The sequence below is a fragment of the Celeribacter halophilus genome (assembly GCF_018860305.1).
Lineage (GTDB): Bacteria > Pseudomonadota > Alphaproteobacteria > Rhodobacterales > Rhodobacteraceae > Celeribacter > Celeribacter halophilus_A.
Genome location: NZ_JAHKPE010000028.1, coordinates 1 through 54,714 on the forward strand (window position 1 = coordinate 1; position 54,714 = coordinate 54,714).

The 54,714-nt window shown below is 59.8% G+C and carries 63 protein-coding genes (1 of these 63 only partly in view); 25 read left to right on the forward strand and 38 right to left on the reverse strand.

The window, feature by feature from the left end; genetic code table 11:
- Positions 1-111: 111 nt before the first annotated feature.
- The 4 genes from KO492_RS09545 to KO492_RS09560 all read right to left on the reverse strand — a co-directional run bounded on the left by KO492_RS09545 (position 112) and on the right by KO492_RS09560 (position 5,633).
- Positions 112-753 carry a hypothetical protein gene (locus KO492_RS09545; RefSeq protein ID WP_216044747.1) on the reverse strand — a complete coding sequence of 214 codons (642 nt, stop codon included), beginning with the start codon at positions 751-753 and terminating at the stop codon, positions 112-114.
- A 70-nt stretch (positions 754-823) separates the two neighbouring features.
- Entirely contained in the window at positions 824-1,984 is a 1,161-nt protein-coding gene (locus KO492_RS09550; RefSeq protein ID WP_216044748.1) for a M48 family metallopeptidase, read from the reverse strand.
- Positions 1,981-3,243, reverse strand: a complete 1,263-nt coding sequence (locus KO492_RS09555; protein WP_216044749.1) for a YjgN family protein — start codon at positions 3,241-3,243, stop codon at positions 1,981-1,983. The genes KO492_RS09550 and KO492_RS09555 overlap by 4 nt, the downstream gene beginning before the upstream one ends.
- A gap of 29 nt (positions 3,244-3,272) precedes the next feature.
- Positions 3,273-5,633 carry a DNA topoisomerase IV subunit A gene (locus KO492_RS09560; RefSeq protein WP_066604686.1) on the reverse strand — a complete coding sequence of 787 codons (2,361 nt, stop codon included), beginning with the start codon at positions 5,631-5,633 and terminating at the stop codon, positions 3,273-3,275.
- A 174-nt stretch (positions 5,634-5,807) separates the two neighbouring features.
- Between KO492_RS09560 and KO492_RS09565 the strand changes: the two genes are divergently transcribed.
- The 6 genes from KO492_RS09565 to KO492_RS09590 all read left to right on the forward strand — a co-directional run bounded on the left by KO492_RS09565 (position 5,808) and on the right by KO492_RS09590 (position 10,042).
- Positions 5,808-6,428: an SH3 domain-containing protein gene (locus KO492_RS09565; RefSeq protein ID WP_216044750.1), complete on the forward strand. Its 621-nt coding sequence runs from the start codon at positions 5,808-5,810 to the stop codon at positions 6,426-6,428.
- Between the two features lie 82 nt (positions 6,429-6,510).
- On the forward strand, positions 6,511-7,344 hold the full coding sequence (locus tag KO492_RS09570) for an SDR family oxidoreductase (protein ID WP_216044751.1): 834 nt from the start codon (positions 6,511-6,513) through the stop codon (positions 7,342-7,344).
- Positions 7,345-7,419: 75 nt separating this feature from the next.
- Entirely contained in the window at positions 7,420-7,623 is a 204-nt protein-coding gene (locus KO492_RS09575) for a twin transmembrane helix small protein (protein WP_216044752.1), read from the forward strand.
- A 1-nt stretch (position 7,624) separates the two neighbouring features.
- The gene (locus KO492_RS09580) at positions 7,625-8,203 is read left to right on the forward strand and encodes a cob(I)yrinic acid a,c-diamide adenosyltransferase (RefSeq protein WP_066604671.1); all 579 of its coding nucleotides are present in this window, start codon (positions 7,625-7,627) and stop codon (positions 8,201-8,203) included.
- A 166-nt stretch (positions 8,204-8,369) separates the two neighbouring features.
- Positions 8,370-9,122: an electron transfer flavoprotein subunit beta/FixA family protein gene (locus KO492_RS09585; RefSeq protein ID WP_216044753.1), complete on the forward strand. Its 753-nt coding sequence runs from the start codon at positions 8,370-8,372 to the stop codon at positions 9,120-9,122.
- Entirely contained in the window at positions 9,122-10,042 is a 921-nt protein-coding gene (locus tag KO492_RS09590; RefSeq protein ID WP_216044754.1) for an electron transfer flavoprotein subunit alpha/FixB family protein, read from the forward strand. The genes KO492_RS09585 and KO492_RS09590 overlap by 1 nt, the downstream gene beginning before the upstream one ends.
- A gap of 58 nt (positions 10,043-10,100) precedes the next feature.
- Here the strand turns inward: KO492_RS09590 and KO492_RS09595 are convergent, their stop codons facing one another.
- On the reverse strand, positions 10,101-10,928 hold the full coding sequence (locus tag KO492_RS09595) for a DUF6473 family protein (protein WP_216044755.1): 828 nt from the start codon (positions 10,926-10,928) through the stop codon (positions 10,101-10,103).
- Positions 10,929-11,220: 292 nt separating this feature from the next.
- Here KO492_RS09595 and KO492_RS09600 point away from each other — a divergent pair, with 292 nt between their 5' ends.
- Positions 11,221-12,096: a 3-hydroxybutyryl-CoA dehydrogenase gene (locus tag KO492_RS09600; protein WP_216044756.1), complete on the forward strand. Its 876-nt coding sequence runs from the start codon at positions 11,221-11,223 to the stop codon at positions 12,094-12,096.
- A 155-nt stretch (positions 12,097-12,251) separates the two neighbouring features.
- Here the strand turns inward: KO492_RS09600 and KO492_RS09605 are convergent, their stop codons facing one another.
- From KO492_RS09605 to KO492_RS09635, 7 genes are read right to left on the reverse strand one after another with little or no spacing between them, the layout of a single operon-like run.
- A complete protein-coding gene (locus KO492_RS09605; protein ID WP_303578332.1) occupies positions 12,252-13,166 on the reverse strand; it encodes a lysophospholipid acyltransferase family protein in 915 nt (304 codons plus the stop codon).
- 1 nt (position 13,167) lies between these two features.
- Entirely contained in the window at positions 13,168-13,443 is a 276-nt protein-coding gene (locus KO492_RS09610; protein ID WP_066604660.1) for an HPr family phosphocarrier protein, read from the reverse strand.
- Between the two features lie 33 nt (positions 13,444-13,476).
- Complete coding sequence (locus KO492_RS09615; protein WP_216044757.1) at positions 13,477-13,869, reverse strand: PTS sugar transporter subunit IIA; 393 nt, start codon at positions 13,867-13,869, stop codon at positions 13,477-13,479.
- A gap of 14 nt (positions 13,870-13,883) precedes the next feature.
- Positions 13,884-14,765: an RNase adapter RapZ gene (rapZ, locus tag KO492_RS09620; RefSeq protein WP_417275087.1), complete on the reverse strand. Its 882-nt coding sequence runs from the start codon at positions 14,763-14,765 to the stop codon at positions 13,884-13,886.
- A gap of 20 nt (positions 14,766-14,785) precedes the next feature.
- Positions 14,786-15,253, reverse strand: coding sequence for an HPr kinase/phosphorylase (locus tag KO492_RS09625; protein WP_216044759.1), 468 nt, complete (start codon positions 15,251-15,253; stop codon positions 14,786-14,788).
- Positions 15,250-16,974: a sensor histidine kinase gene (locus KO492_RS09630; RefSeq protein ID WP_216044760.1), complete on the reverse strand. Its 1,725-nt coding sequence runs from the start codon at positions 16,972-16,974 to the stop codon at positions 15,250-15,252. Before KO492_RS09630 ends, KO492_RS09625 begins: the two co-directional genes overlap by 4 nt.
- Complete coding sequence (locus KO492_RS09635; RefSeq protein WP_216044761.1) at positions 16,974-17,675, reverse strand: response regulator transcription factor; 702 nt, start codon at positions 17,673-17,675, stop codon at positions 16,974-16,976. Before KO492_RS09635 ends, KO492_RS09630 begins: the two co-directional genes overlap by 1 nt.
- 379 nt (positions 17,676-18,054) lie before the next feature.
- Between KO492_RS09635 and KO492_RS09640 the strand changes: the two genes are divergently transcribed.
- Positions 18,055-19,653, forward strand: a complete 1,599-nt coding sequence (locus tag KO492_RS09640; protein ID WP_216044762.1) for a phosphoenolpyruvate carboxykinase — start codon at positions 18,055-18,057, stop codon at positions 19,651-19,653.
- Positions 19,654-19,755: 102 nt separating this feature from the next.
- Complete coding sequence (locus KO492_RS09645) at positions 19,756-20,094, forward strand: c-type cytochrome (RefSeq protein ID WP_216044763.1); 339 nt, start codon at positions 19,756-19,758, stop codon at positions 20,092-20,094.
- Here the strand turns inward: KO492_RS09645 and KO492_RS09650 are convergent.
- Complete coding sequence (locus KO492_RS09650) at positions 20,086-20,859, reverse strand: sulfite exporter TauE/SafE family protein (RefSeq protein WP_216044764.1); 774 nt, start codon at positions 20,857-20,859, stop codon at positions 20,086-20,088. The two genes, KO492_RS09645 and KO492_RS09650, sit on opposite strands and share 9 nt — an antisense overlap.
- A gap of 304 nt (positions 20,860-21,163) precedes the next feature.
- On the opposite strand from KO492_RS09650, the gene KO492_RS09655 reads away from it, so the two are divergent.
- The gene (locus KO492_RS09655; RefSeq protein ID WP_216044765.1) at positions 21,164-22,837 is read left to right on the forward strand and encodes an acyl-CoA dehydrogenase family protein; all 1,674 of its coding nucleotides are present in this window, start codon (positions 21,164-21,166) and stop codon (positions 22,835-22,837) included.
- Positions 22,838-22,855: 18 nt separating this feature from the next.
- Here KO492_RS09655 and recO read toward each other — a convergent pair whose 3' ends face one another.
- The 11 genes from recO to folK all read right to left on the reverse strand — a co-directional run bounded on the left by recO (position 22,856) and on the right by folK (position 31,604).
- Positions 22,856-23,599: a DNA repair protein RecO gene (recO, locus tag KO492_RS09660; protein ID WP_216044766.1), complete on the reverse strand. Its 744-nt coding sequence runs from the start codon at positions 23,597-23,599 to the stop codon at positions 22,856-22,858.
- 72 nt (positions 23,600-23,671) lie between these two features.
- On the reverse strand, positions 23,672-24,004 hold the full coding sequence (locus KO492_RS09665; RefSeq protein WP_216044767.1) for a DUF1491 family protein: 333 nt from the start codon (positions 24,002-24,004) through the stop codon (positions 23,672-23,674).
- On the reverse strand, positions 24,004-24,918 hold the full coding sequence (gene era, locus KO492_RS09670; protein ID WP_216044768.1) for a GTPase Era: 915 nt from the start codon (positions 24,916-24,918) through the stop codon (positions 24,004-24,006). Before era ends, KO492_RS09665 begins: the two co-directional genes overlap by 1 nt.
- The gene (rnc, locus tag KO492_RS09675) at positions 24,911-25,600 is read right to left on the reverse strand and encodes a ribonuclease III (RefSeq protein ID WP_066604629.1); all 690 of its coding nucleotides are present in this window, start codon (positions 25,598-25,600) and stop codon (positions 24,911-24,913) included. The genes era and rnc overlap by 8 nt, the downstream gene beginning before the upstream one ends.
- Entirely contained in the window at positions 25,597-26,379 is a 783-nt protein-coding gene (gene lepB, locus KO492_RS09680; protein ID WP_216044769.1) for a signal peptidase I, read from the reverse strand. Before lepB ends, rnc begins: the two co-directional genes overlap by 4 nt.
- Positions 26,380-26,489: 110 nt before the next feature.
- Positions 26,490-26,894 (reverse strand): holo-ACP synthase, encoded by a 405-nt coding sequence (gene acpS / locus KO492_RS09685; protein ID WP_216044770.1) that lies wholly within the window; start codon positions 26,892-26,894, stop codon positions 26,490-26,492.
- A complete protein-coding gene (locus KO492_RS09690) occupies positions 26,891-27,637 on the reverse strand; it encodes a pyridoxine 5'-phosphate synthase (protein ID WP_066604623.1) in 747 nt (248 codons plus the stop codon). The genes acpS and KO492_RS09690 overlap by 4 nt, the downstream gene beginning before the upstream one ends.
- Positions 27,638-27,721: 84 nt before the next feature.
- A complete protein-coding gene (locus KO492_RS09695; RefSeq protein ID WP_216044771.1) occupies positions 27,722-28,372 on the reverse strand; it encodes a DUF2062 domain-containing protein in 651 nt (216 codons plus the stop codon).
- A 16-nt stretch (positions 28,373-28,388) separates the two neighbouring features.
- Positions 28,389-30,506: a RelA/SpoT family protein gene (locus tag KO492_RS09700; RefSeq protein ID WP_216044772.1), complete on the reverse strand. Its 2,118-nt coding sequence runs from the start codon at positions 30,504-30,506 to the stop codon at positions 28,389-28,391.
- Positions 30,507-30,551: 45 nt separating this feature from the next.
- Positions 30,552-30,905, reverse strand: coding sequence for a DNA-directed RNA polymerase subunit omega (gene rpoZ, locus KO492_RS09705; protein ID WP_066604614.1), 354 nt, complete (start codon positions 30,903-30,905; stop codon positions 30,552-30,554).
- An 87-nt stretch (positions 30,906-30,992) separates the two neighbouring features.
- Positions 30,993-31,604 (reverse strand): 2-amino-4-hydroxy-6-hydroxymethyldihydropteridine diphosphokinase, encoded by a 612-nt coding sequence (gene folK / locus KO492_RS09710; protein ID WP_216044773.1) that lies wholly within the window; start codon positions 31,602-31,604, stop codon positions 30,993-30,995.
- Between the two features lie 146 nt (positions 31,605-31,750).
- Between folK and KO492_RS09715 the strand changes: the two genes are divergently transcribed.
- From KO492_RS09715 to KO492_RS09730, 4 genes are all read left to right on the forward strand, one after another.
- The gene (locus KO492_RS09715) at positions 31,751-32,311 is read left to right on the forward strand and encodes a LabA-like NYN domain-containing protein (protein WP_066604608.1); all 561 of its coding nucleotides are present in this window, start codon (positions 31,751-31,753) and stop codon (positions 32,309-32,311) included.
- Positions 32,312-32,415: 104 nt separating this feature from the next.
- Entirely contained in the window at positions 32,416-33,378 is a 963-nt protein-coding gene (gene ispH / locus KO492_RS09720; protein ID WP_066604603.1) for a 4-hydroxy-3-methylbut-2-enyl diphosphate reductase, read from the forward strand.
- Positions 33,379-33,397: 19 nt separating this feature from the next.
- Positions 33,398-33,859: a ribonuclease HI gene (gene rnhA, locus KO492_RS09725; RefSeq protein WP_066604600.1), complete on the forward strand. Its 462-nt coding sequence runs from the start codon at positions 33,398-33,400 to the stop codon at positions 33,857-33,859.
- On the forward strand, positions 33,856-34,479 hold the full coding sequence (locus KO492_RS09730; RefSeq protein WP_216044774.1) for a trimeric intracellular cation channel family protein: 624 nt from the start codon (positions 33,856-33,858) through the stop codon (positions 34,477-34,479). The genes rnhA and KO492_RS09730 overlap by 4 nt, the downstream gene beginning before the upstream one ends.
- Positions 34,480-34,504: 25 nt before the next feature.
- Here the strand turns inward: KO492_RS09730 and KO492_RS09735 are convergent, their stop codons facing one another.
- The 7 genes from KO492_RS09735 to def (KO492_RS09765) are packed head-to-tail and all read right to left on the reverse strand — an operon-like array spanning position 34,505 to position 37,547.
- The gene (locus KO492_RS09735) at positions 34,505-34,642 is read right to left on the reverse strand and encodes a hypothetical protein (RefSeq protein ID WP_156444363.1); all 138 of its coding nucleotides are present in this window, start codon (positions 34,640-34,642) and stop codon (positions 34,505-34,507) included.
- Positions 34,639-34,878: a GlsB/YeaQ/YmgE family stress response membrane protein gene (locus tag KO492_RS09740; protein WP_216044775.1), complete on the reverse strand. Its 240-nt coding sequence runs from the start codon at positions 34,876-34,878 to the stop codon at positions 34,639-34,641. The genes KO492_RS09735 and KO492_RS09740 overlap by 4 nt, the downstream gene beginning before the upstream one ends.
- A 4-nt stretch (positions 34,879-34,882) precedes the next feature.
- The gene (locus tag KO492_RS09745) at positions 34,883-35,122 is read right to left on the reverse strand and encodes a hypothetical protein (protein WP_066604587.1); all 240 of its coding nucleotides are present in this window, start codon (positions 35,120-35,122) and stop codon (positions 34,883-34,885) included.
- 10 nt (positions 35,123-35,132) lie between these two features.
- The gene (gene fmt, locus KO492_RS09750) at positions 35,133-36,038 is read right to left on the reverse strand and encodes a methionyl-tRNA formyltransferase (RefSeq protein WP_216044776.1); all 906 of its coding nucleotides are present in this window, start codon (positions 36,036-36,038) and stop codon (positions 35,133-35,135) included.
- Positions 36,035-36,538 carry a peptide deformylase gene (gene def / locus KO492_RS09755; RefSeq protein ID WP_216044777.1) on the reverse strand — a complete coding sequence of 168 codons (504 nt, stop codon included), beginning with the start codon at positions 36,536-36,538 and terminating at the stop codon, positions 36,035-36,037. Before def (KO492_RS09755) ends, fmt begins: the two co-directional genes overlap by 4 nt.
- A complete protein-coding gene (gene def / locus KO492_RS09760; RefSeq protein ID WP_216044778.1) occupies positions 36,535-37,026 on the reverse strand; it encodes a peptide deformylase in 492 nt (163 codons plus the stop codon). The genes def (KO492_RS09755) and def (KO492_RS09760) overlap by 4 nt, the downstream gene beginning before the upstream one ends.
- A complete protein-coding gene (def, locus tag KO492_RS09765; protein ID WP_066604737.1) occupies positions 37,026-37,547 on the reverse strand; it encodes a peptide deformylase in 522 nt (173 codons plus the stop codon). The genes def (KO492_RS09760) and def (KO492_RS09765) overlap by 1 nt, the downstream gene beginning before the upstream one ends.
- A gap of 206 nt (positions 37,548-37,753) precedes the next feature.
- Here def (KO492_RS09765) and KO492_RS09770 point away from each other — a divergent pair, with 206 nt between their 5' ends.
- The gene (locus KO492_RS09770; RefSeq protein ID WP_216044779.1) at positions 37,754-38,932 is read left to right on the forward strand and encodes a MalY/PatB family protein; all 1,179 of its coding nucleotides are present in this window, start codon (positions 37,754-37,756) and stop codon (positions 38,930-38,932) included.
- 35 nt (positions 38,933-38,967) lie between these two features.
- Here KO492_RS09770 and KO492_RS09775 read toward each other — a convergent pair whose 3' ends face one another.
- Positions 38,968-39,315, reverse strand: a complete 348-nt coding sequence (locus KO492_RS09775) for a hypothetical protein (protein WP_216044780.1) — start codon at positions 39,313-39,315, stop codon at positions 38,968-38,970.
- 328 nt (positions 39,316-39,643) lie between these two features.
- Between KO492_RS09775 and KO492_RS09780 the strand changes: the two genes are divergently transcribed.
- The gene (locus KO492_RS09780; RefSeq protein ID WP_216044918.1) at positions 39,644-40,618 is read left to right on the forward strand and encodes a glutathione S-transferase family protein; all 975 of its coding nucleotides are present in this window, start codon (positions 39,644-39,646) and stop codon (positions 40,616-40,618) included.
- 5 nt (positions 40,619-40,623) lie between these two features.
- On the opposite strand, the gene KO492_RS09785 is transcribed toward KO492_RS09780, so the two are convergent.
- Complete coding sequence (locus tag KO492_RS09785) at positions 40,624-40,989, reverse strand: response regulator transcription factor (RefSeq protein ID WP_216044781.1); 366 nt, start codon at positions 40,987-40,989, stop codon at positions 40,624-40,626.
- 368 nt (positions 40,990-41,357) lie between these two features.
- On the opposite strand from KO492_RS09785, the gene KO492_RS09790 reads away from it, so the two are divergent.
- The 4 genes from KO492_RS09790 to KO492_RS09805 all read left to right on the forward strand — a co-directional run bounded on the left by KO492_RS09790 (position 41,358) and on the right by KO492_RS09805 (position 45,323).
- On the forward strand, positions 41,358-42,305 hold the full coding sequence (locus KO492_RS09790; protein ID WP_216044782.1) for a threonine-phosphate decarboxylase: 948 nt from the start codon (positions 41,358-41,360) through the stop codon (positions 42,303-42,305).
- Positions 42,302-43,216, forward strand: a complete 915-nt coding sequence (gene cbiB / locus KO492_RS09795; protein WP_216044783.1) for an adenosylcobinamide-phosphate synthase CbiB — start codon at positions 42,302-42,304, stop codon at positions 43,214-43,216. The genes KO492_RS09790 and cbiB overlap by 4 nt, the downstream gene beginning before the upstream one ends.
- Before the next feature lie 52 nt (positions 43,217-43,268).
- Entirely contained in the window at positions 43,269-44,447 is a 1,179-nt protein-coding gene (locus KO492_RS09800; protein WP_216044784.1) for a lytic murein transglycosylase, read from the forward strand.
- A gap of 102 nt (positions 44,448-44,549) precedes the next feature.
- Positions 44,550-45,323, forward strand: a complete 774-nt coding sequence (locus tag KO492_RS09805) for a siderophore-interacting protein (RefSeq protein ID WP_216044785.1) — start codon at positions 44,550-44,552, stop codon at positions 45,321-45,323.
- A gap of 87 nt (positions 45,324-45,410) precedes the next feature.
- Here the strand turns inward: KO492_RS09805 and smc are convergent, their stop codons facing one another.
- The 4 genes from smc to KO492_RS09825 all read right to left on the reverse strand — a co-directional run bounded on the left by smc (position 45,411) and on the right by KO492_RS09825 (position 50,586).
- Complete coding sequence (smc, locus tag KO492_RS09810) at positions 45,411-48,866, reverse strand: chromosome segregation protein SMC (protein WP_216044786.1); 3,456 nt, start codon at positions 48,864-48,866, stop codon at positions 45,411-45,413.
- 173 nt (positions 48,867-49,039) lie between these two features.
- Positions 49,040-49,192 (reverse strand): hypothetical protein, encoded by a 153-nt coding sequence (locus tag KO492_RS09815; protein WP_216044787.1) that lies wholly within the window; start codon positions 49,190-49,192, stop codon positions 49,040-49,042.
- A gap of 81 nt (positions 49,193-49,273) precedes the next feature.
- Positions 49,274-49,648, reverse strand: a complete 375-nt coding sequence (locus tag KO492_RS09820; RefSeq protein ID WP_216044788.1) for a hypothetical protein — start codon at positions 49,646-49,648, stop codon at positions 49,274-49,276.
- Between the two features lie 89 nt (positions 49,649-49,737).
- Positions 49,738-50,586, reverse strand: a complete 849-nt coding sequence (locus tag KO492_RS09825; protein ID WP_216044789.1) for an MOSC domain-containing protein — start codon at positions 50,584-50,586, stop codon at positions 49,738-49,740.
- A gap of 243 nt (positions 50,587-50,829) precedes the next feature.
- Here KO492_RS09825 and KO492_RS09830 point away from each other — a divergent pair, with 243 nt between their 5' ends.
- Genes KO492_RS09830 through KO492_RS09840 form a run of 3 tightly spaced genes read left to right on the forward strand, consistent with a single transcriptional unit; the run spans position 50,830 to position 52,454 of the window.
- Positions 50,830-51,192 carry a CidA/LrgA family protein gene (locus KO492_RS09830; protein WP_066604546.1) on the forward strand — a complete coding sequence of 121 codons (363 nt, stop codon included), beginning with the start codon at positions 50,830-50,832 and terminating at the stop codon, positions 51,190-51,192.
- Positions 51,189-51,905 (forward strand): LrgB family protein, encoded by a 717-nt coding sequence (locus tag KO492_RS09835; protein ID WP_216044790.1) that lies wholly within the window; start codon positions 51,189-51,191, stop codon positions 51,903-51,905. The genes KO492_RS09830 and KO492_RS09835 overlap by 4 nt, the downstream gene beginning before the upstream one ends.
- Before the next feature lie 12 nt (positions 51,906-51,917).
- A complete protein-coding gene (locus KO492_RS09840; RefSeq protein ID WP_216044791.1) occupies positions 51,918-52,454 on the forward strand; it encodes an NADPH-dependent FMN reductase in 537 nt (178 codons plus the stop codon).
- Here the strand turns inward: KO492_RS09840 and KO492_RS09845 are convergent.
- Positions 52,446-53,486, reverse strand: coding sequence for an NAD(P)/FAD-dependent oxidoreductase (locus KO492_RS09845; RefSeq protein ID WP_216044919.1), 1,041 nt, complete (start codon positions 53,484-53,486; stop codon positions 52,446-52,448). The two genes, KO492_RS09840 and KO492_RS09845, sit on opposite strands and share 9 nt — an antisense overlap.
- A 76-nt stretch (positions 53,487-53,562) precedes the next feature.
- Here KO492_RS09845 and mnmD point away from each other — a divergent pair, with 76 nt between their 5' ends.
- Entirely contained in the window at positions 53,563-54,228 is a 666-nt protein-coding gene (gene mnmD / locus KO492_RS09850; RefSeq protein WP_216044792.1) for a tRNA (5-methylaminomethyl-2-thiouridine)(34)-methyltransferase MnmD, read from the forward strand.
- On the forward strand, positions 54,225-54,714 hold the 5' portion of the coding sequence (locus tag KO492_RS09855; protein WP_216044793.1) for a DMT family transporter. It continues 386 nt past the right edge of the window; only the first 490 of its 876 coding nucleotides appear in the window; it begins with the start codon at positions 54,225-54,227; the stop codon falls past the right edge of the window. Before mnmD ends, KO492_RS09855 begins: the two co-directional genes overlap by 4 nt.

The window sequence follows — 54,714 nt, forward strand, 5'->3', positions numbered from 1 at the left end:
TCAAACTTTTCCTTAGCCATATTGCGGCGCCTCTTGGATTGAAGGGGCCTGAACACGGCCCGAAATTAACATCGCGGGCTAGTTATTGACTCTGAGCAGGAAAATCAAGCGTCAGTTGCTAATTGTCGGTTGTTCTACCGCCTCAGGGGCCAGAACTTCGAGTGCGGCTTTCGCCTCTTCGGCATCCGAACTTTCCGGCGCAATCGGCTCAACCCCGAACCATTGGCCGTTTTCCAGCAACCAGCGCTCCACTTTCAGAGCCGCGTTGCGTGTCAGAATGTCAAGCTGTTCTTCCCGCGAGCGAGTCAGGCCGGAGCCGACCAATGTATGGCCGTTCAGGCTCTCGAACACGGTCAGAAGCTTCGGTTTTTCCGTCAGCTTCACGCCTTTCGAATCGTCCCAGATGTTGACCGTCAGGACCAGAACGGACTTTGGCGTGAACAGCACCGGAATACCGGGCGCGGCCAAACCGTAGGCGTCCACCTTGATTCCGATGTGATAGAGCTTGTCCCCATCATAGCGTCCGAAACGGGCCTGCATCGCGGCCTTGAGCGCGGTTTCAAGCTCTTCTTCCGTGGCATTGCGCGAGAACGGTGCCTTCTGTGCATCTGTGGCCACCACCACGTTATGCCCCAAAGCAAAATCACCGAGATCCACCAAGGGCGTGTCTTCAGTAATCTCCTTGGCATCGCTACAGGCCGTCAGAGCCAAAAGAGAAAGACCAAGGAAAACGCGGCGGGTAAATGACAACACTGGGGACTGCTCCTGAATTCTGTGTTCCCAAGAGGTAGCGACAAACGGCCTGCGGTGCAACGTCAGCGGTTCAGTCGCAAATATGGCGCAGCCTGTGCCACTCCAACGCAGAGAGAATTGGCTCGCCCGCGCCATCGAATCCCTCGGCCGCCGCATGGGCCCGCGCCACACGGTCCCCGAGCTGCGGGTGCGAGGCGAGATGCGAGGCAAGCCCCTCTGTATCGCCGTATTGCTCTTTCAACCGCTCGAACAAAGGCGCAAGCGCTCCCGGCGACACACCTGCCTTCGGCAAAAGCGCATGGGCATAGGCATCGGCGGCACTTTCGGCGCCTTGACTGTATTGCGCATTCACCAGTTGGTTCACGCCGAGCAAGACCACAGTGCCGCCTGCGAAATCCCCGAAGACCAGCGACAGCACTCCGAAGGTGCCTACCCCGCGCAAAGCGTGGCGCGTCGGGTCACGGTGGGCGACATGGCCCATCTCATGCGCGATTACGGCAGCGACCTCTTCGGGGGCTTCTGCGGCATCAATCAGCCCCTGCATCACAACGATTCGTCCGCCGGGCAGAGCAAAGGCATTGATCATATCCAGATCAAGCACAGTGAGGCGCATGGCCTGCGCGTCCAGATCGGAGGCGGACAGCAATCTGTCCTGCATCTTTTCAAGTGCTGCCACCCCATGCGCGTCACGGCATTCTTCAATCGGGAACATCTCGTTTTGCGAGAAACTCTCGCGGATGCGCTCATAGGTCTTGTCCCCCAAGGCACGCTCCCCCTCCACCGGCAAACGCGCGGCAAGCTGGTCCGCAATCAGGGGAATCAGGACAAAAACGATCAGCGCCACAGAGGCCACAGCCCCGACGATCAAGCCAGCCAGACGCCGCCGCCCCGTCACCGGCGCACGACGCGTCAGGGAGGGCGCGGAACGCTCGATCTCCGCGAGCAGCTTCGGATCACGCACATAGAGACGCGTGGTCGGGCTCATCACATTGGTCAACACGCCGATCCGCCCGATGTCGCTGCGCAAAGCCCCCTGCCCTTCGACATGGCGCAGATGTGAGAGAGACCAATGCACCGTCACCGTCTCGCCCGCCTCATCCGTGTAACTCAGATCGGCAATCCCCTCGCCGGAATGCAACGTGACATAGGCGTCGTGTCGCTTGGCCGTTTTGCCATCTACAAAATCGCAGCGCACGCCTTTCGGCTTGGGCATCCACGGGCTCATGCTCATATCGCCGCCCCCAGATCAAAGGCCTCGGCCATGCCTTCCGCCTGCCCCGCATGGTCGCGGTCGCGCTGACGGATGTCCGCCAGATGCTCGCCGCCTGTCAGGGACAAGGTTTGCGCATAATGCCGCCATGTCGGGAACAGCACGAAGGTTTGCCGGAACACAGCAAAGAACAACAGCGTGGTCATGTAGAGAAACAGCCCGAAAGCCAGAGACACGCCCGCCGAAGGCATGCCCTCTTCGCTGATCCCCGTGCCCTCTGTCACAGCACCCGAGGCAAAAACGCCAAGGTCCGCCAGCCCCGGATAGATCACAACCAAGACCGCAGACGCCGCTGCACCGACCACAAAAGTGGCAATGGCCGTGCAGATGTTGGTCAGCGTATAGCCCGCAATATTGATCCAGAGCACACGCGGAAACGAAAGCCGCGAGATCAGCCCGACCCCGCCTGCGGTCTTGTGATTGGCAAGATAGCGCAGCGCAACGACCCGATACCGCAGGTAGAGAAAAACGCCGAGCAACAGCAATACAGGCACAAAGGCCAAGGATTGCAGTTGCTCCGAAGGACTGAAAAAGTCACTGTCTGCCGCCTGCGGGCTGGCCTCAAGAAACGCCACACGTCCGATGAGCCCCAAGCCCAGCCAAATGCAGACAAGTGTTGGCAGGAAGGATTTCGCCAGCCCCCACCATCGTCCGCCCTGATGCAGCCGTTGATCCCCGAAAAACGTCCGGTCCGTGCGGAATTTCTCCAGCTTGAAGGTCATGCGCGGCCAGAGAAATCCCAGCGTCAGCACGGTCAAAAGCAAATGCCCCATCGCATGAAGCGTATATTTGCCCGCCGCAGGCTCCAGCCCGAACCGGATCCCCCGCCACCGCGTGCGGGCATAGACATAGCGTTTGGCCCGATAGGAGGCGAAATAGATCAGCGGCACGGCAATCAGCGCGGCAACGAGATAGGCTTCAAGCTCTCCCTGAAACACCGCGTAGGAGGCGTAGACCAGCACAAGCGCCAGCACGCCAATCAAGAACGCAAGGACGACGAGCGCGATGAGAAACCCTGTGAATTTCTCGATCCCCTTGCCGACATATTCCAGAGGCGTTCCGTCAGGTCGCACAGCAGACCAGAAATGCCGCCGGAGCCGCGTTTTCATCCAGAACCGGTAAAATCCGAGCGTGACGACGGACAGCATCGCGGTCCAAAGCGAAAGCCGCAGGGTGGAACCCACGCGGCCTTCGAACTCGGTTTTCAGTAATTGTGTCACAGCATGCCCCCCGACATACGCCGTCAGGATCAGCTGAACTTGTTGTCCCTCGGGAACCCGTGCGGCGGCTGTTTGCCCACGCCTGCGCGTTTGCCGAGCCATTGCGTGAGGTCTTTCTCCGTGCGTGTGTTGCCACCGCCCATGGTCCAGCTCAGCCCCTCGTCCCACATGAATGTGGTCAGATCGGACAGGCCGCCATCAAGCTCCAGCATCCCTTGCGCACCTCGGGCCTGATTGTATTTCTGCAACCGAACCCCCTTGCCGCGCCCGAGCTCCGGCACATCGGCCAGCGGGAAGACGAGGAACCGGCGGTTCTGCGAGATCACCGCCACATGGTCGCCTTTGATGCGATGCACGATCACGGCCTTTTCGTCGCCTTTGACGTTGAGCACCTGTTTGCCGTTGCGGGTCTGGGCAACCACGTCTTTTTCCGCGATCTGGAACCCGTTACCCGCGTTCGACGCGACAAGCAGCTTGCCTTCGGGATCATGTTTGAAGATGTCGACGATCTCCACCTCATTGGGCAGATCAACCATCAGGCGCACCGGTTCTCCCATGCCGCGTCCACCGGGCAGGGTCGCCGCCGAGAGCGTATAGAACCGGCCGGCAGAGCCCATGATGATCAAACGGTCCGTCGTCTCCGCGTGGAAGATAAAGCGCGGACCATCACCGTCCTTGAACTTCAACTCGCGGTTCAGATCGATATGACCGGACATGGCCCGAATCCAGCCCATCTGCGAACAGACCACTGTGATCGGCTCGCGCTCGATCATGGCTTCCAACGGCACATCCTCGACCTCTGTGGCTTCGGCAAATTGCGTCAGCCGTGCCCCGCGCGGACCGTAATCCTTGCCGAATTTCTTCTTGGTCTCTTTGAGTTCCTCGGAAATGTGCAGCCATTGCCTGTCCTCGGACTCCAGCAAGGCAACAAGCCCCGCCTTTTCCGCCAGCAAGGCATCGCGCTCTTTGACCAGTTCGATCTCTTCCAGACGCCGCAAGCTGCGCAGGCGCATGTTGAGAATGGCTTCGGCCTGCACCTCGGTCAGTTCACCCTGACCTTCCGGTGCGGGCAGCGGGCTGACGTAATCCTTTTCCGTCATGGCGCGCGGGAAATCGCGGCCCCAGACCTCGGCCATCAAGGCGGCTTTCGGGTCGTCGTCATAACGGATGATGTCGATCACACGGTCGAGGTTCAAAAAGGCAATGATGAAGCCTTCGAGCACCTCAAGGCGATGGTCGATCTTTTCCAGCCGGTGTTGCGAACGGCGTTGCAACACGATGCGGCGGTGATCCAGCCAAGCCCGCAGCACTTCTTTGAGCGAACAGACTTTCGGCGTCCGTCCGTCGATCAACACGTTCATGTTGAGCGAGAACCGCGTCTCAAGATCCGAGTTGCGGAACAGCGTGTTCATCAACACATCCGGATCGACATTCTTGGATTTCGGCTCCAGAATCACGCGGATGTCTTCGGCGCTCTCGTCGCGCACATCGGCGAGAATCGGCACTTTCTTGGTCTGGATGACTTCCGCAAGTTTCTCGATCAGCTTCGACTTCTGAACCTGATAGGGAATTTCCGTGACCACAATCTGCCACTGGCCACGCCCCAGATCCTCGACCTCCCATTTCGCCCGCAGACGGAAAGACCCGCGCCCTGTCGCATAGGTCTTGGCCATGCTCTCGCGTGGCTCGACAATGATCCCGCCCGTCGGAAAGTCCGGCCCTTTGACATAATTCAAAAGCGTCTCGTCGCGCACATCCGGCGTCTTGATCATATGCAGCGAGGCGTCGATCAGTTCGGAGATGTTATGCGGCGGGATATTCGTCGCCATGCCGACCGCAATCCCCGAAGACCCGTTGGCCAGCAGGTTCGGAAAGGCCGCCGGCAGCACTTCCGGCTCACGCAGCGTGCCATCGTAGTTGTCGCGATAATCGACCGCATCCTCGTTGAGACCTTCGAGCAAGGCCTCGGCGGCAATGGTCATCCGCGCTTCGGTGTAACGCGATGCCGCAGGGTTGTCGCCGTCGATATTGCCGAAGTTCCCCTGCCCGTCCACAAGCGGATAGCGAACGTTGAAATCCTGCGCCAGACGCGCCATCGCATCATAAATCGCCGCATCGCCGTGCGGGTGATAGTTCCCCATCACATCGCCGGAGATTTTTGCGGATTTGCGGAAGCCTCCCGTGGGAGACAGGCGCAACTCACGCATGGCATAGAGAATACGCCGGTGCACGGGTTTCAGACCATCACGCGCGTCAGGCAAGGCGCGGTGCATGATCGTCGAAAGCGCATATTGCAAATAGCGCTCGCCAATGGCGCGGCGCAACGGTTCGAAGGTCTCACCCTGCGGTGCGCCTTCTTTTTCAGAATCTTGGGTCAAATCACTGCTCATGGCCAAGATGAATAGCCGCCCATCTTCGCTCCGGCAAGCGGATGTCGCATCTTGTCCACAGGCACGGCACAGGCCCGCAGGATCAGGGGGTGGAAATTTTACTGAACTTTCCCCGCATTATTCGGGCGAATCGTCTAGTATACGAGTGTGTAACGGTAATTCGGGGGTGTGTTTATGCTACGTCTTTTGGCGATGACTGCGTTTGGCCTATGGGCTTCATTGATGGTGTTCGGACGGGATCTCTCTCCCGAGGAACAGGCTGCGCTTGAGATGCGCCGCGCAGAGAAAGTGTCCGTCTTCGCTCAACTCTCCGACACCTTGTCCGAAAGTTTCGGTTCAGGGGCGAAACGTCAGGGCGCCTATGTCCCGACGCTGGCCGAGGCGCAAACAGCGCGCAGCGTGTCTACACCCACGCCCCACGCGCATGACACGGCCCGTATTCACCTTGCCAGCACACAGCCGGAAGAGGTCGATCTGACCGGTATCACCCGCGTCTCGCATCCGGAGAAAATGGCCGCCATTCTCTCGGCCACACCCACCGCACCGGCCCCCTCCGCGCCCAACTCCGGCACGGCAGACCCCGCTTCCGGGATGGTTCTGCGCGAAGTCACGGCCTCGCGCGTCAATGTCCGCTCGGGCCCTTCCACCGCAAATCCGGTGCTTGGCCAGCTTGTCCGTTCGGAGATTGTCCGCGTCATCTCTCCCGAGGAAAACGGCTGGGTCAAAATTCTGGTCGAAGGCGCAGGAGTCGAAGGCTACATGGCCGCCGAGTTTCTGGCTGATCTGACACACTGAGTTCCCTCTCATGAAAAGGTGGATTCCCTCGCCGCCTGTCATGAGCTAAGCCTTTCCCGTCTCTTTCGGGAAAGGCTTTTGTATGCGCTCCATTCTCATCACTGGCTGTTCTTCGGGCATCGGGTATCACGCCGCGCATTTCCTGAAGGCGCGTGGTTGGCGTGTCCTCGCAACGTGCCGGCAGGAGCAAGATGCCCAACGTCTCCAAAGCGAAGGACTGGAAAGTTTCCGCCTCGACTACGAAGACCCCGCTTCGATCGAAACCGGCTTTCATGAGGCCATGTCGCGCACCGATGGCACGCTGGACGCGCTTTTCAACAACGGCGCCTATGCCATTCCTGCGGCGGTCGAAGACCTCCCCGTCGATGCGCTGCGCCAGAATTTCGAAGCCAATTTCTTTGGCTGGCATGATCTGACACGACGGGTCATTCCGGTGATGCGCAAACAAGGGCATGGGCGCATTGTGCAATGCTCCTCGGTCCTCGGCATCATGGCAATGCCGTGGCGCGGCAGCTACAACTCGACGAAATTCGCGCTCGAAGGGCTCACCGACACGCTGCGTCTCGAAATGCGCGGCACGGGGATACATGTCTCCATGATCGAACCCGGCCCGATTGGCACGGCCTTTCGCCTCAATGCGCGCAAACAATTCGACAAATGGATCGACTGGGAAGCCTCCGCACGCGCGGAACAATACCGCACCAAACTCGTGCCGCGCCTCTACAAAGCCGCCGGCACCTCGGAACCGGACGCCTTCGAGCTTGGTCCCGAAGCGGTCAGCCGCAAGCTCCTGCGCGCCTTGGAAAGCCCCCGCCCACGGGCGCATTACTACGTCACCACCCCCACCTATATCGCGGGGCTGTCCCGCCGGTTCCTGCCGCAACGGTTGATCGACCGGATGATGGCAAAACTCTAGGACACGCGAAAGGCAACTTGGGCCAGCGCCCGAAACGCGCTATGTCTGGTCTACCTTTCGCTCAAGGAGCTGCATATGTCCGATCCGTTTATCTATGTCATTGGCGCCGCCTGCCTGCTCGTTCTCGTCATCCTCGCCCTTGGCATCGGCCAGTTCGGACGCGGGGGCATCGAGGGGGCGAAACGGTCAAACAAACTCATGCAGGCCCGTATTCTCGCCCAGTTGGGGGCGGTGATCCTCGTGGTGATTTTCGTGGCCCTGCGCAAATCGGGGAACTGACATGGTTGTTCTGAACAAAATCTACACCCGCACCGGTGACACCGGCGAAACCGCGCTCTCCGATATGTCGCGCACCGCCAAATATGCCACACGGGTCGCGGCCTATGGCACGGTAGACGAGGTGAATGCCACCTTGGGTCTCGCCCGACTTCATGCCGAGGGCGATGTGGACGCAGCCCTGTCTCGCATTCAGAACGATCTCTTCGATCTCGGGGCCGATCTGTCGCGGCCCAACATGGATAAAGACGACGAGGCGGGCTATCCGGTCTTGCGTGCCGTGCCTGCGCAGGTCGAGCGGCTGGAGAGCGAAATCGACGCCATGACCGCTGTGCTGGAACCGCTCAAAAGCTTTATCCTGCCCGCCGGAACACCGCTCGCCGCCCAGCTTCATATGAGCCGCACTGTCGCCCGCCGCGCCGAACGTCTTGCCGTGCAGTTAAATGCCGAAGAAGACGGCGACGTGAACCCCGTGGCGATCAAATATCTCAACCGCCTGTCAGACTGGCTTTTCTGTGCGGCACGCATGGCCAATGACGCGGGCAAAGCCGATGTGCTCTGGGTGCCGGGCGCAAATCGATAGGCCGGACCAACCCGTGACGCTACGGCGCAAATGAGACAGGACGCGACGTTTCGCTCCTGTCTTTTTGCGTTTGGGGGCTATTTTCTGCGCACGCAAACGGCTAACAACGATGCCGGAGAGCTTTTGTGCCATCCGCGTATGGCAAGACGAAAGGGAGTTTACGCTCATGAAGGTCCTAGTACCTGTTAAGCGCGTGATTGATTACAACGTGAAGGTCAAAGTTAAGGCCGATGGCACGGGTGTTGATCTCGCCAATGTAAAAATGTCGATGAACCCGTTTGACGAGATTTCCGTCGAAGAGGCCATTCGGCTGAAAGAGGCAGGGATTGCCTCCGAGGTTGTCATTGTGTCGATTGGCGAAAAGAAAGCCACGGACACGATCCGCAACGCGCTGGCTATGGGCGCCGATCGCGGTATTCTCGTGACCGAAGATCAGGGCGTGGACCTTGAACCTCTCGCCGTGGCGAAAATTCTCGCCAAAGTGGTTGAAGAGGAAGGCCCCGAACTGGTGATCCTTGGCAAGCAGGCCATCGACAACGACATGAACGCGACGGGCCAGATGCTGGCCGCGCTTCTGGGTTGGGGGCAGGCGACCTTTGCCTCCGAGGTGAAAATTGAAGACGGCAAGGCGGTTGTGACCCGCGAAGTGGACGGCGGGCTTCAGACCATTTCCGTCAATCTTCCGGCCATTGTGACCACCGATCTGCGTCTCAACGAGCCGCGCTATGCCTCGCTGCCGAATATCATGAAGGCCAAGAAAAAGCCTTTGGACGAGAAAACCGCCGCGGATTACGGCGTCGACACCACGCCGCGCCTGACGGTTGTGACCACCGAAGAACCCACAGGCCGACAGGCGGGGATCAAAGTAGGCTCCGTCGACGAGCTGATTGCGAAACTTAAAGAGGGAGGTCTGGTCTGATGGCTGTTCTGCTTCTCGCTGAAGTCGCGGGCGATACGCTCGCTGTTGACGCAACCGCCAAGACGGCCAGCGCTGGTGCCAAGCTGGGCGATGTGACCGTGCTCGTATGTGGTCCCCAAGCCGCAGCCGACGAGGCCGCGAAACTCGACGGTGTGAGCAAGGTCCTGCTCGCTGACGATGCCGCCTATGCCAATGGTCTGGCGGAAAACCTCGCCGATCTGATCGTGTCTCTGGCGGGCGATTATTCCCACATCATCGCGCCTGCGACCACCACTGGCAAAAACATCCTGCCCCGCGTGGCGGCCCTTCTGGACGTGATGGTGATCACCGATGTGACCGAAGTGGTCGACGCCGACACGTTCAAACGTCCGGTCTATGCGGGCAATGCGGTGCAGACCGTGAAATCGACCGACGCGACCAAGGTGATTTCCTTCCGCACCTCGACCTTCGATGCGGCGGGCTCCACCGGTTCGGCAGCTGTCGAATCCGTATCCGGTGCGGGCGACAAGGGGCTCTCTGCCTTTGTCGAGGACAAGGTGGTCGAAAGCGACCGTCCGGAACTCACCTCCGCCAAGATCGTCGTCTCCGGCGGCCGTGGCGTAGGCTCCGAAGAGAACTTCGCCATCATCGAAGCGCTGGCCGACAAACTGGGCGCAGCCGTGGGCGCGTCCCGTGCGGCAGTCGATTCGGGCTTTGCCCCGAACGATCAGCAAGTGGGCCAGACCGGCAAGGTCGTCGCTCCCGAACTCTACATCGCTTGCGGCATCTCCGGTGCGATCCAGCACCTTGCTGGCATGAAGGATTCGAAAGTCATTGTTGCGATCAACAAGGACGAAGAAGCTCCGATCTTCCAAGTCGCCGATTTCGGCCTCGTGGCCGACCTGTTCGACGCGGTGCCGGAACTGACCGGAAAACTCTAAAACCATTGAAAAAAAGCAAAAGGCCCGCCTCGAGCGGGCCTTTTTCGTTTGATGTGCGCTAGACATAGGGCCGAAGCGCCTCTCTGAGCACCCCCGCCGCTCCGGCATGGGCCACAGGCCCCAGCATCTCCCGCGCGGCGGGCGCATCAAGGTCGGAATGAACCATAAGCTCATATCCGGTTGCGATTTCGTCTTTGGTGGCGACCACCTCAACCACATCTTTGACCAAGGGACGCAGGCCCTCGACCATCTCGCGATTGACGAACAGCGGATCACCCGCAATGGCATCACAGGCGGCACCATCATCCGGCGCATGATCCGAGAGCCACAACAGCACAACATCACCGTGCAGCTTTTCCACCATGGTTTCCATCCGCGCACTCCAAGCTCTACGCAACTCCTCGCGCACCGTCGCGAATTTCTTTTGAGAAGCCGCGCCAAGCGTGTGCAGCAGGTGTCGCGTAAAATTAAAATCCGTGAAATCGGTATTGTGATACAACCGCTGTAACTCGTCTGACGCGCGAAGGAAGCGGTCATTGCGACGCGCATGAACGGTATAGAAACGGTTCGAGATATTCTGCGCACCGGGAATTTGCAGCACCGTCACCTCGGCCTTGCGGCAAATGTCGAGTACGGTTTCATCGCTCAAAAACACATCCACCCCGCCGTTCACACAGCCCAGATTCACCCCCGTCACGCCAAGGCTCGTCTCCACCAGAGTCGGGAACGGCATTTCCACGAATTTGCCGTAAGTTTCCGTGCCGCCCAGAAAGGCTACATAGGGCGCATCCAGATCTTTCTGCGGCCCACGAAAGAGAAGTTTCGAATTGCCATACCGGCACGGCGTATAGTTGAGCGCGCCCTCGCCCATGTTTTGATAAGCCATGTGTCCACCCACTGCTTTAATTTTCACCCGAGTGAGAGAGTCGCAGACACAAGTTGCTAAATCGCTAAAACGCCGATTCTAGATAAATTTTAGAGGTTTAGCTGCCTCACAACGTCTCCAAATCACAAGGTTTCCGCGACATTCGGCCCCGTGCAATCAGGCCGGAAACCGCCGCTAGTCCCCTTGGAACGCCGGTTCTTTACGAAAGACTTTCGCCCCCCTGCCTTGCCCCTTGAATACCACGCTTCTAGCTGCGTAAACTCACTGCAAACCGGTCCAGGGAGAATGCGGGATGGAGATCAAAAAAGTCGGAATCGTCGGTGCCGGCCAGATGGGCAACGGGATCGCGCATGTGTTCGCTTTGGCGGGGTATGATGTGGTGGTGAACGACATCTCGCAGGAGGCGCTGGACAAGGCTGTGGCCACGATCACGCGCAACCTCGACCGTCAGGTGTCACGCGAAAAGATCACCGCAGAGAAACGCGACACGGCACTGGCGCGGATCACGACGACATTGCAGCTTGAAGACCTCGGCCAGACCGATCTGGTGATCGAGGCAGCGACCGAGCGTGAGGACGTGAAGAACGCCATTTTCGAGCGCCTCCTGCCGCATCTCAAGCCCGAGACCATCCTGACCTCGAACACCTCGTCGATCTCGATCACGCGGCTGGCCTCGCGCACCGACCGGCCGGAAAAATTCATGGGGTTCCACTTCATGAATCCGGTGCCGGTGATGCAGCTGGTGGAACTGATCCGCGGTATCGCCACCGATGAGGCCACCTATCACACGCTTCTGGAAGTGGTTGAAAACCTTGGCAAAACCGCCGCAAGCGCCGAGGATTTTCCCGCCTTCATCGTCAACCGCATCCTGATGCCGATGATCAACGAAGCCGTCTATACGCTCTACGAAGGCGTCGGCTCCGTGAAGTCCATCGACGAATCGATGAAGCTCGGCGCGAACCATCCGATGGGGCCTCTGGAGCTTGCGGATTTCATCGGGCTCGACACCTGTCTGGCGATCATGAACGTGCTGCACGACGGGCTGGCGGATACGAAATACCGGCCCTGCCCGCTGCTCACAAAATATGTCGAAGCGGGCTGGCTCGGGCGCAAAACCCAGCGCGGATTTTACGACTACCGTGGCGAAACTCCGGTGCCCACGCGCTAAATCCGACAGGCCGGACTCAGGACAAAACAAAGGGGCCGCAAAGGCCCCTTTTTGCTGTCGGATATGCGTCGGATATCTGTCGGACTTTTGTCGGGCAACACATCGACCCCACGAGCAGGCCCGCCGCTCCGCCCAAAGCCGCCCGAACCACACCGTCAGTCGGTGCGACCACCCAAGGCCAGCGTATGCGACCGCATCCAGTCCATGAACTCGCGCGTCTTCGACTGCCACTCCTTGAGATCCTCCGGCGTCAGAGGATCGCCGATGACAGGGGCCTGCGGCTTGTCCATCGCGCGGGCGATTTCATGCAGCAAAAGCCCCTGACGGAAACTCGCGGAAATCTTGTCGGCAATCTGATACAGCCGCGTGTTGCGCCCCGGAAAATAGATCGGCAGAACCGTCGCGCCGGATTTCAGCACCATCTTGGCGGTGAACGGGTTCCACGGCTTTTCCTTGACCGGCCCCCACCACGTCTCGGACGAGGCCACGGCCCCCGCAGGGAACAGGATAATCACCCCGCCCGCCTTGAGAGTCGCCATCGCCTCGTTGCGCATCTTGATCGAGGCGCGATGGCTGTCCGGCTCGTGCGGGAAAGGCACGGGCAACATGAACGGGTCGATCTCGCGGATGCCGGTCAACAGCGAGCGCGTCAGGATTTTATAATCCGTGCGCACCTTGCCGATCAGCTCCGCCATCACCAGACCGTCCACCAGACCGTGCGGGTGGTTGGCCACCACGACAAGCGGCCCTGTTGCGGGAATCTTGGCGATCTGTTCTTCGGGGGTCAGAACGTCGATCCCCATGACTTCGAGCGCCTGACTGAAGAACGGCTGGCCCATCGGGGTGCCCATCCGCTCGAACCGGCGAATACGGCGCAAAAGCGGGAATTTGCCGGTCAGCCACTCGATCGTGCGAATGACCAGAACCTTCTTGGGGTCGGAAAACGTCCCCGCATAGGACAGGCGCCGCCCGTCATACCTTACGAAATCGGGGTCACCGGGTTTGGGCACATTCTGAAAGGCGTCCTCGGGGGCGTCAATCTCCGTCCCATGCTCTTCGGGTTGAGACACCTTACATATCCTCGCCAAATCTGTCCTTGATCAGGGCCTCAATTGCATCTGCCAGCGCATCTGCCTCCGGCCCTGCCGTTGTCACGTCAATAGTCGTTCCTTTGGACGCTGCCAACATCAAAAGACCCATAATGCTGTCACCAGATGTGCTCAGCCCGTCTCTGGAGACTTCTGCCGTGGCGTCAAATTCCTCGACCACTTCCACGAGTTTCGCAGAGGCCCGCGCATGCAGGCCTTTGACGTTTATAATCTCGTGCGTGCGCGTCACTTGCGCCATCTCTCCCACCTCGGCTCTTTATTCTTGTTCTTTTCAACGTCCCTGCACGTCAAAACTGTCGATATATTTTCGTCCGGCATCAAGCGCATTGCCGACGGCTTCCGCAACCGGTTTATGCCGCGACTTCGCCAGTTTGATCAACATCGGCAGGTTCGCGCCGTAAATGATCCGGCGATCATCATGGTGACAGGCCAGAAGCGAGAGATTCGAGGGGCTGCCCCCGAACATATCGGTCACGACAACAACGCCATCGCCACTGTCGACATCGTCGGCGGCCAGACAGATCTCGCGTTGCTTGTCAGAGCGGTTGTGGTCCGGCTCTATGGATATGGCTTCTATGCCGACCTGTTTGCCGACCACATGTTCGACCGCCGCGAGATATTCGCGGGCCAGTCCACCATGGGCGACGATAACAATTCCGATCACGTCAGCTTCCCCGATCAGATGCCGCTTTGGCGGCGTTCAAGTTCCCTATGCCTTATTGACACCGGCCAATTATGTTCTGCAAGGGCTTTGGAAAGAATTTCGGCCAGAGTGACGGATCTGTGTTGTCCGCCAGTGCAGCCGAAGGCGATTGCGAGGTGCTTCTTGCCTTCGTCCTGATAGGCCGGAAGCAAGAGCAGGGTCAGTTCGAGCACTTTCTGGAAGAAAGCGGCAAAGCGCGGGTCGTTTTGCACATAGGCCTGCACACGGCTGTCGGTGCCGTCGAGCGCACGCAGGCTTTCGTCCCAATAGGGATTGGCCAGAAAGCGCACGTCAAAGACCATATCGACGCCGCGTGGCATTCCGCGTTTGTAGGAAAAGCTGTGCACGGAGAGCGCCATGTCGGCCTCGCGCCCTTTGGCGAACCAGCGTTCGATGTCGTCACGCAGGTCATGCGGCGTCATCTCGGAGGTGTCGATCAGGATATCGGCGCGGGCGCGGATCGGGCCCAAGAGGTCGATTTCGCGCGCCACCCCGTCCTGTGCCGTCTCGGCAGGGGCGAGCGGGTGGCGGCGGCGGGTTTCGGAATAGCGGCGGATCAGCACATCGGGCGCGCAGTCGAGGTAGAGCACCTCGGCGTCATGGTTCGGGTCACGGGTGAGATCGTCGATCACTTCGATCACGCCATTGACCGAGAAGTCGCGGTTGCGCACGTCGAGACCCAGCGCCAGAGGGCGGGTCAACCCGCCGCCTTCGAGCAGGCGCGGGAGCAGCGAGATCGGCAGGTTGTCGATCACCTCAAAGCCCAGATCTTCGAGCGTGTTGATCGCGGTGGAGCGCCCTGCCCCCGAAGGGCCGGTCACAAGCACGACGCGATGGCGGCTTTTCGATTGCGGAATGGGCATGTCAGCGGGCGTGCTCACGCGCATCGGCCTCCTTTGAGCCATTGAATGAGGGCCGGAGCGAATTGCGGCCCGTCCACCCTGTAAAACAGGGGAATCGAGACACCGATGAGAGCCTTTTCCCGTCTGAGAGGCAAGCGGTCAGTTTCGACCTGTGACAGATCGACAACGCCGCGCAGGGTGGCGGCGGGCAGAGGCTCTGCACGCAGAAGCCCGACACCGCGGGCCTCGATCATGCCGGAGATGGTGTCCGGCGCTGTGGCGGTGAGGGTTTGAGGCTGCGGGGCGGGGCTAGCATCATGCTGTCCACCACGTCGCAAAATGGTCCGGTCGTCGGAGACCAACACCGCCCCCAGCGCCATAAGTTCGAGCGCAAGGGTCGATTTTCCGCTGCCCGAGGGACCAAGGATCAGCAGGCCCGTGGCATCATCCAGCGCGACGCAGGAGGCATGAAGGGTCAGACCGTCCTGCGGCTGCGCAGTCACACCGGCAGGCCCACGACGAAACGGGCACCGAGCGGTTCGGAGGTGATGTCGGCATCGGTCGGACGGATGTTCTCCGCCCAGATCACGCCGCCATGCGCCTCGACGATCTGTTTCGAAATCGCCAGACCAAGGCCGGAGTTGTTGCCGAATTGGCCGACAGGGCGTTGCGAATAGAAGCGTTTGAAGATTTTTGTCAGCGCCTCTTCGGGGATGCCCGGACCGGTATCCTCGACAACAACCAGCACCCTGTGATCCCGTTTGCGCACCCAGACGCGGATCGCATCTCCATCCTCGCAGAAGGAGATCGCGTTGGTGATCAGGTTCACAAACACCTGCGCCAGCCGCGCTTCGAGACCGGAGACGACAATCGGCTGGTCCGGCATGTCGGAGATGAACTCCACGCCTTTTTGCTGCGCGTCCTGACCGAGATATTCGATCAGGTTGGTCAGCGTCTGGATCAGGTCGAAGTCTTCTTCCTCTTCCTTGACCAGTTCGCTGTCGAGGCGCGAGGCGTTGGAAATGTCGGAAACCAGACGGTCAAGGCGGCGCACGTCATGTTCGATCACATCGAGCAGTTTGTCGCGGTGCTCTTCCTTCTTGACGATCCGCAAAGAGCCGACCGCCGAGCGCAGGGAGGCCAGCGGGTTCTTGATCTCATGGGCCACATCTGCGGCGAATTGCTCGTTCGCGTCGATCCGGTCATAGAGTGCTGCAACCATGCCGCGCAGTGCCGAGGACAGACGCCCGATCTCGTCGGGACGCCCCGACAGGTCGGGGATACGCACACGCCCCGGCGCAACCTTGCGGCTGTTCTTGTCGCGCCCGATTTCTGCTGCGGCGGCTAGATCGGCCAGAGGGTTGGCAATGGTCGAGGCCAGCATGAGGCTCAAACCGATAGAGACCAGAAGGGCGATGATAAAGACCTGAAGGATCTGTTCGCGCTCCACACGCACGAGATCGTCCAGCTCTCCTTCGCCGGAAACCAGCCCGACAACACCGATGATCTCTCCGCTGTCGTCCAGCGTGATCGGGGCCGCGACCGAAAACAGCGTGGAGCCGTGACCGTTCACGCTTGTGTTCACATGGATGCCGTCACCAAGCGCATTGGCGGCAAGGGCGGCAACCTGTTCGCGCACATTTTCGAAATTCTCGCCGCTATTGCCCTTGGAAAAGGTAATGGTGGTCCAGACTTTATTCAGGAAATCCGAAATGACCGTGGAGCGGCCCTCGTGCTGCACACCGGAGACTTTCTCCGGACCGCCGCGGGCCATGCCTTCGGTAGAGGCGATCAGCACCCCGTCCTTGTCATAAATATAGACATTTTCGAGCAGCGGCAGTTCCAGAACATTGGACACGGTCGACATATCGTCGGACTCATTGTCAATCGACAGAACCCCGTCCGCACCCGCCGTTACCGCCAGCATATCGGCGACCAGAGCGGCCTCCGTCACCATTGCCGCCTCACGCTGCATCACCAGACTGTTGCGGAAGGGATTCAGATAGAGAATCCCCGCCACCATGAGAATGATCGCGATAAGGTTGTAGGTGATGATCTTCTGCGCGAGCGGCGAGCGTTTCACCGCAATGAATTTGCGCCGCCTGCGCTTTTCGCGCAACTCGGCATCTGCGGTGCGTGGCGCAACCCAGTCGTCACCGAGCACAACGTCAGCGTTATCGCGGCTGGATTTCTCCGCACGGTCCATGTCGGAAGTCAGGGCCATTATTCCTCGTTATACCTGTATCCGATGCCGTAAAGCGTTTCGATGGCGGAAAAGTCGGAATCCACGGTGCGCATTTTCTTGCGCAGGCGTTTGATATGGCTGTCGATCGTCCGGTCATCCACATAGACCTGATCGTCATAGGCCACATCCATCAACTGGTCGCGCGATTTCACAAAGCCGGGACGCAGGGCAAGCGCCTGCAACAAAAGGAATTCCGTCACGGTGAGCGTGACATCCTTGCCCTTCCACTTCACCGCGTGACGCAGCGGGTCCATTTCCAGTTCCCCGCGCACGAGAACCTTGTTTTCTTCGGTCTCGGCCACCTCGATCCCTTCGAGCGCCTCCTGACGCCGCAAGAGCGCACGGATACGTTCGACCAGAAGCCGCTGGGAAAACGGTTTTTTCACATAGTCATCCGCGCCCATGCGCAGACCCAGAACCTCGTCGATCTCGTCATCTTTCGAGGTGAGGAAAATCACCGGCATATTGGTTTTCTGCCGCACGCGCTGCAACAGGTCCATGCCATCCATGCGCGGCATCTTGATATCGAACACAGCCATATCGGGGAGACGTTTATTGAACGCATCCAGCGCCGACTGGCCGTCGTTATAGGTTTCTACCTCGAACCCCTCTGCCTCAAGGGTCATGGATACGGAGGTCAGGATATTCCGGTCGTCATCTACCAAGGCGATGCGGGACATTGTCGGTTTCCTTCAACTGCTCAACTATTGCATTTTTTTGCCATATTCCGTGTTTCACCGGATCAAATCAAGCGAAACCGCGAATCAAAATGCCTGTCAGAGGTCAGAGAAACAGGAAAAATTCAAGGAATGGCTAATTTGTCTCACTTCGGGGCATTTCACCCGCACCACGGCGATGCGCGACATATTGGCACACATCTGTTTGCGCTATCCCCTAAGTGGTTGCGCTAACTGTTGATCTCGGTCCTATTTACGCGCCGCGCTGGCATGCTATAGCACCCCCATTGGGCGCGTGTGCCGCCCATCCGCGAATGGCCCTTTCGCGGCACAAATTCTATTTCCAGAGACGCCGTCAAGGACACGGCGGAGGAGTTTGCATATGACGACCGGACGCGTGAACCCGGCTTTCACACTTGACGACCAAGGCATCACGGGGCTTGGCAATGTCTATTACAACCTTCTTGAGCCTGCCCTTATCGAAGAGGCGATCAAGCGTGGTGAAGGGGCCCTCGGGAAAGGCGGTTCCTTTCTGGTAAGCACCGGCAAACATACCGGCCGCTCCCCCAAAGACAAATTCGTCGTGCGGACGCCGGATGTGGAAGACACCATCTGGTGGGAAAACAACCAGCCGATGGATCCCGAGAAATTCGATGTGCTCTATGCCGATATGCTTGAGCATATGAAAGGGCGCGATTTCTTTGTCGAGGATCTTTACGGCGGGGCCGACCCAGAGACCCAGATTGACGTGCGCATGATCACCGAGCTGGCATGGCACGGCCTGTTCTGCCGCACGATGCTGCGCCGCCCCGAGATCAAAGCGCTCGACGACTTCACCGCAGATTACACCGTGATCAACTGCCCGTCCTTCAAGGCCGATCCGGAACGTCACGGCTGTCGTTCCGAAACCGTGATCGCGCTGAACTTCGCCAAAAAGCTGATCCTGATCGGCAACACCGAATATGCAGGCGAAAACAAGAAGGGCGTGTTCTCCCTGTTGAACTACATCCTGCCGGGCAAGGGCATCATGGCCATGCACTGTTCCGCCAACCATGCGCCCGACAATCCCGTCGACACGGCGATCTTCTTCGGCCTGTCCGGCACGGGGAAAACCACGCTGTCGGCTGATCCGTCGCGCATCCTGATCGGGGATGACGAGCATGGCTGGTCCGACAAGGGCACGTTCAACTTCGAAGGCGGCTGCTACGCCAAGACCATCAACCTGTCCGAGACTGCGGAACCGGAAATCTACGCGACCACGTCGAAATTCGGCACGGTCGTCGAGAACATGGTCTATGACGAGTTCACCAAAGATCTGGACTTCGAAGACAGCTCGCTGACCGAGAACATGCGCTGCGCCTACCCGCTGCACTACATCTCCAACGCCTCCGAGACGGCGATGGGCGGTCATCCGAAGAACATCATCCTGCTGACCTGTGATGCCTTTGGTGTTCTGCCTCCGATCGCACGTCTGACACCGGCGCAGGCGATGTATCACTTCCTCTCCGGCTTCACCTCGAAGACTCCGGGCACGGAAGTGGGTGTTGTGGAACCGATCCCGACCTTCTCCACCTGTTTCGGCGCACCGTTCATGCCGCGTCGTCCGGAAGCCTATGGCAACCTGCTGCGTGAGAAGATCGCCAAGCATGGTGCGACCTGCTGGCTGGTGAACACCGGCTGGACCGGCGGCGCATTCGGCACCGGTTCGCGTATGCCGATCAAGGCAACGCGCAACCTGCTGCACGCCGCTCTGGAAGGCACGCTGGCAGAGGTCGAATTCCGCAAGGACGAGAACTTCGGCTTTGAAGTGCCGGTCTCCGTGCCGGGTGTGGCCGATGTGCTTCTCGACCCGCGCCGCACATGGGCCGACAAGGATGCCTTCGACGCGCAAGCCGCGAAGCTGGTGTCCATGTTCAAAGAGAACTTCGAACAATACCTGCCCTATATCGACGAAGATGTGAAAGCCGCCGCCATCGGCTAAGCCTTTCTACATCGCGAAAAATTGCGCCCCGGTCCATTTGGATCGGGGCGTTTTCTTTGACCGCGTCATTCAGGTGTCACGACACTCTGTCAGAGTGATCCTATGAAATACGCCGTTGTTTTCGCACTGCTCGCCACCCCGATCCTCGCCCAAGATGTCGATTTCTCCGACCCTGCGCTGATTGCCTTTGGCCAAGAGGTCTACACGGATTTCTGTCTCGCCTGTCATGGCGAAGAAGCCCTCGGCGGCAATGGTCCCGATATTCAAGGGTCGATCCTGAGTGACATCACTCAAGCCATCCGGGGCACGGATCAGATGGAACCCGTGGAGCTTTACAAGGGTGAACCAGAGGCCGTCACGGCCTACCTCATGTCGCTTGCGCCCGAAATAGCCGAGACAAAGTTACGCCTTCAAGCCGCGCGCAAACAGGGCTCAAAATAGCCCGCGCCGGATCAGGTTGACGCCCGCGACCATCAGCACGAACAGCGTCATGCGTTTGAATTTCTTCTGGTCCAGACGGTCCTGCACCCGCTGGCCAAGCATCATCCCCCCCATCGCCGGCACCAAAAGCGCCGCGGAGAGCGGAATGGTCTGGGCATTGAGCACGCCGGAGCGCAAATGCGCCAACATAAGCACCAAAGCGCCCGAGCCAAAAATCACTCCCGTGGCCTTGATCTGGAGTTTCTTTGGCGTATCCACAGCGGTCAGATAGGCCACCGTCAGCGGCCCCCAGATGCCCGCGATGCCGCCGACCAGCCCCGAAACCACACCGAAGCCCAGATCATACGCCCCTCTGTGTTGCGCGGGGATGTGCAAAGCGCGCCCGAACAACAGGTAGCTGACCAGCACCACCACAATGATCCCGAGCGACAGGAACACCACAGATTGCGGCAGAATCACCACCAGTTGCGCCGACAGGGCGATCAACAGCAACAAGGCCCCGATGTAGAGCCTGTATTGCCACGCCGCCTCCACGGCCTCTCGCCCGCCACCACGCAACGCCTGCCAGACATTCGTGACCACAGTGGAAAAGATCAGCCCCGCAAGCGCCAGTTCCGGCGACAAAAATGACCCCAGCCCCGAAATCATGATCATCGGCATGGCAAACCCGATGGCGCCTTTGACGAATCCGGCCAGAAGCGTGATGCAAATGGCGGCGAAAATCTGCGGGAGGGTGAGGAGGGTCAGGATGCTGTCGAATGTCATAGCCCCTGTTAGGACGCGGATTTCCCCGCGTATAGCCCAAAGATCAGGCCAGCATCCGTTCTTGGAGGTGCCAGAGGGCGGTGCTGTTCCGTTGCGACATTTTAGGTCAAAATACATCTTCACGACAAAATATTATTGCGCTGCAACTGCGAAGTAGGTAGACAGTTCCAAGATCAGACGCCTCTCGCCCCCCGCTTGCGTCACACACAGGGTGCGGAAGGCCACGACATCAATATGTTGCGCTATGTGGTCGGAAATCTGTGGCTCGGATTTTCGCGAAGCGCTCGAAGGAGGAGAGAGTCTCATGGCCCTTGATCAACAGGAGAGACCCGTGTCGAACCCCATTTTGCCCGATCTTCTGGCCCTGACCCGTGCGGCCGTGGCCCCTGCCGAGGCCATTCTTGAGCGCGCCCGCGCCGCGCTGCGCTCGGAATTTCTGGAGAACGGCCGCGTTTCCAGCCGCAGGGTCGAGGCCAATCAAACCGCCGCCCACGGGCTTGCATGGCTGGCCACCTATGTGGAAAGCCTGCGCCAGATGCAGAAATGGGCCGAAGCACTTTCTTCCGAAGACAAGTTCGGCGAGATGGAGCAGCTGATCCACCAGATCGCCTTCGGGGAGTATCTGAGCCAGATCTACGGCGGCATCCCGATGAATCAGGGCGAGATTTGCCGGTTGGCCGATCTGGGCCTTGGCCTTGTGCAGCCAAGCCACCCCGAAGTGGTCAAGCTCATGCTCGACGGCAATTCCACCGAGGCACGCACGCGGCTTGTCGCCCTGATGCGGGACAATTCCGGCCATGCGACCTTTGGCGCATCGGGACTGGATGACGAGTTGGAAATGATCCGCGACCAGTTCCGCCGTTTCTCCGATGAGAAAGTCGCTCCCTTTGCCCATGACTGGCACCTCAAAGACGATTTCATCCCGATGGAGATCATCGAGGAACTGGCCGAGCTTGGCGTCTTCGGCCTGACCATTCCCGAAGAATACGGCGGCTTCGGCTTTCCGAAAGCAGCGATGGTCGTGGTCTCCGAAGAACTGTCCCGCGGCTATATCGGCGTCGGCTCTCTGGGCACACGGTCCGAAATTGCCGCCGAACTGATCCTCGGTGGCGGCACGGAAGAGCAAAAGGAACAATGGCTGCCGAAGCTCTCCTCCGCCGAAATCCTGCCCACCGCCGTGTTCACCGAGCCGAACACCGGCTCGGATCTCGGAAGCCTGCGCACCCGCGCGGTGAAAGAGGGCGAAAGCTACACGGTGACCGGCAACAAGACATGGATCACCCATGCCGCGCGCACCCATGTGATGACGCTTCTGGCCCGCACCGATCCCGACACCACGGATTACAAAGGCCTGTCGATGTTTCTGGCCGAGAAAACGCCGGGCACGGATGAAGACCCCTTCCCCACACCCGGCATGACCGGTGGCGAGATCGAGGTCTTGGGCTATCGCGGCATGAAGGAATACGAGCTGGGCTTTGACGGGTTCAAGGTCGATGCCAAGAACCTTCTGGGCGGTGTGGAAGGCCAAGGGTTCAAGCAACTGATGCAGACCTTCGAATCCGCACGCATCCAGACCGCCGCCCGCGCCATCGGTGTGGCGCAGAACGCGCTTGAGGTCGGGATGCAATATGCCGAGGACCGCAAGCAGTTCGGCAAGTCCCTGATCGAATTCCCTCGTGTCTCCGGCAAGCTCGCCATGATGGCGGTCGAGATCATGGTGGCCCGCCAGCTCACCTATTTCTCCGCATGGGAAAAGGACAACGGGCACCGCTGCGACCTTGAAGCAGGCATGGCCAAGCTCTTGGGCGCGCGCGTAGCTTGGGCGGCGGCGGACAATGCGCTGCAAATTCACGGCGGCAACGGCTTTGCGCTTGAGTATCAGATCAGCCGCATCCTCTGTGATGCGCGGATTTTGAACATTTTCGAGGGCGCAGGCGAAATTCAGGCACAGGTCATCGCACGGCGTCTGCTGGCCTGATCTGCCCCGACCGGAGTTTTAGAAAGGCGGTGCTTCCTGCGCCGCCTTTTTTGCGAGCCGGTCGAGAAACCGGTCCCGTGCGGCGGGCAGAGGGCGGTCCGACAGTTCCGCCGCGATCTTGGAGAGGAAATGCCCCGTGGTCAAAAGCCCCTGACCGATCTCCGCGAAATCGACCGAAGACTGACCCAAGAGACATTGCGGCAAGGGCAAAAGCCGGTCGGCCCATTCCCCCGCCCCCTGCCGCGACACGGCGCGTCCGGTTTTCGGAGACACATAGACCAGATCATCCGGCGATCCGGTAACGGCACAGGAGGACAGATCAAGACCGAAGCCCAGTTCTTCGAGCAGGGAGACTTCCCAATGCAGATAGGCCAGAGGCCAGCGGGGGTCCAAGCCGATCCGGTCAAACAGGGCGAGACTGTCGGCATAGAGATAGCCATGCGCCTCGCGTTCGGGCAGCAAAAAGGACAGCATCGCCGCCGTGGCCGTCATCCCCGCAAGCGCCAGAGGATCGCCCAAAACATGGGTGCGGCTTTTCACAGGTTCAAAGGTGAACGCGCCGAGGTGGTCTTCAAGCCGCGCTTTCCATGTCACCGCGATCTGGCCGCCCGGCTGCAAATGCGGGGCCATCTTGCGCGATATGCCGCCGCGCACCACACCGGCATGACGCCCGTGGTCAGGTGTGAACACCTCGACAATCACCGAAGTCTCGCCGTGTTTGCGCACAGCCAGAACCACCCCTTCGTCGCGCCACTCGATCATGCGCGTTCCCGCTTTCCGTTGGCAAAAATACTCACTGGACCCTGCCGCGCCACAGGGGCGAGGTCAATCATCTCACTCCGACAGGCCCGGCTCGTCCAGAAGCGTGCGCCCCTGACGGTCCTCGACCTCGATGATCCAGAGATCGGGATCAAAGCTGCGCTGTTTCATCAGCGAGGCATCCACATCGCGCTCATCACCCTCGCAGAGCACCCGCCATTCGCGGCGGTCTTCCATCAGGTTGAACTCGCGCTGAAAGGCCTTGGCCTTGCCATCGAGCGTGTTGAGCTTGACCAGAACCGCGCCCGCCGTGGCATCGCCTTTCTTGACGACAAAGGCCGGAATATCGACAAGGCGCAGCCGTGTCAGATAGGCCGAGACCCAGACATCTGCGGTCAGTCGTGCCATCAGTTTCCGTCTTTGAAATCGAGGCCCATCTCGCCGTAGCGTTCGGCTTCTTCAAGCCAGTTCGGCCGCACTTTCACCTGTAGGAAGAGATGGACCTTGCGGCCCAGAAACTCCGACAGTTCCTCGCGCGAGGCCCGCGAAATCCGTTTGATCGTCTCGCCACGTTTGCCAAGGATGATGCCCTTGTGGCCGTCACGGGAGACATAGACCACCTGATCGACCCGCGCGGAGCCATCCTTGCGTTCTTCCCAATTCTCGGTCTCGACCGTGAGCTGGTAGGGCAGTTCCTGATGCAGGTTGAGCGTCAGTTTCTCGCGGGTGATCTCGGCGGCGATCATACGCATGGGCAGATCGGCAATCTGGTCTTCAGGGTAGAGCCACGGCCCTTCGGGCAGTTCCTTGGCCAGCCATTTGCGCAGATCATCAACGCCGCGGCCCTTTTCAGCGGAGATCATAAAGGTCTCCACGAAATGATGGCGCTCGTTCATGTCTTTGGCCAGAGCGAGCAGTTTTTCCACATCCACCATGTCGATCTTGTTGATCGCCAGTGCGACTTTCTGCTTCGGGTTGGAATATTCATCCAGCGCGGCCAAAATGTTTTCCACGCCTTCGGTGACGCCCTTATGGGCCTCGATCAGCAGAACGACGACATCGGCATCGGCGGCACCACCCCACGCGGCGGTGACCATTGCACGGTCAAGGCGGCGTTTGGGTTTGAAAATCCCCGGCGTGTCAACAAAGACAAGCTGGCTGTCGCCCTCCAGTGCAACGCCGCGAATACGCGCGCGTGTGGTCTGGACTTTATGTGTAACGATGGAGACTTTCGCCCCGACCATACGGTTCAGCAGCGTCGATTTACCCGCATTGGGTTCACCGATCAGGGCAACGAAGCCCGCGCGTGTGGTCTCAGCCATTCCCGGCCTCCAGTTGTTTGAGAAGCGCCTTGGCAGCGGCCTGTTCGGCATGACGTTTGGAATTGGCCTCGGAGCATTCCGACTGGCCGCTTTCCAACGTCACCTCAATGGTAAACACCGGTGCATGATCCGGCCCCTTGCGGGAAATTTCAACATATTTCGGAGGTTTCTGGCCGCGTGCCTGCGCCCATTCCTGAAGCGCGGTCTTGGCGTCGCGCGCATCATTCTCCACATGGTCAATGCGTTTGCCCCAAAGCCTGCGCACGAGGGCCTTGGCCACTTCAAACCCTGCATCGCGGTAAACTGCGGCAATCACCGCCTCCATCGCATCGGCAAGCAGCGCCTCCTTGCGGCGACCACCGGACATCATTTCCGAACGCCCCAGCTTCAACACCGCGCCAAGGTCGATCTGGCGGGCGACATCGGCACAGGTTTCCTTGCGCACAAGCGCGTTGAACCGTGGCGCAAGCTGGCCTTCGGAGGCGGATTTGTCTTTCTCGAACAGCGCCTCGGCCATCGTCAGCCCCAAAACGCGGTCGCCCAGAAATTCGAGACGCTGGTTGTCGGGGCGCGTGGCCGATGAGATGGAACTGTGTGTCAGCGCACGCAGCAAAAGCTCGGGATGAGAAAACTCATGCCCGAGACGTTTCTGGAATGCTTGTATGTCGGCGGAAATTTTCACTGCAATGCCTTGAAGAATCGATCTTTGCGCCAGGTCCAGAAGTAGACCAGATGTTTGCCCGCCGCAGAGAACATCACGCGGCTCACCTTGCCGACGAGATATTCTTCGGGGACAAAGCCTACCCCGCCCATCGTCGTGGGCACACGGCTGTCGGCGGAGTTATCACGGTTGTCGCCCATGAAGAAGTAGTTGTTCTCCGGAACGGTATAAACCTGTGTGTTGTCCACGCCTGTGGTGCGGATGTTCAGGATCGAGTGCTGACGCCCGCCCGGCAGGGTTTCGATGAATTTTTCCTTGATGCACTCGCCACCCTCGCCCGGCGTGTTGGCACAGGCCGGATAGCGACCGGCGGCGCCTTGCTTTTCAAAGGTCTCGACAAAGTTGCCATCAGGGGTCTGTGTCACCTCTTCGCCGTTGATGAAGATCACCCCGTCGGTGATCTGCACACGATCCCCCGGCATCCCGATCAGACGTTTCACAAAGGTGCGGTGCTGTGTCGGATGCTCGAACACCACAATGTCCCCGCGCTCCGGTTCAGAACCGAGAATACGGCCCGAAATCGGGCAAAGAAAATTGATCGCCTTCGGGCAGGACCATTGCGAGTAGCCGTAGGACATTTTGTTGACGAAGAGGAAGTCACCGATCAACAGCGTATCTTTCATCGACGAGGACGGAATAAAGAACGGCTGGAAGAACAGCGTGCGGAAAATCCCGGCGATCAGCAGGGCGTAGACCACGGTTTTGACGGTTTCGACCAGACTGTCCTTAGCACTGCTCATCTGAAAATCCTTTGGGAATTTGCTTTGGTGTTACGCGGGATATGAAAGGCAGGACTATGGGAGTCAAGCCAAACGCCCGTGATGATCGGGTTTTCGCGGATTTACGGGCGTTAATCTGCAATCGGGCGGGCTTCGATCACCACAAAGGCCTGCGCCCAAGGGTGATCGTCGGTTAGTGTCACATGGATGATGGCCTCATGTCCCGGCGGTGTCATTTCTTCGAGACGGTCCTTGGCCCAGCCTGTAACCTCCATCACCGGCTGGCCCGTGCGCAGGTTGCTTACGGCCATATCCTTCCACGAGATGCCCATTGCAAGCCCCGTGCCCAGAGCTTTGGAGCAGGCTTCCTTGGCGGCCCAGCGTTTGGCATAGGTGCCCGCCACATCCCTGCGGCGCTCTGCCTTGTCCTGTTCGGTCTGCGTGAAAACACGGTTCTTGAACCGCGCCCCGAACCGCTCAAGCGTGCCGGAAATCCGGTCGATATTCGCCAGATCGGAGCCGATGCCGAGGATCATTCAGCGCGCACCTCATCCATCAGGCGGCGCATTTCTGCGATAGCGGGCTTGATGCCACGGAAGATCGCCTCCCCGATCAGGAAATGCCCGATGTTCAACTCGGCAATCTCCGGCAGGGCCGCAATGGGTTGCACCGTGTCATAGGTCAGCCCGTGGCCCGCATGGACCTCCAGCCCGAGTCCGTGAGCGAATTTCGCCATTTCGGTGAGGCGTGCCAGTTCTTCGTCGCGCTCGGCAAATTTTCCTTCGGCGTGAAGGTCGCAATAAGCGCCGGTGTGCAATTCGACCACAGCCGCGCCGATCCGGTGGGCGGCTTCGATCTGTGGCTGGTCGGCGGCGATAAAGATCGAAACGCGCGATCCGGCCTCGCGCAAAGGCGCGATGAAATGGGCCAGACGGTTTTCCTCCCGTGCCACTTCAAGCCCGCCTTCGGTGGTCCGTTCTTCGCGCTTTTCCGGCACGAGGCAGATGGCATGGGGTTTGTGGCGCAGGGCGATGGCCTGCATCTCGTCGGTGGCGGCCATTTCGAGGTTGAGCGGCACGGTGAGGTTCGAGACCAGCGCCTCGATGTCGGCATCCGTGATATGGCGGCGGTCCTCACGCAAATGCGCGGTGATCCCGTCCGCACCCGCCTCTTCGGCCAGTTTCGCGGCGCGCACCGGATCCGGATAGGCCGACCCGCGTGCATTGCGCACGGTGGCGACGTGATCGATATTCATGCCAAGGCGAAGTTTCCGGCTCATATTCCTGTTCCCAGACGGTTTTCTCTCAGCCGGACAATACTCCGCACGCACAGAAAGAAAACCGACAATCTTTGATCCGCGCGATCAAGGCTTGTGCGGCGTTTTCTGGCTCTGTTTCTTGCGGCGCAATTCTTCGAGCTTGGCCTTGAGCCTGCCACGGCGGCGATGCTGATAGGCGGCCACCATCGGCAGCATGACATAATAGGCGACAGTGCCCGCAATGATGCCCGGAACGATGCCGCCCACCAGATAGGGTAGGAAAATATCGTGCCAGAAGCGGATGAGCGCGTCCCAATTCGCATCGCGTTCTGTGAACAGCGCGAGGAAATTGCGCCAGAGATCATCCGCCGCATCAAAGAATTTGCCGACAAAGCTGCGCTCGTGATGCGGATCAAAGGTGGTGCCCAGCATGAAGTGACCCATTTTCATACAGATCACCCCGATCGGCACATAGGTCAAAGGATTGCCGACAAAGGTCGCCAGCAGCGCCGCGATGGCGTTGCCGCGCATCAGCTTGGCGAGAAGAAAGGCGAGCAGGAAGTGCAGGCCAAAGAAAGGGGTAAAGACGGCAAACACCCCCGCGAAAACCCCGCGCGCGATTTTATGCGGCGTGTCCGGCAGGCGGTGAAGACGGTGCTTCATATAGCGCACGGCCCGTGACCAGCCCCCTTTGGGCCAGATCACCTGCGCCAGCCATTTGAGTGGCGTAAGTTTTTCCCGGCGCTTGAAAACCACGTTTCCCCCGAACCCCTTAGGGTCGCCTGTCCAAATTCCTGTACCTGCGCACCTGCGCAACTTCGCTTTCGGCCTCAACCGCAAGCATCACCGCATGGAGATGTTCCACATCCCGCAGGTCGACATCTACAATCAACCTGTAAAAGTCCGGTTTGCGATCTACGAATCTCAGGTCCGAGATATTGGCCTTTTGCTCACCGATCAGTGTGCAAATCCGGCCCAGCACGCCGGTATCATTGGAGATCGTGATGTCCAGCGACACGGTATATTCCGGCGCATGTGGCCCCGCGTGCCATTGCAGATCGACCCAGCGATTCGTCTCGCTTTCCAGTTCTTCGAGCGCGGGACAGTCGATGGCATGGATCACCACGCCCTTGCCGCGATAGGTGATCCCGACGATCCGCTCCCCCGGCACCGGCTGACAGCAGTTGGCGCGGTTGTAGGTCTCTCCTTCGGACAGACCAAGCACCGCACGTTTCGCGTCAATCGCCCCGCTCTCGCGGACGAGTTCCGGATAAACCGCCTTGACCGCTTCGGAGGCGGCAAGCTCGGCCGAGCCCAGCCGCGCCAGAAGCTCTTCGGTGCTGGCCAGCGTCATCTGTTTCGCCGCCGTTGCAAGCGCCTTTTCAGAGGCCTTCTTGCCGACATGCTCGAACGCGACACGCGCAAGTTCGCGCCCGAGTTTCACGAAACGCTCGCGATCTTCTTCGCGCAGGGACTTGCGAATCGCCGCCTTGGCACGCCCCGTCACCACAATGTCGAGCCATGTGCCCTGCGGGCGCTGGCCCTCTGCGGTGAGGATTTCGACGCTTTGACCGTTCTTGAGACGGGTCCAGAGCGGCACGCGAATCCCGTCCACCTTGGCCCCCACACAACTGTCCCCGATCCGCGTGTGGATCGCATAAGCGTAATCAAGCGGCGTCGCGCCCTTGGGCAAAGACACCACCTCGCCCTTGGGCGTGAAGGTGAAGACCTTGTCGGTATACATCTCCAGCTTGACGTGTTCGAGAAATTCGGAGTGATCCTCGGCATTCTCGAAACGCTCGGTCAACTGGGCAAGCCATTTCGTCGGGTCCACCGCAAACGGGTTTTGCGCGGGCACACCGTCGCGATAGGACCAATGCGCGGCCACGCCGGATTCCGCCACTTCGTGCATCTGGCGAGTGCGGATTTGCACCTCCACCCGCTTGCCATCACGCCCCGACACCGTGGTGTGGATCGAGCGGTATCCGTTGGATTTCGGCTGGCTGATATAGTCCTTGAACCGCGTCGGCACAGCGCGCCAGCGATGATGGATCACTCCGAGAACACGGTAGCAGTCCATCTCCGAGCGCGTGATGACGCGGAAGCCGTAAATATCTGACAGACGGGAGAAACTTTGCTGTTTCTCCTCCATCTTGCGCCAGATGGAATAGGGTTTCTTGGCGCGTCCGAACACATCGGCGTCGATATTCTCGCGCTCAAGCTCGACACGAATGTCATTGGTGATCTTGTGGATCACATCGCCGGTTTCACGCTGCAACAGGATGAAACGGCGGATGATCGAGTTGCGGGCCTCGGGGTTGATGACGCGAAACGAGAGGTCTTCCAACTCCTCGCGCATCCATTGCATCCCCATACGCCCCGCCAGAGGCGCATAAATATCCATCGTCTCGCGCGCTTTTTGCAGCTGTTTCTCGGGCCGCATCGACTTGATCGTCCGCATGTTGTGCAGACGGTCGGCGAGTTTCACGAGAATAACACGCAGGTCTTTCGACATGGCCATAAACAGTTTGCGGAAGTTCTCCGCCTGTTTGGTCTCTGTCGAGGACAGCTGAAGATTGGTGAGTTTCGTCACGCCATCGACAAGCTCGGCGATCTCTTCCCCGAACTTGCGCGCCACCTCGCTATATGAGGCACGGGTGTCTTCCACCGTGTCATGCAGCAAAGCGGTGATGATCGTCGCATCATCCAGCGCCTGTTCGGTCAGAATGGCGGCGACAGCGACAGGATGGGTGAAATAAGGCTCGCCGGAGCGGCGGAACTGCCCCTCATGCATCTCTTTACCGTAGGCATAGGCCTCACGGATCAAATCGGCATCAGTTTTGGGGTTGTAGTTGCGGACCAGTGCGATCAGGTCTTCGACGTCGATCATTTTGGTCCGCGAACTCCTATGCTTTGGACCATACGGCCCCGCACCTTAGTTTTGCCCTTGCGCTTCCATCAGGGCGCGCAGCAGTTTTTCTTCGGACATATCGTCCTCTGCCGGCTTGTCAGTTTCCTGACCCATGAGAAGTGCCATCTGGTCTTCTTCCGGCTCGTCAACTTCGATCTGGGTCTGGTTGCTTTCGATCATCCGTTCGCGCAGTGCATCTGCGGATTGGGTTTCTTCGGCAATCTCGCGCAGGGCGACGACCGGATTCTTGTCGTTGTCGCGATCCACGGTCAACTGCGAACCGGCCGCAATCTCACGCGCACGGTGGGCGGCGAGCATCACAAGCTCGAAGCGGTTCGGAACCTTGTCGACGCAATCTTCAACGGTCACGCGGGCCATGGGATCTCCAATCTTTCAGACTGACGGGGCATTTATACAAAGGCTCTATTTAGGGACTTGACCCGCCATTGACAAGCGCCGTTCCCTTTAATCCGTGAGGATTTCCACTTCGGGCATGAGTTTTATCTCGGATTTCTCGTCCGTGGGGCGGGCATCCAGCATTTCCCTGACGGTTTTGTCCAAAATCGGGTGCCGCCAGTCCGCCGCAAGATCGGCAAAGGGAATCAGCATGAACGCACGGTCCTGAATACGCGGATGCGGCAGGATCAACTGGTCCGGTGCGCGCACGCTTTGCTCGACAAACGGCAGGGTGATCCATGCCCGCACGGACACTACGTCAGGGCGGATTTCCTGTTCGACCGCCAGAAGATCAAGATCAATCGAGCGCCCCGCCCACCGCAGCTTGCGCACACGGCCGAAACGGGCCTCGATCATGTGCAGCGTCTGCAAAAGTTCCTCGGGCGCATTGGCGCTTTGCACTTCGGCGACGAAATTCACATAGTCCGGCCCCGCCCCCGCCGGAAAGCAGGGCGTCTCGTAAACGCGGCTCACAGCGGTGACGGTAACACCCGCGTCCTCAAGCTCTCTCACCGCCGCGCGCAAGGTCTCCAGCGGGGTGCCCACAACCGAAGGCAGGTTCGCGCCAAAAGCGATCCATGCGCGTGTTTTTGCCCATTGCGAATGTAAATCTCGACCCACGCAGAATCCGCCCTATCTTTTTTGGCTAGTTTAGCTCTGGTCCGTTTCATACTATCCAGCGCATCCGAAAGCCAAGAACAACCGGCTGTTCATGCCCTAATTTGCATGGGTCCAGCCCAAAAAAGCAAACTATAAAGGACATTTAGATGTTTTATAAAGATGAACGTCTTGCCTTGTTCATCGATGGATCGAATCTCTATGCAGCGGCAAAGTCGCTCGGATTCGACATTGATTACAAACTTCTCCGGCAAGAATTCATGCGCCGCGGCAAACTGTTGCGAGCTTTTTACTACACAGCTCTGCTCGAAAATGATGACTATTCCCCGATCCGCCCCTTGGTCGACTGGTTGAATTACAACGGGTTCACCATGGTCACAAAACCGGCCAAAGAGTTCACCGACTCTATGGGCCGGCGCAAGATCAAGGGCAATATGGACATCGAACTGGCCGTGAACGCGATGGAGCTTGCGCCCCATGTCGATCACATTGTGTTGTTCTCCGGCGACGGCGATTTCCGTCCGCTGGTTGAAAGCCTCCAGCGTCAGGGCGTGCGTGTATCCGTGGTTTCCTCGATCCGCACCCAGCCGCCGATGATCGCGGACGAGCTGCGCCGTCAGGCCGACAACTTCATCGAGTTGAACGATCTCAAAGACGTTCTCGGACGCCCGCCGCGCGAACCGCGCGAGGACGACGGTTACGAAAGCTGATCAAAAGCCCTCGCGAAAGCGGGGGCTTTTCCCATTCCGGTCGCTGCACTCAGTTGCACTCACAGGCGTTCCTCGCTACCTCTGCACAAGATCAGGAGCGCGCCATGACCGAAACGACACACATGCCCCCCCTCTCTCTTTACCTTGCCGCCCCCCGCGGGTTTTGCGCAGGCGTGGACCGCGCCATCAAGATTGTCGAAATGGCAATCGAGAAATGGGGCCCGCCGGTCTATGTCCGCCACGAGATCGTGCACAACAAATTCGTGGTCGACAGCCTCAAGGAAAAAGGCGCCGTCTTTGTCGAAGAACTCGAAGACTGCCCAGACGACCGGCCCGTGATCTTTTCCGCCCACGGCGTGCCCAAAGCCGTGCCCGCCGAAGCGGCACAGCGCGAAATGGTCTATGTCGATGCCACCTGCCCGCTTGTGTCGAAAGTGCATATCGAGGCGGAGCGGCACCATGCGGCGGGGCTCCAGATGATCATGATCGGCCATGCCGGACATCCCGAAACCATCGGCACGATGGGGCAACTGCCCGAGGGTGAGGTCTTGCTGGTCGAAAAGCCGGAAGATGTGGCGGGGCTTGAGGTGCGCGATCCCGAGCGTCTGGCCTTTATCACCCAGACCACATTGTCGGTCGATGATACGGTCGAAGTGGTCGCCGCCCTGCGCGCGCGGTTCCCGAGCATCGTCGGTCCGCACAAGGAAGACATCTGTTATGCCACCACCAACCGGCAAGCGGCGGTGAAAGCCATTTCATCAAATATCGACGCTCTTTTGGTGATTGGTGCGCCCAATAGTTCAAATAGCAAACGTCTGGTCGAAGTGGGCAAGGCCAATGGCTGCGCCTATTCGCAACTGGTGCAACGTGCGGATGACATCGACTGGCGGGCCCTGAAAGGCATCACCTCCATCGGCATCACGGCAGGCGCCTCCGCGCCCGAAGTGTTGGTCAACGAGGTGATCGACGCCTTCCGTGCGCGTTTTGATGTGACCGTTGAACTGGTCGAAACCGCGCAGGAAAATGTAGAATTCAAAGTGCCGCGCGTCTTGCGCGACCTTGCCTAAGCCGAAGAGGACAGACCCTATGCCCGAGATTCACGCATGGACGGATGGCGCCTGTTCCGGCAACCCCGGCCCCGGAGGTTGGGGCGTTTTGATGCGCGCCTTCAAGGATGGCGAAATCGTCAAGGAACGAGAGTTGAAAGGCGGAGAGGCGGAGACCACCAACAACCGGATGGAACTGCTCGCCGCGATTAACGCGCTGGAAGCCCTCAGCCGCCCGACCGACATCACCATCACCACCGACAGCGCCTATGTGAAAAACGGCGTCACCGGCTGGATTTACGGCTGGAAACGCAACGGCTGGAAGACGGCGGCGAAGAAGCCTGTGAAAAACGTCGATCTCTGGCAGCGCCTCGACGAAGCGCAGGCCACCCACAATGTGACGTGGAAATGGATCAAGGGCCACGCAGGCCACGCAGAGAATGAAAAAGCCGACGAACTGGCGCGGGCGGGCATGGCCCCCTTCAAGAAGTCGGCGTCATGACCCTGCTGGCGGTGCTGGATTACGCATCGGTCATCGTCTTTGCAATCTCCGGTGCGCTGGCCGCCTCCCGTGCGCAACTTGATCTCGTGGGCTTTGCCTTTCTCGCCTGCCTGACCGCAGTTGGCGGCGGCACGTTGCGCGATGTGCTACTCAACCGTGACGCGGTCTTCTGGATCGCAGAACCAAGCTATATCCTCATCGCCTGTCTTGTGGCCGCAGGTGTTTTCTTTACCGCGCACCGGTTCGAGAACCGCATGACCGCACTCATGTGGGCCGATGCGGTGGCGCTTTCCGTGGCCGTGTCCGCAGGGGCGGGTGTGGCGCTCAAACTCGGGCAACCGCCTGTGATCGTCGCACTCATGGGGGTGGCAACCGGCTGTTTCGGCGGATTGATGCGCGATGTGGTGTGCAACGAAGTGCCCTTGGTTCTCAAACAGGGCGAGCTTTACGCCTCGGCGGCACTTCTGGGCGCAATGGCCCTGCTTGGCGCGTCCTATTTTGACTTTCCGCCTGTTTTTGAATTCGCTTTGTGTGGTGCTTTGACATTCACGCTGCGCGCAGGAAGTCTGATCTGGGGCTGGTCCCTGCCCGTTTACAAATCCCGCCCGCCGCGATCCTGAAACGACGCACGGTGGGATCAAAGCCTCAAGTCTTGATATACCACGTTGCCGCAACCGCCAGACAACAGGCGACAAGCCAGCCACCGGGGCGCAGCATGAGCCAGAACGCCATGCTCAGCAGAATACGCGCAATCATCCCCGGTATCGACAAAAGCCAGATCATTTCCGCCCCGTCACTGCTTTCCACGCCCAGATGAGCAGCATGGCTCCGAGGATCGCACCCACGAAGCCGGCGGCCGCTCCGGTCAGCATCAACAGAAACCGCAACACCAATCCGCCGATCAAAGCCCCGAACATACCGATCACCACGGTGGTGATCAGGTCGGTTTTCAGGTCCATGACGCGGGTGGCAATGAACCCCGCAGCGGCTCCGATGATGATAAGGACGAGAACGGGCATGTCGTTACCTTCTGCGCCAATGGGTCGGCACGATGATGAGCGCGCCCAGCGAGGACACAATGGCGTTGAGCCCCGGAGAGCCCAGACCGATGCCGAACATAAGCTTGATGAAATAGGCAAGAAACGCCCCGCCGACGCAGATGATGATCGAGGGCAGATAGCCGTTGCGGGTAAAGCCGGTCTTTTCGCAGACATAGCCAACGATCCCCGCAATCACCACTGTGCCGATCAGAACTGGAAACATGGATGTGTCCTCATTCGAACCGGCTGCCCTGCGGCAAGTCCAGCCCTTTCAAAATCTCTGTCACAGGCATAGCACGTTTGCCCTCGCGCTGCGCAGTGAGAATTTCCACAGCCCCTTCCCCGCAGGCAATGGTAAAGGCACCGATCACCTCGCCGGGGGCTGCATCGCCCTCTGTTACGCGGGACATGTGGAACTTGATCCGCTCGCCGTTCAGCATGGCCCAAGCGCCCGGAAACGGCGACAGGCCACGAATTTGCCGATCGATCTCAGCCGCCGGACGGGTCCAGTCGATTTTCGCCTCGGCCTTGTCGATCTTTTTGGCATAGGTCACACCCGCGTCCGGCTGCGGCTCGGGCACCAGTTGTTCCAGACTGTCCAGAGCAACGGTGATGGCATCGGCCCCCATTTCCGAGAGCCGGTCATGCAAGAGCGCGGCGGTGTCCTCTGCCGTGATGTCGGTTTCCTGACGCAACAGCACAGGGCCGGTGTCGAGACCGGCTTCCATCTGCATGATGCAGACACCGGTTTTGTCGTCGCCTTCGAGAATGGCCCGATGGATCGGCGCCGCCCCCCGCCAACGCGGCAGAAGCGAGGCGTGAATGTTGAGGCAACCGTGTTCCGGCGCGCCGAGAATGGATTGCGGCAGCAAAAGACCATAGGCCACGACCACGGCGATCTCTGCCTGCAACGCCTCGAAGGCGGCCACATCCGCAGGGTCTTTGAAATTCACCGGATGACGCACCGGCAGGCCCAGTTCTTCGGCGCGGACCTGCACAGGTGTCGGGCGCTCCTTTTTACCCCGCCCCGCAGGACGCGGCGGCTGGCAATAAACACAGGCGATTTCATGGCCCGCCTCGACCAGCGCATCGAGCACGGGGACGGAGAAATCGGGGCTGCCCATGAAGATCACTCTCATTTCATGGCTCCCATTTTCTTGGCCTTTTTCAGAAACATCTGGCGTTTTACCGGCTTGAGATTGTCAAAATACATCTTGCCGTTCAGGTGATCGATCTGGTGTTGCACAGAGGTCGCCCAAAGCCCGACGAAATCGCGCTCTTCCATCTCGCCTGCCGCATTGAGAAACCGCACGGTCACAGCCCGCGGACGGGCGATGACGGCGGACATGCCGGGCAGGTTCGGGGAGGCTTCCTCATGTTCGCGCAGTTGCACAGAGGCGTGCAGCACTTCCGGATTGGCCATCAAAACCGCCTTGCCGCGCTCTTCGGAGCAATCGACCACGGCGAGTTGCTGCATCACACCGATCTGTGGTCCGGCGAGACCATAACCCGGCATGGCGTCCATCGTCTCCACCATATCGGCCCAGATGCTGCGGATGTCATCGGTGATCTCTGCAACCGGCGGCACGGCGGTTTTCAGACGTTTGTCCGGATAGGGCAGGAACGGGCGCTGGGTCATGCGTAGGCCTCCTCAAGGCGGGCGCGGGTCTTCGCGTCGAGCCGGTCGAAATGCACGAGCCCGTCGAGATGGTCGAACTCATGCTGAATGATACGGGCCTCGACCCCGTCCATCGGGCGGCTGTGGCGCACACCATCAAGATCGGTCCATGCCAGAGTGATCCGCACGGGGCGCGTCACGGGAGCGGTGATGTCGGGGATCGACAGGCAGCCCTCGTCCATCTCGCAGGTGTCTTCGGAACGCGCGGTGATCTCGGGATTGATCGCGACAAAGGGCGTCTTCTCCCCCTCTTTCCACGTCGCATCCATCACAAACAGCCGCAGCATCGCGCCGACCTGTGGCCCCGCAAGCCCACGCCCCGGCGCGGCATACATGGTGTCAAACATATCGGAAACGAGAGTGCGCAGATCCGGCGTGATCTCGTCCACCTCTGCGCAGCGCGTGCTCAGACGCTCATCCGGCCAGAGCAGAATCTCGCGCAGCGCCATCAGGCCCGCGCCTTGTCGCGCTTGAGCTTTTGCATCTTGCGGGTGATCATCTGGCGCTTGAGCGGTTTGAGATAGTCGATGAACAGCACCCCGTCGAGGTGGTCGATTTCGTGCTGAACGCAGGTGGCCCAAAGCTCGTCGAACTCCTGCTCATGCGCCTTGCCTTCGACATCCTGCCATTTGACGCGCACCATCTTCGGGCGCTCCACCTCGGCATATTGGCCGGGGATCGAGAGACAGCCCTCTTCGTAGACGTTGCGCTCTTCGCTCGTCCACGTCACCTCGGGATTGACCAGCACCATCGGCTCCGGAGTCCCTTCGGCCTCCTTGGCGCAGTCCATGACCAGCATCCGCTTGATCAGCCCCACCTGTGGCGCGGCGAGCCCGACGCCCGGCGCATCATACATGGTTTCCAGCATATCATCGGCAAACCGGGCAAGATCGCGGTCGAAATCAGTGACCGGATCGCAATGTTTCTTCAGACGCGGGTCGGGGTGGATGAGGATCGTTTTCAGGGTCATGCTTTGCATTTAATGCCTTTCGGGTAAAACTTGAAGTCCGAGTTTTGATCGAAACGCCCCTCAAAGCGAAACATCTGGCATCAAATTGCCGCGACAACCACGCTGCGCTGAAAACGCGCAACCCCTCCTACAGGATTTTCGGTTTTCCTTCCCCGTTTCGCGGGACTAGGCTTTCGACAAACCCGATGGAGCATCTGGAGCCTCTCATGACCAATCCGCTATTTGACCCGATCATCAACCGCTTCGGCACCCATTGCGCCAAATGGGACAAGATGGCAGACATCTACGGTGTCCCCGCCAAGGACGGCATTGCCATGTGGGTCGCCGATATGGATTTCCGTCCGCCCGCAGTCGTGCAGGCCGCGTTGGAAAAAATGGCCGAACACGGGGTATACGGGTATTTCGGGGACGAGAGCGATTACCTTGCCGCAATCGGCTGGTGGATGAAGCATCGCCACGGTTGGGAGATTGATCCGGCGTGGGTTTTCACAACACATGGTCTGGTGAACGGCACCGGACTATGCGTTGATGCTTTTACCGAACCGGGAGACGGGGTGGTTCTGATGACACCGGTTTACCATGCCTTCCACCGCGTCATCAAAGCCGCAGGGCGCGAGGTCGTCGAATGTCCTCTGGCGCTTGAAAACGGCAAATACATGATGGATTTTGACGCATGGGACGCGCAGATGAGCGGCAAGGAGCGCATGCTGATCCTGTGCTCGCCGCACAACCCCGGTGGTCGCGTCTGGACCCGCGAGGAACTCGAAGCTGTGGCAGCCTTCTGCCGGAAGCATGATCTTGTTCTGGTCTCCGATGAAATTCACCATGATCTCGTGATGCCCGGCCATACACACACACCGATGGCACTGATTGACGGGATCGAGGACCGGCTTGTCATGATGTCCGCGACCACAAAGACCTTCAACATCGCGGGCACCCATTCCGGCAATGTCATCATTGCGGATGCGAAACTGCGCGAGACCTTCGCCGCGCGCATGGCGGCTCTTGGCATTTCGCCCAATTCCTTCGGGCTTGAGATGGCCACTGCCGCCTACAGTCCGGAAGGGGCCGCTTGGGTGGATGAACTGGTCGCCTATCTCGACGGAAACCGCCAGATTTTCGACGCCGAGATTGCGGCGATTCCGGGGCTGACCTCCATGCCTTTGGAGGCCACCTATCTGGCATGGGTCGATTTCACCGATACAGGCATGTCACGCGAAGAATTTACCGCCCGCGTCGAGAAAACCGCACGGATCGCCCCGAACCACGGGCCGACCTTTGGCACAGGTGGCGAGAATTACCTGCGCTTCAACCTCGCCACACCGCGCAGCATTGTCGAGGATGCCTGCACCCGTCTCAAGGAGGCCTTCAGCGACCTGCAATAAGCAGGCCCCTGAGGTCAAAGCGTTTTCCGAAAGGCTTAACGCGGCAAAAGTGCGACTGGCGCGTCATCGGGCCGGTCGTAATCCAGAGGCGGCTTGTCGGTCGCTGCGGTCGAGCGTTTGAACTCGAAACTCATCTCGTGCCCGTCATCTTTCGCCGCGACGATCAACGCCTGATAGAGATGACGCGACCCGTCAAAGACATCGACCAACCCGCGCAGATGTTCGGTGTTCTCACGATCCAGCGCGAATCCGTTGCTCCAAGATCGCAGGATCGGATAGGTCTCCTCCCCCACGCGCACGCGCAGGCGGGATCCGCGTTTAAGGTTGCGTTTGCGGGCCAGTTCAAGACCTTCGCGCACCTCTTTCGGCAAAAAATCCGACATAATCTCTCTCCACCCTTCAAGCGATTCCCGAATAACATCTTATGATGCCATCTTTGTAACACTTGTCTTTTCGAAGCCCTTTCAAAGCCAATGTGTTTCAAAGGGCGGCTCCCCATAAGGATGGGGGCAAAATGTTTAGCGTCAAGTTAACCGTCACGTCGCGTCAGCAGATCTCTGAGAGAGTCACCGGATTGTCGCAGGTCAACGGCGCCGTTCTCGCCGCCATTCCGCCCAGAATGTGCATTCACGCACGATCAATGCGCCCTGACGCCTGTTTGCGCATGTCGGCAAAGACGATAGGCTAAGGGGACGCAGAGTGGAGATCGAAATGGGCTATCTGAAAGACGGAACTTGGCATGACGGCTGGTATGACACCGCAGCAACCGGCGGCAAATTCCAGCGCAGCACCGCAGGTTTCCGCAACTGGATCACCGCATATGGCGCCGCCGGCCCTTCGGGGCATGGCGGGTTCAAAGCCGAAAGCGGGCGCTATCATCTCTATGTCTCCTATGCCTGCCCTTGGGCGCACCGGACGTTGATCTTCCGCAGCCTCAAAGGGCTTGAGCCACATATTTCCGTCTCTGTCGTCCACCCCGACATGCTGTCAGACGGGTGGAGTTTCAATACGGATTTCTCGGGGACGACGGGAGACACGCTCCTTGGCAAAAGATTTCTGCGCGAGATTTACACGGAGGCCGAGCCAGCCGTGTCCGGCCGCGTCACCGTGCCGGTTCTGTGGGACAAAGACACGGGCACAATCGTCTCCAACGAATCCTCGGAGATCATCCGCATGTTCAACTCTGCCTTTGACGGGATCACGGGAAACCACCTTGATTTCTGGCCGGAAGACCTGCGCTCCGAGATCGAGACACTCAACACCCGCATCTATGACACGGTGAACAATGGCGTCTACAAAGCGGGCTTTGCCACCACCCAAACCGCCTATGATGATGCCGTTTACCCGCTGTTTGACAGTCTGGACTGGCTCGAAACCATCTTGCGCGAGAACCGCTATCTCACCGGGGACCGCCTGACCGAAGCCGACTGGCGACTGTTCACCACGCTGGTGCGGTTCGACAAGGTCTATCACACGCATTTCAAATGCAACAAACACATGCTCAAGGATTACCCGAACCTCTGGGCCTATACCCGTGAACTCTACCAGATGCCGGGGATCAAAGGGACCACCCGTTTCGACCACATCATTCGGCACTATTATTACAGCCAGAACACGGTCAACCCGCAACGCATCGTGCCCGTTAGCCCCGAGCTGGACTTCGATGCGCCACACGGGCGCGGCTGACCGGATCAGGAGGCGGCTTTTCCGTAATATTCGACCATCGCGGTCAGATCATCGGGATTGACTTCATTGGGCACAAAGGCACAGGCATTGGCCGCATGTCTGAAGATCGACCCGTCGGAAAAGAAGCTTGTATTGGTGGTGAAGATCACACGCGTGTCCGGATGGCGGTAATTGGCATAATCGGCCACAGCAAAGGCGGAGCCGTCCTCCAGAACGAGGTCCAGCACAATCAACTGCGGCGCCGACAGTTGTAGCGCGGCAATCGCGTCTTCCTGTCCGTGCACAAGGGACACGGCCATCCCGTGACGTTCCAAATGTCGCTTCCAGATTTCTCCCAATTCCGGACGGCTTTCGACAATCAATACTTGCATAATCCCTCCGACACGGTCCGCACCGCATCCCATTCTTGTTCTTCTTACGGCGAAAACGGAATCGATGGGGAAATTTAGCGAATCCTTAACCCGAGGGTCAATCTGGTCCGGCCTGTTCTCGCCGACCAAAAAGTTAAGATTTTAACTTGCACTCCCCTCATGCTGCGTCGAAACAGAGGTATGACAAGGTTTCTCCGCGCGCGCAGGCACATTTCAAACCGTGATTTCAACCCCCTCCGCATCGCCGGACACTCCGGCGCGGCCCGGCCTTCGGACCAATATGCCGCAGGCAGGGGATTCAGGGAGGAAACCTCTGTAAATACATTATATTTCCCCTTCCACCGACAGGCAGTTTCAGGAGCGTGAATATGAGCAAACATCGCGATCATGGCGGCGGTCTGGATGCGGCGGTTGCCCGCTACGGGGGCGAGAAAGCCGATTGGATCGACCTGTCTACAGGCATCAATCCGACCCCCTACCCCATCGGCAAAATTCCGCAAAGCGCATGGGCGCTGCTCCCCGATGCCGCCGCGCAAGATGCGCTCGTTCAGGCGGCGCGCACGTTTTGGGACGTGCCCAAAGGGGCCGCGATTCTCGCCGCACCGGGGGCCTCAAGCCTGATTGCCCGCCTCCCCGCCCTTTGGCCCGAGGGCAAGGTCGACATCCGGACGCCGACCTATAACGAACATGCCGGCGCCTTCGCCGCCCACGGATGGCAGATATGCGACCAAGCCCCCGACCAGCCCGCAGATGTGCAGGTCGTGGTCCATCCCAACAACCCGACCGGTCGCCTTTGGCAGGCCGAAGACCTCATCGCCCCCCATGTGATTATCGACGAAAGTTTTTGCGATGTGATGCCGGAGCAGACCCACATCGCGCGGGTGCCCGACGGGCGGACCATTGTGCTCAAAAGCTTCGGGAAGTTCTGGGGGCTGGCGGGGCTGCGTCTCGGCTTTGCCATCGGAGCCCCCGAGCTCATCGACCGGCTGGCCGCGCTGATCGGTCCTTGGGCAGTGTCCGGCCCCGCGCTGTCTATTGGCACGGCGGCCCTGAATGATCCGGACTGGGCAGAGCAGCAGCGCATCCAGCTGCACGAAAGCAGCGCAAAACTGGACCGCCTTATGCAAAACACCGGCGCAGAACTCATGGGTGGCACCCCGTTGTTTCGCCTCTATAAACTGGCCAATGCCCGCGCCTTTCAGGACAGGCTCGCCCAAGGGCACGTCTGGTCCCGCATCTTTCCCTATTCCGACACATGGGTGCGTCTTGGCCTGCCGCCGAAAGACAGGTGGGATCAGTTGGAGGCCGTTTTGTGAGCACGGCGTTTGCACTTTCTCTGGCCCTGATCCTCGACGCCATATTCGGCGAGCCGAAATGGCTGTGGTCCCGCCTGCCCCACCCCGCCGTACTGATGGGGCGGTTGATCGGCTGGGCCGACACGCGGTTCAACACAGGCGACATGCGCAAGCTGAAAGGTGCTCTACTCGTCCTTGTCCTGACCCTCTGCGCCGCCATGCTCGGACTGTTTTTGCGCCATATCCCGTTCATCGGCCCTTGGATCGAGGTGCTTCTGGGGGCCATCCTTCTGGCGCAGAAATCCCTGATCCAACATGTCAAAGCCGTGGTCGACGGTCTCGAACGCTCACTTTTTGAAGGTCGTCGCACCGTGGCGATGATTGTCGGGCGGGAGACACAAGAGCTAGATGCCCCCGCCGTGTCCCGTGCCGCCATTGAATCGGCGGCGGAGAATTTCTCCGACGGGGTTATCGCGCCGGCCTTCTGGTTCCTGATTTTCGGCCTGCCCGGCATTCTGGTCTACAAGCTGGTGAACACCGCCGACAGCATGATCGGCTACCGCACAGAGCGGCACCGTGACTTCGGCTGGGCGGCGGCGCGGCTGGATGATCTGCTCAATCTGGCTCCGGCGCGCCTCTCCGCGCTCCTGCTGTTTCCGTGGGGCAAACCCCTGTCACTGTGGCGCGACATTCTTGCAGAGGCGCACCGACACCGCTCCCCCAACGCGGGCTGGCCCGAAGCCGCCCTGTCCCGCAGTCTCGGCGTCGCCCTGTCCGGCCCGCGCGCCTATCATGGTGAATTGCGTGACTACCCTTGGGTCAACCCCACAGGGCGCGAGGCACATACGCGAGACATCCACGCCGCCTGCACCCGACTTTGGCAGGCATGGGGCGCGGTTTTCCTCTGTGTTGCCATTCTGTCATTTGCGTGACACCACTGCCCCCGCTATCGTGCCTGCAACCGGACTTTTAAAAGGTAATCCCATGCGTTCTCTGAGCCTTGCTCTCACCCTCTCCGCCCTTCTTGCCACGCCTGCTCTGGCCGATGTGTCCTGTGGCGGAAATTTCTCCGGTTTCGTCCAGAAGATGAAAGCCGAAGCCCTCGCCAAAGGCCATTCGAAAGCGGCCGTTGATCGCTTCTTTGCTGCCGCGCGCCATGATCCGTCTGTGATCAAGGCCGACCGCGCCCAAGGGTTCTTTCAAAAGAGCTTTATCGATTTCTCCCGTGCGGTCATCAGCCAGAACCGGCTGCAAAACGGGGCTGCCAATGCCGCGAAATACAAAAGCGTCTTTGACCGGATCGAACGCGATTACGGCGTGTCGCGCGGTGTGCTTCTGGCATTTTGGGCGCTGGAAACCGATTACGGACAGGTGCAGGGCAATTTCAACACGCTCAACGCGCTGATGACCTTGTCGCATGACTGCCGCCGCCCCGAACTTTTCCAACCGCAAGTCTTTGCCGCCCTGACACTTTATGAACACGGCGATTTTGACCCTGCCACCACACAGGGCGCATGGGCCGGTGAAATCGGCATGGTGCAAATGCTGCCGAAAGACATTCTCGAAAACGGCGTCGATGGTGACGGTGACGGGCATGTGCGGCTCAAGACCTCGGCGCCCGATGCGCTCATGTCCGGCGCCAAAATGCTGCGGCATCTGGGATGGCGTGCGAATGAGCCCTGGCTGCAAGAGATCACGGTGCCCGCCGAACTCGACTGGTCGAAAACCGGTCTCAACCACAAGATGACCGTGAGCCAATGGGCCAAACTGGGCGTCAAGCCGCGCTCCGGCTCTCTCGGCCCGTCCTCCCTCAAGGCCTCTGTTCTTTTGCCTATGGGGCGCAACGGTCCGGCCTTTCTCGCCTATCCGAATTTTGAGGTCTATTTCGAGTGGAACAAGAGCTTTGTCTATGTGACCACTGCGGCCTATTTCGCCACCCGCCTCGAAGGCGCGCCCGTTTTCAACGCGGGCAATCCCGAGGCAGGTCTCTCTGGTGCGCAGATGAAGCAGCTTCAGCAAAAGCTCGTCAACATGGGCTATGATGTCGGCGGTGTGGACGGCATTCTAGGTGAGAAGACCCGCGAAGCCGTGCAAAGCGTGCAGCAAAAACTCGGCCTCCCTGCGGATGCATGGCCAACTCCGGCGCTTCTGGCCAGACTCTAAGCCTATTTTCCCCCGCGCACAGAACTTGTGCGGGGGAAGGGGTTGTCTTTTCCGACAAAAACACTTTGTTTTTCGCAACAGTTGCAAAGCAAGGACAACGCCATGACCGCCCCCACCACCCGCCGTGTGCGCCACGAGTTGAAATTCCGCGATCTGACCGTGGCACAAAAGGAACGGCTGACCCCGCATATGATCCGCGTCACGCTCAAAGGCGAGACGCTTTCGGATTTTGTCAGCAGCTCTTTTGACGATCACGTCAAGGTCTTCATCCCGACCGACGGCGATCCCGCAAAACGCGACTACACACCGCGCCACTACGATACAAATGCGCAGGAACTCGTCCTCGACTTTGCCGATCACGGCGAAGGCCCCGCCGCGTCATGGGCGCGCGCGGCCAAATCCGGTGACACGCTCCAGATTGCCGGTCCGCGCGGCTCCCGCGTGATCGAAGGCAAGATTGCCCATTGGGTGCTGATCGGTGATGAAACCGCGCTGCCAGCCATGGGGCGCAAGCTCGAAGACCTGCCCGCTGGTGTAAAAGTCACCATGATCGCCGCCGTGGCCGGACCGGAAGACGAGCAGACAATCGACACTCAGGCCGATGCCACGATCCACTGGCTGCACCGCCCGCTGGAACAGGCGACAGAGGCGCGGCTTTTCCTTGAGGCCTTGGCAAATGTCAACCTGACGCCGCGCACATTCGTCTGGATCGCGACAGAGGCAGGCATCGCAAAGAAGCTCCGCAAAGCCCTTCTGGCGCAGGGGCATCCGCTGCCTTGGCTCAAAGCCGCAGGCTATTGGGTCAACGGAGAAGCCGAAGCCTCGATCAAGGATTTCGACGCCCCTGCACCGGATCACGCTACCCCCAAAGGGTGAGGTCGCCAGAAGCGCAAGCGCACCGCGAGAGGCCCCTGACGCGGCCTTTCGCACAGATCTTAAATTTTCCGGACATTGCGAGAGGCCTCAAGCCACCAGTGCTTCGGCCTTTTTCAGGTCCACAGAAACAAGCTGGCTCACACCTTGTTCCTGCATGGTCACGCCAAACAGACGATCCATGCGGGCCATCGTCACGGCATGGTGGGTAATCACCAGAAACCGCGTGTCGGTGCGCTGGGTCATCTCGTCAAGCATGTCACAGAACCGCGTCACGTTCGCATCGTCGAGCGGCGCGTCCACCTCGTCCAGAACACAGATCGGCGCGGGGTTCGCCATGAAGACCGCAAAGATCAACGCCAGAGCCGTAAGCGTCTGTTCCCCACCGGACAGAAGCGACAGGGTCGAGAGTTTCTTACCCGGCGGCTGGCACATGATCTCAAGTCCGGCCTCCAGAGGATCGTCACTTTCCACCATCATCAGCTTGGCTTCACCGCCACCGAACAGATGGGTGAACAGCATGGAGAAATTGTTGTTCACCTGCTCAAAAGCGGTGAGCAGCCGTTCCCGCCCCTCACGGTTCAACGACGCAATGCCGGACCGCAGCGTCTTGATCGCTTCTTCGAGATCTTCTTTTTCTTTCAGGAGCGTATCATGTTCTTCGCGCACCTCTTTGGCGTCTTCTTCCGCCCGCAGGTTCACCGCCCCCAGACTGTCGCGCAGACGCTTCAGGCGGTTCACATCCACTTCGATGGTCTCATGCGACGGGATTTTCTCCGGATCGACATCCAACTCTTCCAAGAGCTTCTCGGGCGTGGTTTCCAGTTCCTCGCGGATGCGCTCCAGAGCCGCCTCCACGGTCTCGCGCGCAGCGTCGCGGCGGGCTTCTGCGGCGGCACGGGTCTCGCGAGCCTCGGAGGCCATGCGTTCCGCCTCGCGCTCGGCATTCACCACCTCACGCAACGCCTCTTCGGCTTCGGCCAAGGCATCCGTTGCCTTTTTGCGGCGATGCTCCGCCTCTTCGATCTGCGCCAGAAGAGCCTCGCGTTTCTCCGCGATTTCCTCCGGTTGCACCGCAGCCTCGTAAAGCTCTTCTTCGCTGGCTTCCTTGCGCTCCTGCAACTCGGCAATCCGTTTACCCGCAGTTTCAAGGCGGTGCCGCCAGCCGGACAGTTCTTTCGTCACTTCCTGTGAGCGGCGGGTGCGCGCATCCCCTTCGCGGCGGATCTCGTCATGAGCGGAGCGTTTCGTCATCATCGTGATCCGCGCCGCTTCAACGGCGAGCTTCACCTCTTCGATGCTGGACCGCGCAGCGTCCAGATCCGGCAGATCCCTGACGACCTTCTCCGCCTCACGCAAGCGCTGCTCCGCGCCGCGGGCTTCTTCCTCGTGACGCGCAACAGCCAGACCGAGGTTCTCGACCTTGCCTTCCGCCAGCGTCTTTTCATTTTCGACCTTGGACAGTCGACGCGCCGCATCCGACATCGCCCGATCCGAATCCCGACGTGCTTCACGGGCCAGCCGGTCGGCTTCTGTCAGCCGCCCCAGTTCGGATTTGAGATGCTCATGCGCCTGCGCGGCTCCGTTCGCCTTGGCCTCTGCTGCGGCGAGTTCCTGTTTCAAATCTTCGAGACGGTTCAACTGTTGCAAACGCAATGCCGCCGCAGACGGGGCGTCCTCTGCCCCCGCGCGATAACCGTCCCAGCGCCACAGATCACCCTCGACAGAAACAAGCCGCTGCCCCGGTTCCAGATCAGCCTGAAGGCGCGCACCGTCCTCTGCACGCACCAACCCGATCTGAGCCAGACGACGCCCCAAGACCGGCGGGGCAGACACATAATCCGCAAGCGGTTCTACCCCGTTGGGCAGGTCCTGATCATCGGGATAATCCGGCAAGGTGACCCAGCCGGAGGCTTGATAGCTTTCAATCGCGGGCTGTCTTAAATCATCAGAAAGCGCGGCTCCGAGCGCCTTTTCATATCCTGATTTGACTTTGATCAGGTCCAGAAGCTGCGCGCCGCCAATCTGGTCGCGGTCCAGCATCTTGGCCAGTGCGGAAACCTCGGCCTTGAGCGCACCGACTTCGCCTTCGGCCTCGGAGCGTGCAGCACGGGCCAGCGCCTCGCGCGATTGCGCTTCTGTGCGGGCCTCATCCGCTTCGATCAACATGGCCTCGGCCTCTTCGGCACGCGCCACCGCTTCTTCCTGCTGCGCCTCGGCTTCGGCCAGCGTTTCCGTTGACAGGCTCAGGGTTTGACGGGCCTCGTCCACCGCCCCGCGCGCGCGATCCGCCTCGGCCCGCGCCCGATCCAGCGTCTTGCGGTTGTCCTCGACCAAACGGTTCGCCGACTGGTGCCGTGCTGCAAGTCGGGCCACATCCTCGGTCATTTCGGTCAGCGTGGTTTCCCGATCCGCCAGAACCTGACTGGCTTCCGAAGCCTCCGCCGCCGCTTCCAGCAATCTCGGCTCGTGGCCTTCGGCAGCCTTGATGAGTTCCCGTTGCTCCCACTCAAGACGCGAAATCGTCTCGCCAGCATCCTTATTGAGCTGTTCCTCGCGCGCCATATCGGCAACCAGCTGGTCAATCCGGCGCGACAGCGTTTCGATCATCTCGCGGGCACGGCGCTCTTCATCCGAAAGCTGGTCGCGGGACACTGTGAGACGTTGCAACACCGCCGCGGCGATGGCCTCCTCCTCGCGCAGGGGCGGCAGGGCCTCCTCCTGTTTGACACGTTGTGCGGTGGCGGCCCGCGCGCGGCCTTCCGCCTCGTTGGCCTGTGCCACGCGTGTGCGCAAAACCTCTTCGGTTTCCACCCGCGCCAGATCCGCATCGCGCCAGCGCCGGAAATGCAACAACCCTTCGGCATGACGCAGTTCCGTCCCGATCTCGCGATACCGCGCCGCCTGACGCGCCTGACGGGCCAGAGAGGCCAGTTGGCTGGCAAGTTGTTCCACCACATCATCAACGCGGGCGAGGTTGGTCTCGGCCCCTTTGAGCTTCAGTTCGGCCTCATGACGGCGCTGATACAGGCCGGAAATCCCAGCCGCCTCTTCGAGAATACGGCGGCGGGCCTTCGGTTTGGCGTTGATCAGTTCGGAGATCTGCCCCTGACGCACCAGCGCGGGGGAATGTGCGCCCGTCGAGGCGTCCGCGAACAGCATCGACACATCCCGCGCACGCACGTCCTTGGTGTTCACCTTATAGGCCGAGCCCGCGTCCCGCGTGATCCGGCGCACGATTTCGAGACTGTCGCTATCGTTGAACCCCGCAGGTGCCAAGCGGTCCGAATTGTCGATCATCAGATTGACTTCGGCAAAGTTGCGCGCCGGACGGGAAGCCGCTCCCGCGAAGATCACGTCTTCCATACCTGCGCCGCGCATCGCTTTGGGACGGTTCTCCCCCATCACCCAACGCAGCGCTTCCAAGAGGTTCGACTTGCCGCAGCCATTCGGACCGACAACCCCCGTCAGCCCATCCGCGATCACAAGATCTGTGGGGTCCACAAAGCTTTTGAAGCCATTGAGCCGGAGACGGGTAAAACGCAAGTGAAGCCTCTGTTTGATTCTTTTTAAGGGGAAACTGTTTGTGAGGGGCGCGCCGCTGTCAACCAGTCAGCCCCGAGATGCGGGGGAAAGCGCCGAGTTATCCACAAAATATTGCATGATCATGCGCGTCTCTCAGGACATCGCATGTCGGATCGCACGCCGGAGCGGGCGACTCACTTGGCCGCTTTTGCTTGCGCCGCAGCTTTCATACGCGCCAAAAGCGCCTCTTTCGGAGGCTGTTTGCCCTTTGGTTCCTGCAACTTATGTTCGCCATGTTTCGGCGCCGTAGGGCGCCGCTTCGGGCCGCCCGATTTCGAATAATCCATGGATCACCTCCGGTTGCCCGTCTGATGCCCTGAATCCGGAGGGAAAACAAGGTGGCGACGATCCACTCACCCCAAAGGCTCTCACCCCCAAGGGCGAATGTTGCATGTGCCTGGCACCCAATCTTTCGCCCCCGCCCCTTCCGAGCAATCCAGCTGTCCCTTGGACATGGCCGGATCACCGATGAACGTGCCTTTTTTGAGTTTGCACTGGGTTACCTGCATCGCCGCAGTTTCCATCTGCATCAGGATTTCCCTGCGCGAAGGTGGCGGGAAGACAAAATTGACGCGATGCACCTCGACGCAGTTTCGGGTCTCCTCGGTATAGACGCGATAGGTGTTGCCGCCGATCTCTACGGTCGAGAATCCCGCACGGGAATAGCCAAGGGCAGGACTGTCAGCGACGCAAGCGGGCAGACACAACACGATAGACGCAAGGAGGGGCAGATGTTTTCTCATGCCCGCAGGATGTGCCAACAAGGTTAAGCAAGTGTTAAAACCACCCCGATTTGGGGAAAGGATTTTGCCACCGGCGAGACGGATCGTCTCTACACGGAACGCATCCCGTCCCGCTTCGGCTCCAAGAGATTGGACGGCCCCGTTTCCCACACCTCCACCTCATCGCCCAGAGCAATGTCGCCCTCTTTCTCGACGATCAGGTTCTGGCCGAAAATGATCTTTCCTCTCGCGGAGCGATGCAGCCGCCCCAGCGTTGCCAAGGGTTCTTGCGGGTGGGTTTGCTCTCCCGTGTCCGGATCCTGTGTCGTCATCACACAACGTTCACAGGGCTTGACGACACGAAACACCGCAGACCCGATCCGCACCACCCGCCATGTGTCCTCACTCCACGGCGCGATCTCTCCCGAGATCACCAGATTGGGGCGAAAGCGGCGCATCGTAACCGGAGCCTCCAGCGTCGCGTTCAGCGCGGCAAGCGAGGCTTCCGTGGTCAAAAGCAGGGGAAAGCCGTCAGACAAAGCGGTGAAATGCCCTTCCGGTGCGTAGCTATGATCCACCGGTCGGCGGGCATGATCCGGAAAATAGACCAGGCGCACCCCGCGTTCGAGTGCAGATGACAGGAAATGCGCGGCATAATTGCCCGCGTCCTCAACACCCTCGATCTGTGTTGAAAAGACCTTGACCGAAACAGGTGCGCCGCTGGGGAAAGGCACATCAATGCTGCTTCCCCCAAAAGAAATCGACACGCCCCGATCCGCGCTCACCGCATTCAAATGCGCCATATTCGGCAGTTCGCGGCGCGTGGCCACTTGGCCATCGGGATAGACAACCGCCCAGCGCCGGTCGCCCGCAATGCCCAAGCCCTGAACATGAGCAGAGGCGTGATCCGTGCCCGTCAGGCTTTTCACCGGATAGGTGGTAATACGTGCGAGTTTCATCGTCCCCCCGAACAACAGATCAGTCTATGCGCACATCTAGCGCGTTGCTCTCGTAAGGGCCAGTTGGCTCAAAAGACAGGAGGCGTGTGCTTGACGTGGATATGAAAAGATTCGCCCCTTCCGGAGTGGTTTGGCGCGCATTTTTGTGACCTGAACGCGCTTGCAGTGACGCCTGCGCGTAGTAAACTCGCCCCTCGTGGCCCTATCCAAGAAGGCCAGCCAAAAGCAAGGCACCGCTTCATCATGATTTTCCACTTCGGCCTGTTTCTGGGCTTCCAGCTCATTGGCGAGATTCTCGCCCGTATATTGTCTCTCAGCCTGCCCGGTCCTGTCATCGGCATGATCCTTCTGGCCGCGCTGTTGTTGCTCCAGCCCCGTATCGGACATGCCATCGAGAAAACCGCTGGCGGGTTTCTCTCGCATCTCTCGCTTCTGTTTGTCCCCGCCGGTGTCGGTGTGGTGCAATATTTCGACCAGATGTCCGAGATCGGCCTGCCGCTTGCCGCTGCGGTCATTGGTTCGACCGTGCTCTCCATCGGCGCGGGGGCTTTGACCTTCAAATATGTGAACCGTTTCAGAGGCGTCCGTGACGAAACACCGGAATGACAGAAATTCTTGATATCTGGAGCTATCTCTCCGAAGGGCCGCTTCTGTGGCTCACCGTCACAATTTTCGCCTATCTGATCGGTCTGGGCTGTTTCAACCTGTCGGGCAACCGGCCCGTTGTGAACCCCGTGCTGATCTCGATGATCCTGCTGTCGGCCCTGCTCGAACTCACCGACACCAGCTACGCGACCTATTTCGAAGGGGCGCAATTCGTGCATTTCATGCTGGGACCGGCCACCGTCGCGCTGGCGGTGCCGCTCTGGCAAAACTGGCAACGGGTCAAAGAGTCGGCCATCCCCATGCTGGCCGCACTTTTCGTCGGAGGCACCGTCTCTATGGTCTCTGCGGTTGCCATTGGCTATGCCTGCGGGCTGCGCGGGGAACTGGTGCTCTCGTTGATCCCCAAGGCCGCCACCTCTCCCGTCGCCATTGGCGTGTCCGAAGCCATTGGCGGCCTGCCGACGCTCACCGTGGCGCTGGTGCTGATCACCGGTGTGGTCGGCGCCATTATCACCACGCCATTGCTCAACGCCTTGGGCATCCGTGACTATCGCGGGCGGGGTCTGGCCACCGGCATTGCGGCCCACGGGATCGGAACCGCGCGCGCCTTTCAGGTCCACGGCACGGCGGGGGCCTTTGCCGGAATCGGCATGGTCCTCAACGCAATCTTCACCGCATTGATCGCACCGGTCTTTGTTCACCTCTTCTTCTAGGAGCCTTCGAACATGACACTAAACCTTCTCGGCCTTTCCGGTGCATTGCGCGCCGCATCCACCAATACAAAACTGTTGCACGAAGCCGCGCGGCTTTTCGGTCCCTGTGATTTCACGCAGGCCGATCTGCGGCTACCTCTTTATGACGGTGATCTGGAGGCCGAGGGCATTCCCGCCGAGGTCATGACACTTGCCGAACAAATCCGTGACGCCGATGCGGTGGTGATTTCAACGCCGGAATATAACAAGATGATCTCCGGCGTGCTCAAAAACGCGCTCGACTGGGTGAGCCGCTCCGGTGTGAAACCGTGGGAAGGCAAACCCGTCGCCATCCTGTCCGCCGCCGCAGGGCGCGCCGGTGGTGAGCGCGCGCAATACAGTCTGCGGTGGGCGATGACACCGTTTAACGCGCATCTGTTGCAAGCCCCCGAAGTGCTGGTCGCGGACAGTTCAAACGCCTTTGACAATCAGGGACGGTTAAGCGATCCGCGCACGGTGGACGGGCTTGAAAAGCTGATGTCGGATTTGCGCAGGCTGGCCTCAGAGTGAGGCTTCGACACGGAACGCCTCAGGGATCGCGTCCTGCCCGTCCAGAACGAGGTCTATCAAGACCCTTGCGGCCAGCGGGGCCATGCCGAAACCGATCTTGAAGCCACCGTTGGCAATGAAATGTCCGGGCCTGTCGGGCCACGCCCCGAGCATGGGCGCACGGGATTTGGCCCGCGGACGCACACCGGCCCAGCGGCGAAGCTCCTTGGCCTCCCGCAGCATCGGCACCGCCGCATGGGCACGTTCCAACAAGTCGTCCGCCTGTGCATCCGTCGCACTCGGGTCGTCAAACTCGCGCTCGGACGTCGAGCCGATGGCGGTGGTCCCGTCAGCGTGCGGAATGACATGGAGGCTCTCACCATAAAGCTGCGGCGCCTCAGGTAGAGACAAATCCAGCAGGATCGCCTGCCCCTTCACCCCGTTTCCGACCTCCTTGCCAAAGGCCTCGTTCAGTGCCTTCAGCCCCCACCAGCCGGAGGCATGGATCACCGCCCCCTCTTGCGGCCCGTCCACAACAACCTCACCGCCCAGCGCCGTGATGGCCGCCGCAAGAGACTGACACGCCCGCCACGGGTTCAGCCGCGCCGAAAGGGTGTCGCGGATCAGAAAGCCCGTCGGACTGACCGGGGCCCAGTCGCCAATCTCCGCCTGTGTCGCCACACGCCATTCGGCCTGACCTTGCCACAGGGTTTTCGCCTGCTCTTCGCGCTCTCGTGCCAGTTCCAGTTGACGGGCATCCTTCACCGCCTGCACCCGCCCGAGATTGCCATAGCCCGAAGACACGCCTCCGGTTGCTTCGACCTCCGGCCAGTGGGTTCGTGCAAGGATCAGGCTTTGAAACTGGAACTCCTTCTTGGCGTTCCAACGCTCCGGCGTATGCGGGGCAAGCGCACCAACCACACCGCCCGAGGAGCCGAACCCCACGCCGTTGGGATCAATCACGCGCACCTTCGCCCCGCGACGAGCGGCCTCGTATCCACAGGACAGCCCGAAGGCCCCTGCGCCATAGATCGTGATTTCCGCTTTGCCCATTTGCGCTTTTACCCATTGCAAGTGGCGACTGCCCAAAGCATGGTCGGCCGCATTCAGCACATTCATAAGACATACAATGACAGACCACCAGACAGCCAAAATCGACTGGCGCGACGGGAAAATCCCTGTTTCGACCCAATTCGACGACCCCTATTTCTCGCTCGGCAACGGGCTGGAGGAAACGCGGCATGTCTTCCTGTCGGGCAATGACCTGCCCGCACGGCTGCGCGACGGGTTTCATGTGGCCGAACTGGGCTTTGGCACGGGCCTCAACATGCTGGCACTGGCGCTGGTTTGGAACGGTCCGGGCGTGGTGAAATTCACCTCCTTTGAAGCCTTCCCTATGACCGCTCAAGACATCGCCACGGCGCTTGCCGCCTTTCCCGAGGCCGAAGCCACCGCCGATCCGTTCCTCGCCGCATGGGCGGAGGGCAAACGCCAGTTCCGGATCGGCCAAATCGAGGTGGATGTGCAGATCGGAGATGCCCGTGACACGCTCGCGGCGTGGGACGGTCAGGCGGATGCATGGTTTCTCGACGGGTTCTCACCCGCCAAAAACCCCGAACTCTGGGGAGAAGACCTGATGCGCGAGGTCGGGCGGCACACTGCACAAGGCGGCACCTTCGCCACCTATACCGCAGCCGGCCATGTGCGCCAGAAACTCACAGACGCAGGCTTCGAGGTGATCCGCACCCCCGGCTTCGGTCGCAAACGCCATATGAGCCAAGGACGCAAACCATGACCCGCGACAATCCCGCTTTCGGCACATTCCTGATGATTGGCGCGATCTGTATCTTTGCCATACAGGACGGCATCTCCCGCCACCTTGTCGGACAATACAACGTCTTCATGATCGTGATGATCCGCTACTGGTTCTTCGCCGCCTTTGTGGTGGCCCTCTCCCTGCGTAGCGGCGGGCTCCGCAAGGCGATCACCTCCGAACGTCCCAAGCTGCAATTCTTCCGTGGTGCGCTTCTGGCCGTGCAAATCCTCATCATGGTCACGGCCTTTGTCCGCATGGGGCTGGTCGATGCGCCCGCCATTTTTGCGGCCTATCCTCTGGTCATCACCGCCTTGTCCGGTCCCATTCTGGGGGAACGCATCGGCTGGCGGCGCTGGAGTCTGGTTGCTGTGGGCTTTGTCGGCGTGATGATCATCATCAAACCCGGCAGCAGTATTTTCTCACCGGACGCACTCATCGCCTTTGTCGGGGCGCTCTTCTTTGCGC

What these genes read in the sequence shown, in the direction of transcription:
- KO492_RS09550 (WP_216044748.1), bottom strand. Translation starts at nt 1,984, where the DNA reads ATGAGCATGAGCCCGTGGATGCCCAAGCCGAAAGGCGTGCGCTGCGAT.
- KO492_RS09560 (WP_066604686.1), bottom strand. Translation starts at nt 5,633, where the DNA reads ATGAGCAGTGATTTGACCCAAGATTCTGAAAAAGAAGGCGCACCGCAG.
- KO492_RS09565 (WP_216044750.1), top strand. Translation starts at nt 5,808, where the DNA reads ATGCTACGTCTTTTGGCGATGACTGCGTTTGGCCTATGGGCTTCATTG.
- KO492_RS09570 (WP_216044751.1), top strand. Translation starts at nt 6,511, where the DNA reads ATGCGCTCCATTCTCATCACTGGCTGTTCTTCGGGCATCGGGTATCAC.
- KO492_RS09575 (WP_216044752.1), top strand. Translation starts at nt 7,420, where the DNA reads ATGTCCGATCCGTTTATCTATGTCATTGGCGCCGCCTGCCTGCTCGTT.
- KO492_RS09580 (WP_066604671.1), top strand. Translation starts at nt 7,625, where the DNA reads ATGGTTGTTCTGAACAAAATCTACACCCGCACCGGTGACACCGGCGAA.
- KO492_RS09585 (WP_216044753.1), top strand. Translation starts at nt 8,370, where the DNA reads ATGAAGGTCCTAGTACCTGTTAAGCGCGTGATTGATTACAACGTGAAG.
- KO492_RS09590 (WP_216044754.1), top strand. Translation starts at nt 9,122, where the DNA reads ATGGCTGTTCTGCTTCTCGCTGAAGTCGCGGGCGATACGCTCGCTGTT.
- KO492_RS09595 (WP_216044755.1), bottom strand. Translation starts at nt 10,928, where the DNA reads ATGGCTTATCAAAACATGGGCGAGGGCGCGCTCAACTATACGCCGTGC.
- KO492_RS09600 (WP_216044756.1), top strand. Translation starts at nt 11,221, where the DNA reads ATGGAGATCAAAAAAGTCGGAATCGTCGGTGCCGGCCAGATGGGCAAC.
- KO492_RS09610 (WP_066604660.1), bottom strand. Translation starts at nt 13,443, where the DNA reads ATGGCGCAAGTGACGCGCACGCACGAGATTATAAACGTCAAAGGCCTG.
- KO492_RS09630 (WP_216044760.1), bottom strand. Translation starts at nt 16,974, where the DNA reads ATGGCCCTGACTTCCGACATGGACCGTGCGGAGAAATCCAGCCGCGAT.
- KO492_RS09635 (WP_216044761.1), bottom strand. Translation starts at nt 17,675, where the DNA reads ATGTCCCGCATCGCCTTGGTAGATGACGACCGGAATATCCTGACCTCC.
- KO492_RS09640 (WP_216044762.1), top strand. Translation starts at nt 18,055, where the DNA reads ATGACGACCGGACGCGTGAACCCGGCTTTCACACTTGACGACCAAGGC.
- KO492_RS09645 (WP_216044763.1), top strand. Translation starts at nt 19,756, where the DNA reads ATGAAATACGCCGTTGTTTTCGCACTGCTCGCCACCCCGATCCTCGCC.
- KO492_RS09650 (WP_216044764.1), bottom strand. Translation starts at nt 20,859, where the DNA reads ATGACATTCGACAGCATCCTGACCCTCCTCACCCTCCCGCAGATTTTC.
- KO492_RS09655 (WP_216044765.1), top strand. Translation starts at nt 21,164, where the DNA reads ATGGCCCTTGATCAACAGGAGAGACCCGTGTCGAACCCCATTTTGCCC.
- recO (WP_216044766.1), bottom strand. Translation starts at nt 23,599, where the DNA reads ATGATCGAGTGGCGCGACGAAGGGGTGGTTCTGGCTGTGCGCAAACAC.
- KO492_RS09665 (WP_216044767.1), bottom strand. Translation starts at nt 24,004, where the DNA reads ATGGCACGACTGACCGCAGATGTCTGGGTCTCGGCCTATCTGACACGG.
- era (WP_216044768.1), bottom strand. Translation starts at nt 24,918, where the DNA reads ATGGCTGAGACCACACGCGCGGGCTTCGTTGCCCTGATCGGTGAACCC.
- lepB (WP_216044769.1), bottom strand. Translation starts at nt 26,379, where the DNA reads ATGAGCAGTGCTAAGGACAGTCTGGTCGAAACCGTCAAAACCGTGGTC.
- acpS (WP_216044770.1), bottom strand. Translation starts at nt 26,894, where the DNA reads ATGATCCTCGGCATCGGCTCCGATCTGGCGAATATCGACCGGATTTCC.
- KO492_RS09690 (WP_066604623.1), bottom strand. Translation starts at nt 27,637, where the DNA reads ATGAGCCGGAAACTTCGCCTTGGCATGAATATCGATCACGTCGCCACC.
- KO492_RS09700 (WP_216044772.1), bottom strand. Translation starts at nt 30,506, where the DNA reads ATGATCGACGTCGAAGACCTGATCGCACTGGTCCGCAACTACAACCCC.
- rpoZ (WP_066604614.1), bottom strand. Translation starts at nt 30,905, where the DNA reads ATGGCCCGCGTGACCGTTGAAGATTGCGTCGACAAGGTTCCGAACCGC.
- KO492_RS09715 (WP_066604608.1), top strand. Translation starts at nt 31,751, where the DNA reads ATGTTTTATAAAGATGAACGTCTTGCCTTGTTCATCGATGGATCGAAT.
- ispH (WP_066604603.1), top strand. Translation starts at nt 32,416, where the DNA reads ATGACCGAAACGACACACATGCCCCCCCTCTCTCTTTACCTTGCCGCC.
- rnhA (WP_066604600.1), top strand. Translation starts at nt 33,398, where the DNA reads ATGCCCGAGATTCACGCATGGACGGATGGCGCCTGTTCCGGCAACCCC.
- KO492_RS09730 (WP_216044774.1), top strand. Translation starts at nt 33,856, where the DNA reads ATGACCCTGCTGGCGGTGCTGGATTACGCATCGGTCATCGTCTTTGCA.
- KO492_RS09735 (WP_156444363.1), bottom strand. Translation starts at nt 34,642, where the DNA reads ATGATCTGGCTTTTGTCGATACCGGGGATGATTGCGCGTATTCTGCTG.
- KO492_RS09740 (WP_216044775.1), bottom strand. Translation starts at nt 34,878, where the DNA reads ATGCCCGTTCTCGTCCTTATCATCATCGGAGCCGCTGCGGGGTTCATT.
- KO492_RS09745 (WP_066604587.1), bottom strand. Translation starts at nt 35,122, where the DNA reads ATGTTTCCAGTTCTGATCGGCACAGTGGTGATTGCGGGGATCGTTGGC.
- fmt (WP_216044776.1), bottom strand. Translation starts at nt 36,038, where the DNA reads ATGAGAGTGATCTTCATGGGCAGCCCCGATTTCTCCGTCCCCGTGCTC.
- def (WP_216044777.1), bottom strand. Translation starts at nt 36,538, where the DNA reads ATGACCCAGCGCCCGTTCCTGCCCTATCCGGACAAACGTCTGAAAACC.
- def (WP_216044778.1), bottom strand. Translation starts at nt 37,026, where the DNA reads ATGGCGCTGCGCGAGATTCTGCTCTGGCCGGATGAGCGTCTGAGCACG.
- def (WP_066604737.1), bottom strand. Translation starts at nt 37,547, where the DNA reads ATGACCCTGAAAACGATCCTCATCCACCCCGACCCGCGTCTGAAGAAA.
- KO492_RS09770 (WP_216044779.1), top strand. Translation starts at nt 37,754, where the DNA reads ATGACCAATCCGCTATTTGACCCGATCATCAACCGCTTCGGCACCCAT.
- KO492_RS09775 (WP_216044780.1), bottom strand. Translation starts at nt 39,315, where the DNA reads ATGTCGGATTTTTTGCCGAAAGAGGTGCGCGAAGGTCTTGAACTGGCC.
- KO492_RS09780 (WP_216044918.1), top strand. Translation starts at nt 39,644, where the DNA reads ATGGGCTATCTGAAAGACGGAACTTGGCATGACGGCTGGTATGACACC.
- KO492_RS09785 (WP_216044781.1), bottom strand. Translation starts at nt 40,989, where the DNA reads ATGCAAGTATTGATTGTCGAAAGCCGTCCGGAATTGGGAGAAATCTGG.
- KO492_RS09790 (WP_216044782.1), top strand. Translation starts at nt 41,358, where the DNA reads ATGAGCAAACATCGCGATCATGGCGGCGGTCTGGATGCGGCGGTTGCC.
- KO492_RS09800 (WP_216044784.1), top strand. Translation starts at nt 43,269, where the DNA reads ATGCGTTCTCTGAGCCTTGCTCTCACCCTCTCCGCCCTTCTTGCCACG.
- KO492_RS09805 (WP_216044785.1), top strand. Translation starts at nt 44,550, where the DNA reads ATGACCGCCCCCACCACCCGCCGTGTGCGCCACGAGTTGAAATTCCGC.
- KO492_RS09815 (WP_216044787.1), bottom strand. Translation starts at nt 49,192, where the DNA reads ATGGATTATTCGAAATCGGGCGGCCCGAAGCGGCGCCCTACGGCGCCG.
- KO492_RS09820 (WP_216044788.1), bottom strand. Translation starts at nt 49,648, where the DNA reads ATGAGAAAACATCTGCCCCTCCTTGCGTCTATCGTGTTGTGTCTGCCC.
- KO492_RS09825 (WP_216044789.1), bottom strand. Translation starts at nt 50,586, where the DNA reads ATGAAACTCGCACGTATTACCACCTATCCGGTGAAAAGCCTGACGGGC.
- KO492_RS09830 (WP_066604546.1), top strand. Translation starts at nt 50,830, where the DNA reads ATGATTTTCCACTTCGGCCTGTTTCTGGGCTTCCAGCTCATTGGCGAG.
- KO492_RS09835 (WP_216044790.1), top strand. Translation starts at nt 51,189, where the DNA reads ATGACAGAAATTCTTGATATCTGGAGCTATCTCTCCGAAGGGCCGCTT.
- KO492_RS09840 (WP_216044791.1), top strand. Translation starts at nt 51,918, where the DNA reads ATGACACTAAACCTTCTCGGCCTTTCCGGTGCATTGCGCGCCGCATCC.
- KO492_RS09845 (WP_216044919.1), bottom strand. Translation starts at nt 53,486, where the DNA reads ATGGGCAAAGCGGAAATCACGATCTATGGCGCAGGGGCCTTCGGGCTG.
- mnmD (WP_216044792.1), top strand. Translation starts at nt 53,563, where the DNA reads ATGACAGACCACCAGACAGCCAAAATCGACTGGCGCGACGGGAAAATC.